Raw genomic sequence first — 55,240 nt, 5'->3', positions numbered from 1 at the left:
TCGCTTGGCCGGCCGGACATGGGGCGGCGGAGGGCGCGGGTCGGGGGGCTGCGGCCCTGTGCCCTTTTGCGTCTGGACGATGGACCGATCCCCCGCCCGTCCCCCGCAGCGATGATACACTCGAAGGCGAGACGGCTGGGCCGTGCATCCTGGATCGGGGAGGATGGCATGCACATCGGGATCCCCAAGGAGCGGCGTCCGGAGGAATATCGGGTGAGCCTGACCCCGGCGGGGGTCGAGATGCTCGTCCAGGCCGGCCACACCGTGTGGGTGGAAAGCGGCGCCGGCCTCGGGGCCGGTTTCACCGACGAGGATTACCGGCACGCCGGCGCCCAGATCGTGTATTCGGGCCCCGAGGTCTACGGACGGGCCGACCTGGTGGTCAAGGTGGCCCGGCCCACGGCCGAGGAGTTTGAATGGCTCCGGGAGGGGCAGGCCCTCATGGGCTTCCTCCACCTGGCCGCCGCCCGCCGGGACAAGATCGACCTCCTCCTCCGACGGCGGATCACCGCTATCGCCTACGAGACGGTGCAGGCGGAGGACGGGAGCCTCCCCATCCTGGCGCCCATCAGCACCATCGCCGGGCGGATGGCGGCCCACGTGGCCGCCACCCTGCTGCAGAACGACCGGGGCGGCAAGGGGATCCTCCTGGGGGGCGCCCCCGGGGTCCCCCCGGCCGAAGTGGTGATCCTGGGGGCCGGGGTGGTGGGCGCCAACGCGGCGCGGGCCTTCGCCGGGATGGGCGCCAGCGTCTACGTCCTTGACAAAGACATCCGCCGACTTCAGCGGCTGGAGGAACTGTGCGGACGCCAGGTGGTCACGATGATCTCCCACCCGTATAACCTGCGGAAGGTGGTGCGCTTCGCCGACGTGCTCATCGGCGCCGTGCTGGTCCCCGGCGCCCGCGCCCCCATCCTGGTCACCCGCGAGATGGTCCGCACCATGAAGCCGCGGGCCCTCATCATGGACATCTCTATCGACCAGGGCGGGTGCGTGGAGACCAGCCGCCCCACCACCCATCGGGATCCCACCTTCGTCGAGGAGGGGGTGATCCATTACAGCGTCCCGAACATGACCGGCGTGCTGGGGCGGACGGCGACCCACGCCCTGACCAATGCCCTCTGGCCCTTCCTGGAGGAGATCGCTCGCTGGGGGCTGGAAGGGGCCCTGGCGCGCGATCCGGCCCTGGCCCGGGGCGTCAACACCCGGGAGGGGCAGGTAGTGCATCCCGAACTGGCTCGGGTCCTGGAGGCCGAAGCCGCCCTGCGCCGCTGACCATCCTGCCCGAGGAGGCCCCGCATGTCGTGGATGGAGAGCTATCGGGAGAAACTGATGACCGCCGATGAGGCCATCCGGCGCTACATCCGCTCGGGGATGCGGGTCTTCCTCTCGGGGAACTGCGGGGTGCCCCAGCGGTTGCTGGCCGCCCTGGTGGAGCACGCCCCCCACGTCGAGAACGTCGAGATCGTGCAGGTGCTGACTGTCGGCCCCGCGGACTACGTGGCCCCCGGGATGGAGCGGCACATCCGGGTGAACACCCTCTTTATCAGCGACAACGTCCGCCGCGCGGTCCAGGAGGGCCGGGCGGATTTCACCCCGTGTTTCCTCTCGGAGATCCCGGGGCTTTTCAAAAGCGGTCGGCTGCCCCTGGACGCCGCCCTGATCCAGGTCTCCCCGCCCGACGAGCACGGCTTCTGCTCCTTCGGTGTGGAGGTGGGGATCACCAAGCCGGCCGCCCAGGCCGCCCGCGTGGTCATCGCCGAGGTCAACGAGCACATGCCCCGGACCCTGGGGGACAGCTTCATCCACATCTCCCGGCTCACCGCCATCGTCCCGGTCTCCTACCCCCTCCCCGAAGTGCACATGGCCGAACAGTCCGAGGTCGCCCGGCGGATCGCCGAGCACATCGCCGCCATGATCCCCGACGGCGCCACCCTGCAGACCGGCATCGGGGCCATCCCCGATGCCGTCCTGCGGGCCCTGACCAACCACAAGGACCTGGGGGTCCACACCGAGCTCTTCTCCGACGGCATCATCGAGCTGGTGGAGAAGGGGGTCATCACCGGGGAGCGCAAGACGCTGCACCCTGGGAAGATCGTGGCCGGCTTCATGCTGGGCACCCGCCGGCTCTACGAGTTCGTCCACAACAACCCCATCATCGAGCTCCACCCGACGGATTACGTCAACGATCCGTTCGTCATCGCCCAGAACGAGCGGATGGTGGCCATCAACTCGGCCATCGAGGTGGACCTGACCGGCCAGGTGTGTGCCGACAGCATTGGGCACCTCTTCTACAGCGGTGTGGGGGGACAACTGGATTTCATCTACGGGGCCTCGCGCTCTCGCGGGGGGCTGCCCATCATCGCCCTGCCCAGCACGACACGGCTGCGCGACGGGACGGTGATCAGCCGCATCGTGCCCATGCTCAAGCCTGGGGCCGGGGTGACCACCACCCGCAACCACGTGCGCTTTGTGGTCACCGAGTGGGGAGTAGCCGACCTCTACGGCAAGACCATCCGTCAGCGGGCCCGCGCCTTGATCGAGATCGCCCACCCGGATTTCCGCGAGGAACTGGAGCGGGCGGCCTACGAATTGCGCTATCTGCGGGACAGCTGAGGGAAAGACCCCGCTCGAACGCACGGACCCCTTCGCCCAAAGGGCTCCTCCCCGCGCGGAGGACCGCGGGGATACAATAGATCCCGGAGCATCCGGAAGGAGGGGCGAATGAAAGAACTGAACCTTCAGGTGGTCTGGCACCCCTCCCCCGAGGTCGCGGCGGCCAGCAACGTCGCCGCCCAGATGCGCCGGCTGGGCCTCCCCTCCTACGAGGCTTTCCTGGAATGGTCCTTCGCCGACCCCGATGGGTTCTGGAAGGATTTCTTCGAGGCCATCGATTTCCGCTGGCGCACCCCTTACCGCGAGACGGTGGAGATGCGGGCCGGGCGGCCGTGGGCGCGCTGGTTCGTGGGCGGGGAACTCAACGCCACCGAGAGCGCCCTCGACCGCCACCTGGAGGCGGGGCGCGGGGACCGAGTGGCCCTGATCTGGGAAGGAGAGGAGGGAGAGTCCCGACGCTACACCTACCGCCAAGTCTTCGAAGAGGTCACCCGCCTGACGAGGGCGCTCCAAGCCCTGGGGATCCGGCCGGGGGATCGGGTGGGCCTTTTCCTCCCGATGATCCCCGAGGTGGCCTTCGCCCTGCTGGCCACGGCCCGCCTGGGCGCCATCGCCATCCCCCTGTTCTCCGGGTTCGGCCCCGAGGCCGTGGCCGTCCGCCTGCGGGACGCCGAGGCCCGCCTCCTGATCACCGCCGATGGGTTCCCCCGGCGGGGCTCCATCGTCCCCATGAAGGAGATCGCCGACGAGGCGGTCCGCATGGCTCCCTCGGTGGAAACCGTGCTGGTGGTCCGCCGGGCCGGCCAGCCGATCCCGTGGCACGAGGGGCGGGACCGCTGGTTCCATGAGGCAACGGCGGCCCACCGCCCCGGCAGGGAGGCCCCTGCCTTCCCCAGCGAGACCCCCATGATGATCCTCTACACCTCCGGCACCACCGGCCGGCCCAAGGGGACGGTGCACGTCCACGGCGGGGCGCCCATCAAGGCCGCCCAGGACATGTATCATCTCTTCGATCTCAAACCGGAGGACATCATCCACTGGGTGACGGACATCGGCTGGATGATGGGGCCGTGGCTGATCCTGGGCAGCCTCACCCTGGGCGCGGCCTGCCTCCTCTACGACGGCGCGCCGGATCACCCCGCGCCGGACCGGCTCTGGGCGCTGGCGGAGCGCCACGGCGTCACCGTCCTGGGCATCTCCCCGACCCTGATCCGCGCCCTGATGCGCTACGGGGAGGAATGGCCCCAGCGCCATCCCATGGCCCGCCTGCGCCTGCTGGGCTCCACCGGGGAGCCATGGAACCCGGAGCCCTGGCTGTGGACCTTCCAACACGTCGGCAAAGGGCGCTGCCCCATTATCAATTACTCCGGGGGAACGGAGATCTTCGGCGGGATCCTGGGCTGCACGGTGGTCCGCCCCCTCAAGCCCTGCGCCTTCAACACGGTGGTCCCCGGCGTCCAGGCCGATTGCGTGGACGAGGAAGGAAAGCCGGTGCGAGAAGAGGTGGGCCTGCTGGTGATCCGCAACGTGAACCCCGGCATGACCCGCGGGTTCTGGCAGGACCCTGAACGCTACCTGGAGACCTACTGGTCGCGTTTCGAGGGGCTCTGGTATCACGGGGACCTGGTCTACATCGACGAGGACGGGTTCTGGTATATCCTGGGGCGGGCGGATGACACCCTGAAGGTAGGGGGCAAGCGACTGGGTCCGGCGGAGATGGAATCGGTCCTGGTGGAGCACCCGGCCGTGGCCGAGGCGGCTGTGATCGGCGTCCCCGACGAGATCAAGGGCGAGGTCCCGGTGGCCTTTGTGGTGCTGCGGCCCGGCCACGAGGCCTCCGAGGACCTGCGGGCGGCCCTGGTGGCGCACGTGGCCCAGCGGATGGGCAAGGCCCTGGCCCCCAAGACCGTCCACTTCGTGCGCGACATCCCCAAGACCCGCAACGCCAAACTGATGCGCCGCGTCATCCGGGCGGTCTACCTGGGCCGCGACCCCGGGGATCTCTCGGCCCTGGAGAACCCCCAGGCCATCGAGGAGATCCGCCGGGCCCGCTGAGGGCGAAGCAACGCCCGGCCGACAGGAGGACAGGCGCTATTTTTCTATACAAGGGTCGGGAAGTTCCCATGCGGGCACGATCGTTCTGGGAGAGCCTGGGCTTCGCCCTTCGCGGGCTGGGCTACGCCCTGATCACCCAGCGGAACATGCGCATCCACGCCGCCATCGCCCTGGCTGCGACCCTCCTGGCCGCCTTCCTGGGCTTCGACCCCATCCGCTGGGCTCTCCTCGGCCTCACCATCGGACTGGTCTGGGCGGCCGAGCTCCTGAACACCGCCCTCGAAGCCGTGGTGGACCTGGCCCGCCCGGACCCCCATCCCCTGGCCCGGACGGCCAAGGACGTCGCCGCCGCCATGGTGCTGGTCTGCGCCCTGACCGCCGTTGGGGTGGGCCTGGCCCTCTTCGGCCCCCCCCTCTGGAACGCCCTCACCCGCCTCGGAGGAGCCCGATGAGCCCGCACCGCCCCAAGGGCGCGCCGTGGATCGCGTGGGGGGCCTTCTTCGGCCTGCTCTTCGCCGTGTACCAGCCGGCCCTTGGCTTCGGCTTCTTCTCCGATGACCTGCTCTTCTCCGTCCTGGCCCGGCAGGACTCCCTGGGCCTTTTCCGGGGGACCCCGGCGCTCCTCCATTACCGGCCGCTGGCGATGTCATTGTTCTGGGTGGTGCAACGGGCAGCCGGCTACGACGGCGCGATCTTCCACTTCATCTCTATCAGCCTCCATCTGCTCAACACCGCCCTGGTCCACGCCGTCCTCCGCCGGCTGGGGGCGCCGCCACCCCTCGCCCGCAGCGCTGCCCTTCTCTTCGGCTTGTTCCCCTTCGCCCACGAGGCCGTGGCCTTTCTGATGGGCTCGGTCCACAGCATGGCCCTGTTCGGGATGCTGCTGGCCACCGCCCTGGCCCTGGACCGGCGGCCCCGGCCCCCGTGGGGGCGGACGGCCGCTGCCCTGCTGGCCTACCTCGCCGCCTTCCTCTCCCACGAGACCGGCATCGTCTGGCCGGCGCTGCTGCTGGGGATCCGGCGGCTGCGCCCGGGCCGCTTCCCCGCCCTGGGCCGTCTCGCCGCCTTGGGCTTCGCCCTCGGCGCGGGCTATCTGCTCCTCTGGCGGACCCTCCCGCGGGGCGACCCCGGGGTGCTAGCCCGGCCCATCTTCACCCTGGAAAGCAGCCTCTACGCAGCCCAGGGCTGGTTGTATCCCCTCGGACCCCTCCTGGCCCCGCTCTGGACCGCCGCCTTCGGCCCGCGGCCGGTCCTGCTGCGGGCCCTGAGGCTGGGGGACTGGGTCTTCCTCGCCGGGACGGTGGAGCTCACCATAGAGATGATCCGTTGGGCACGGCCCCGTTGGGCGGCAGCTCTGGGAGGATGGATGTTCGCCCTCGGCATCGCCCCGGCCCTGATCTTCTGGGGGCCCGCCTCCGGGATGATGAACTACCCTCGCCTGCTGGTGATCCCCGGGGTGGGCAGCGCCCTGGCATGGGGCGGGGTCTTGGAGAGCCTGCGCCGCCGGGGCGGGCTGGCCCGCGGGCTGGCCGGAGCCGCCCTGGGAGCCACGCTGACCATATCGCTTCTCATCCTCGTGGATTCCATGGGTTACTACCGGGATGCCACGGCGATCCTGCGGGGGATGGCGCAGGCCGCCCGCGAAGCCAATGGCCGGCCGATCCTCTTCGTCAACCTGCCCTACAACGTCGGCTACCGGTGGTTCCGGCCGCGCTTCTACCCCTACTATTACGGCGGGGCCGGGGCCGTCCTCGTCGTCGACGACCGTGCCTTGGCATGGCTGGTGCGGATCAACGGCGGCCCCGACCTCACCGACCGGCCCGCCGGCTGGGTGCGGAGCGTCCGCTGGGAGGCCCTCTACCCGCGTTGGTTCACCCCCGCCCCCGCCGTGGACGCCCGGGCGCTTCGGGAGTCCCTGGTCGATCACGCCGTCTACGTGTTCCGGGAGGACTTCACCTGGATCCCCCTGCACCGAATCTGGCAGGCCCGCCGGGAGGGAGCCGCGGACGCCCAGGAAGAAAGGATCCACCGGCTCTCCCCGCCCCCCCAGTTCGACAGCCGGATCCTCCTTTGGGGCTGGCGCTTCGAGGAAGAGACCCGAACGCTGGTCCTGCTCTGGGAGGCGGCGGGCGCGCCCGGGCGGCGCTGGCAGGTCTTCGTGCACCTCCTCGATCCTTCGGGGGCGCTCATCGGCCAGGCCGACGGGCCGATGGCGGAGGGGCTGGCGCCCACCGACGCGTGGCAGGCGGGGGACCGGATCGTGGACCGGCATCGCCTCCCACCCGGGGTACGCCCCGCAGCCTTCCGGGTCGGGCTCTACGACCTGGCCACCGGCGCGCGGGCCCCCGTCGTGCAGGCGGGGGCCCCTCCGGCCGACAGCGTCCTCCTCCCGGGGCCGTCCACGCCCTGAAGAACGACGCCCGGCCTCACCACAGACCCCACTCGGCCAGGGCGTCCTCCTCCATCATCGAGGGGTCCCACATCTCCATGCCCAGGATCACCCGGGTGGGGCGGCCGGTGACCTGCTCCGTCACGTGGCGGACCTGCTCCAGGAGATAGGGGCCCGCAGGACAGAAGGGGGTGGTGAGGATCATCGTGATCTGGATCAGATCGGGCTGGATCTCGATGTTGCGGATCAGACCCAACTGGACCACGTTCATGCCGATCTCCGGGTCCACCACCGCCCGGAGGGCCTCCCGGATCCGCTGGACCAGTTCCTCGTCCGAGGTGGGGGCCGGCGGGTTCGGGGCGATCTCCGTCATCGGGGACCTCCTTCGGGCTCCAGGGTGACCTTGGAGGAGGCGGGTTTGATGATGAAGGTGCAGCACAGATCCCCGCTCAAGATACAACTGGACCGCTCGACGTCGGCTTCCAGGGTCAGGGCGATCAAGGTGCGATCCAGATCGCAGACCTCGGGGTGATGGTGCACCACGTAGTTGTAGGGGCAGCTATATTGGTGCAGGCGCAGCTCGTTGCCCATCTGCTCCCAGCGGGCCAGGAAGCCTTCCTCGCCCAGCAACGCCACCAGCGCCTCCAGCTTCTCCTCCAGGGTGGGGCGGGCCCGGACCCGCTCGCCATGCTCAATGGCGATCTCCTGGGCCATGGCGATGAAGAGGCGGTGGATCTCCTCCTCCGGCAGGCGGGCCTTCAGTTCGCTGAGGAGACGGGCGGCCAGCCGGTGGTAGCCCTGGGGGAATTGGGAAAGGGCCTCCTCCCGTAGGAAGAAAACCAGCCGCGGCCGCCCCACCCCTCGACGTTCCAAATGGGCGTCCACCAGGCCTTGACGTTGCAACACGTTCAGGTGATAATGAACGGTGACCGGCGTCAGCCCCAGTTCCTCCGCGAGCTGGGCCGCGGTCATCCGCCCCCGTTCCTTTAAACGCTGCAGGATCTGTTGTCGGGTCCGGCTCATCGGTGCCCACCTTCCCCTCTGCCCGTCTCGCCCCCGCGATCGGGAACAACGCCTCCCGACCCGGATCCAGATTCCCTTAGATCTTACCCGGATCGGCTGTCCCTGTCAATTCTTCGATTTCTATGAAAAGTATTGACAAACACAGCCCCACGTGGTAAGATAAGGCCTGAGCCTATGGGGAGGGGAAGCCGATGACGGAGGCGTTGATCATCCGGGATCTCCATGTGCAGGTGGAGGGCAAGCCGGTCCTGCGAGGGGTGAATCTAACGGTCCGCAAGGGCGAGATCCATGCCCTGATGGGCCCGAACGGCTCGGGCAAGACCACCCTGGCCTACGTGCTGATGGGGCATCCGGCGTACACGGTGGAGCGGGGGGAGGTTCTGTGGAAGGGGCAGAACCTTCTGGAGCTCCCGCCGGACGAGCGGGCCCATCTCGGGCTGTTCCTGGCGTTTCAATACCCGGTGGCCGTGCCCGGGGTCACCGTGGCCAACTTCCTGCGGACGGCCCTGAACGAGCGCCGCAAGCGCCAGAACCCGGAGGACAAGGGGATCCCCATCCCCGAGTTCCGCAAGCTGCTGCGGGAGAAGCTGGCCCTGTTGGGCCTGGAGGAGTCCTTCGCCAGCCGCTACGTCAACGACGGCTTCTCGGGCGGGGAGAAGAAGCGTCTGGAGATCCTCCAGATGGCCGTGCTCCAGCCCGAGATGGCCATCCTGGACGAAACGGACTCGGGCCTGGACATCGACGGGGTGCGCACGGTGGCCGAGGGCATCAACCGTCTCTTCGGCCCTCACATGGGGATCCTGCTCATCACCCACTACCAGCGCATCCTGAACTACGTCAAGCCCCACTTCGTCCACGTGATGGATAACGGCCGCATCGTGGCCTCCGGCGGGTCGGAGCTGGCCCTGGAGCTGGAGGAGAAAGGCTACGAGTGGCTGCGAGAGCAGTTCGCTGAGCGACCGACGGCTTAAGGAGGAGGGGTCATGGCCACCGAGACTTTCGACCTGAAGGAACTGGGGACCTACAAATACGGCTTCGCGATGCCGGAGCGCTACGTCTACAAGGCCCGCAAGGGCCTGTCCCGGGAGATTGTGGAGGAGATCTCCTGGCTCAAGGGCGAGCCCGATTGGATGCGGGAGTTCCGGCTGCGGGCCCTGGAGATCTTCTTCGCCAAGCCCATGCCCACCTGGGGGGCCGATCTCTCGGGCATCGACTTCAACGACATCTACTATTACATCAAGCCCACGGACAAGAAGGGCCGCTCCTGGGACGAGGTGCCGGAGGAGATCCGGCGCACCTTCGAGCTGCTGGGCATCCCGGAGGCCGAGCGCAAGTTCCTGGCCGGGGTGGGGGCCCAGTATGAGAGCGAGGTCGTCTACCACAACCTCCAGGAACACCTGCGCAAACTGGGCGTCATCTTCGTGGACACCGACACGGCGGTCCGCGAGTACCCCGACCTGGTCCGGGAGTATTTCGGGACGGTGGTCCCGCCTGACGACAACAAGTTCGCCGCCCTGAACTCGGCCGTCTGGTCGGGGGGCTCCTTTATCTATGTGCCCCCTGGTGTCCACGTGGATCTCCCGCTCCAGGCTTACTTCCGCATCAACGCCCAGAACGTGGGCCAGTTCGAGCGGACCCTGATCATCGCCGAGGAGGGGTCCTTCGTGCACTACGTCGAAGGGTGCACGGCGCCGATCTACACCACCGACTCCCTGCACAGCGCGGTGGTGGAGATCATCGTCAAGCCCGGGGCCCGCGTCCGCTACACCACCATCCAAAACTGGTCCACCAACGTCTACAACCTGGTGACCAAGCGCTCGGTGGTCTATCGGGACGCGGTGATGGAGTGGGTGGACGGTAACCTGGGCTCCAAGGTGACGATGAAGTACCCGAGCGTCTACCTGATGGAGCCCGGCGCCCGGGGGGAGATCCTCTCCATCGCCTTCGCCGGCCGCGGCCAGCACCAGGACGCTGGGGGCAAGGCCATCCACGCCGCCCCCCACACCCGCTCCCGCATCATCTCCAAGTCCATCAGCAAGGACGGCGGCCGCACGTCCTACCGCGGCCTGGTGCGGGTCTATCCGGGGGCCGAGGGTTCGGTGGTCAGCGTGAACTGCGATGCCCTGATCTTGGACGAGATCTCCCGCTCCGACACCTATCCCTACATGGAGATCGAGGAGGACAACGTCACCATCGGCCACGAGGCCACGGTGAGCAAGATCAGCGACGAGCAGCTGTTCTACCTGATGAGCCGGGGCATCCCCCAGGAGGAGGCGGCGGCTATGATCGTCACCGGCTTCGTCGAGCCGCTGGTCAAGGAGCTGCCTATGGAATACGCCGTGGAGATGAACCGGCTCATCCGCCTGCAGATGTCCGGCTCGGTGGGTTGAACCACCGAGGTCGCAGGAGGAGGACGGGTGCGATCCGCACCCCGGGCGGGGCGTCGACGGGGGCGCCCCGCCCCCTTATGGATCCCTTCCGGAGGTGCACGCCGACGATGACCGAGACCCCCCTGTTGACGACGGCCTACGGCATCGGACGGGAGGCCTTCCAGGCCTTCCTGGAGACCCGGGACGAGCCAGGCTGGCTGCAGGAGGCCCGCCAGGAGGCCTGGCGGATCCTGCAGGAGACCCCCAAACCGGGCCCCACCGATGAGGCCTGGCGGCGCACGGACATCCGGGCGCTGGAGGTCGAAGGCTTGGCCACCGTGGTGCGGGCGGACGGCGCTGCCCCGCCGGCGGCGGTGCAGGCCATCCCCGCGCGCCGGGAGGTCCTGGCAGGAGGCCTGTTGCTGGCCGACGGCCAGAGGACCCAGCGCTGGCTGGAGGGGCGCCTGGAGCGCCGGGGGGTGATCTTCACGGACCTGGCCACCGCGGTGCGGGAGCACCCGGACCGCGTGGCCCCCTACCTCGGCCAGGTCGTCCGGCCCACCGACGGCTTCTTCGCGGCCATGAACGGCGCCTTCTGGCGGAACGGGATCTTCCTCTACGTACCGCGGGATGTGGAGATCCCCTTGCCCCTGCGGGCTGTCCTCTGGCTCCAGGGCCTGCCCACCGACCTCTCCCGCATCCTGATCGTGGTGGAGCCCGGCGCCCAGGTCACCTTCATCGACGAGCGCCTGGCCGACGACGCGGTGGGGAGCGCCTTCCACTGCGGGACCGTGGAGATCCACCTCAAGGAGAACGCGCGCCTCACCTATATCGCCCTGCAGAACTGGGGCCGTTATATGTGGAACTTCACCCATGAGCGGGCCTTCGTCGACCGCGACAGCACGCTCGACTGGGTGGTGGTGGGAATGGGCGGGGGAGTCACCAAGACCTTCCTGGAGGTCGCCCTGGTCGGCCGCGGCGCCACCGCCTATATGTCGGGGGTCTTCTTCTTCGACGGGAACCAGCACGCCGACTACGACACCGAACAGGACCACATCGCGCCGTACACCAAGAGCGACCTGCTCTACAAAGTGGCCCTGAAGGACCGGGCTCGCTCCGTCTGGCAGGGGATGATCCGGGCGCACCCTGGGGCTCAGAAGACCGACGCCTACCAGGCCAACCGCAACCTCATCCTCTCCCCCCACGCCTGGGCCGACTCCATCCCGGGCCTGGAGATCATGGCCAACGACCTGCGCTGCACCCACGGGGCCACGGTGGGCCAGATCAACCAGGAGGAGCTCTTCTATCTGATGTCGCGGGGCCTCTCCCGGACCGCCGCCACCCGCCTGATCGTCGAGGGGTTCTTCGCGCCGGTGCTGGACCGCATCCCCGACCCCGACGTCCGACGTCAGGCCGACGCCATGATCCATCGCAAACTGGGCATCCCTCCGGAGGAGGAATGAAGAGGCGATCGGGACCGCCTTCCATCTGCCCCGCGCTTCCGGTTGTTCTTGTTCATGAGAGCGGTGTGAGCTCGGGGAGGGCGATATGAAACGGGTGGCGCGGCGAACGGAACTGGATGTTGAGCGCATCCGGGCGGATTTCCCCATCCTCCATCAGACGGTCAACGGGAGGCCCCTGGTCTTCCTGGACAGCGCGGCCAGCTCCCAGAAGCCGATCCCAGTCATCGAGGCGATGAACGAATACTACCGGACCACCCACGCGAACGTCCACCGGGGGGTCTACCGGTTGAGCGAACAGGCCACGGCGCTTTATGAGGAAGCCCGCCGCAAGATCGCCGCCTTCATCGGCGCCGCCTCCCCCAAGGAGATCATCTTCACCCGCAACGCCACCGAGGCCATCAACCTGGTGGCCTACGCATGGGCCCGGGCCTTCCTGCGGGAGGGGGACGAGATCCTGCTCACCGAGATGGAGCACCACAGCAACCTGGTCCCCTGGTTCCTGGTGGCCCGGGAGAAGGGCCTGCGCATCCGCTACATCCCCATCGACGACGAGGGCCGCCTGCGCCTGGACCTCCTTGACCGGCTGCTCACCGAGCGGACGCGTCTGGTGGCCGTGACCATGATGTCCAACGTGCTGGGGACCATCAACCCGCTCCGGCCGATCCTCGAGAAAGCCCACGCGGCCGGCGCCCGGGTGCTGGTGGACGGCGCCCAGGGGGTGCCGCACCTCCGGGTCAACGTCCAGGAACTGGGATGCGATTTCCTAGCCTTCTCGGGCCACAAGATGTGCGGGCCGACGGGGATCGGGGTGCTGTGGGGGCGGCGGGAGCTGCTGGAGGCCATGCCCCCCTTCCTGGGCGGCGGCGATATGATCCGGCGGGTGACCTTCGAGGGGGCGGAGTGGAACGACCTGCCCTACAAGTTCGAGGCGGGGACCCCCGCCATCGCCGAGGCCATCGGCCTGGGGGCGGCGGTGGACTACCTGAGCGCCATCGGCCTGGAGGCCATCCACCGCCACGAGCAGGCCCTGGCCGCCTACGCTATGGAACGCCTGAGCGAGATCCCCGGCCTCCGGATCGTCGGGCCCCCGCCCTCCGAGCGGGGCGGCGTGGTGGCCTTCGCCATGGAGCGGGCGCACCCCCACGATATCGCCACCCTCTTGGACCGCGAGGGCATTTGCATCCGCGCCGGCCACCACTGCGCCATGCCCCTCCACGAGCGGCTGGGCCTCCCGGCCACCGCCCGCGCCAGCTTCTACCTCTACAACACGTTCGAGGAGGTTGACCGGCTGGCCGAGGGGTTGGAGGCGGTGCGCCGGGTGTTCCGCATGTGACCCTCCCAGGGAAGACCCTCCAGCCCACGGGCGGCGTGCCTCCCGCACGCCGCCCGCAGCGTTCGGGATGGCGCCCCTCTGGGGATAAAATCTCAAGAAGCCTGCTCGACGAGGGGAACGCCAATGAGCGCGGAGAGCCCTTTGGCGCCGCAAACGACCCCGGCGACGCGTCCCCCCATCCGGGTCCTGCTGCTCATGTCGGACACCGGCGGGGGGCATCGCAGCGTCTCCGAGGCCCTCGCCGAGGGCCTGCGCGCCCTCTACGGGCCGGCCGTGGAGCCCCGCATCGTGGACGCCTTCATCCAATACGCCCCCTTCCCGCTGAACCGGTCCCCTGCCCTGTATCCCTACATGGTCAAGCCGGCCCTGGTCCCCTTCTACGCCCGGGCGTGGCACTTCGCCAACCATCCCCGCCGGGCCCGTCAGTTGGTCTACCTCTTCTGGCCCTGGGTGCGCCAGCGGATCGCCCAATTGTTCGCCGAGAACCCGGCCGACGTGATCGTCTCCGTCCACCCCCTCTTCAACGATGTCACGCTGCGCTATTGGATGAAAGCTCCCCGCCGCGTCCCCTTCGTCATCGTGATCTGCGACATCGGGACGATCCACGCCCTCTGGTGCGCCAACGCCGATCTGGTCCTCGCCCCCCACGAAGGGGCGCGGCGCCGCGCCATCGCCTGCGGGGTCCCCCCCGAGCGGGTGGTGGTGACGGGATTCCCCGTCCGGCTGCGCTTCCGCGAGGTGCGGGGAGCCCCCAAGGCGTTCTGGCGGGAGCGCCTGGGATGGCATCCGGACATGCCCACGGTGCTGGTGATGGGCGGCGGGGAGGGCATGGGCAAGGTGTTCGAGAACGCGCGGGCGGTGGCCGAGGCCGGCCTTCCGGTGCAGATGGCGGTGGTGGCGGGCCGGAACGAACGGCTGCGGCGCCGCCTGGAGCAGGCCCGCTGGCCCATCCCCACCTACATCTACGGCTTCGTGCGCACCATCCCGGAGATGATGGCCGCCGCCGACGTCATCGTCACCAAGGCGGGCCCCAACACCATCGCCGAGGCGCTGGCCGCCGGCCGGCCCATGATCCTCACCCATCACCTACCCGGCCAGGAGGAGGGCAACGTGGATTATGTGGTGAACGGCGGGGCGGGGGCCTACGCGCCGGAGCCAGAGCAGGTGGCCCAAACCCTACGGGAGTGGCTGGGCCAGCCCGGGCTCCTGGAAGCCCTCTCCCGACGGGCCGCGGCCATGGGCTATCCCGATGCCGCCCTGGATGCCGCCCGCTGGATCTGGACGATCGCCCAACAGGGAGCCGCCGCCTGAGCGCTGGGGAGGCCGGCGATGGGCCCGATCCTCCTGCTCACCGGCCGGCCCGGCGTGGGCAAGACCACCCTCCTCCGTCGTGTGGCGGAGGCCCTGGGCGACCGGGCCGGCGGCTTTTACACCGAGGAGATCCGCGGGCCGGGGGGCCGCCTGGGCTTTCGCCTGGTGACCCTGGACGGCCGCTCGGCGGTCTTCGCCCACGTGGATTGGATCGGCCGCGCCCCCTATCGGGTCGGGCGCTACGGCGTGGACGTCGCGCCCCTGGAGCGCCTGGGGGTCCCTGCCCTCCGGGCGGCGGCCGCCGCCGCGAAAGTGGTGCTCGTCGATGAGATCGGCAAGATGGAACTGTTCAGTGAGACCTTCCGGCAGGCGCTCGAGGAGATCGCCGACGGCCCGCCGATCCTCATGGCCACCATCACGCCCTCCCCTCACCCATGGGCCGACGCCTTCAAACGCCGGCCCGGCGCCACCCTCTGGACCCTGACCCCGGCCCACCGGGAGGCCCTCTTTTCGCGCGCCCTGGATTGGCTCCGCGGGCACGGCGCGTTGCCATAAAGGCCGCCTTCCCCGCCTCCGGCTCGGACCCTCAGGCGCGCACCGCGCAGCATGTGTCATCGGTCGGGATGGCCGTCGCAGCCTCCTCCGCCTCCGCCCGAAGGGCCGGGGGGAGATCCGCCCGCATGGCGAGGCCTTTGCGCAACACCGCCTGCACGTGATCCCCACAACAACGCCCCGAGGGATTGCGGATGTGACACTCTGTGCCGGTGCGGGCGCGGGTGTAGGCCTGGATGTCCTTGATGGATTCGCAGCAGCCCTTGACAACGATCTCATAGAGGATCGTCTGCTCGTCCACCCCCTTGCAATAACAAACCGGGATAGGGGCCTCCAGGCGCTTGATCCCCACGGGAACCTGCACCTCCTCCAAGGCGAAATAGAGGCCTTCGCGGTTGTTGAAATAGACGATGGGGCACGTAGGGGTTTCGCAGAAGTGATACCCCTCATCCCGGATCTTGTCGAAGTGCCAACCCTTCACCATCCGCTCCAGGGTCCAGCGCCGGATGCGGAAGGGGAAAGCCCCGCCACAGACCGGGCACGTGGCCTCCGGGAACGGAGCCGCCACCGCGGCGCTCACCGGCAGCAGACGGCCCGACACCGTTGTGAGGAACGCCATCTTGGCCTCCTCCTGGAAGGCTCTAGAAAAAACGAAGCCGCCCCGGGCCCAAGGTAATAATAGACCAGGTAGACCCCGGACCCCAGCGTCAGGAGAGGGCCAAGGCGCTCCATCCCCCCGGCCAGGTGGCGGGCCCGCCGAACCGCCGCCACGGGCTGTCCAATCGCAGGAGGATCAGCCCTCCCCACCGGCGAGGAAGAAGGGCTGGAGCCCCATCGCCGCCAGGGCGCTGCTCAGGGCTTCCGCGTTGGGGACAACGAAGAGGTGGGTCGGGCAACGGCAGTCGCTGCTGCCGAAGCCGGGGACGGCCGGAGGGAGGATCCGGGCCAGCCGGCGGGCCAGGGCACATTCGATCCCCCGCTCCCCGGTCTCCAGAACGAAGGCGCCGCGCCACACGCCCCGGGCCAGGAGCGCATCGATGTGCCAACGGCGGGCCGGGTGGGCGCCGGCCGCCACTTGGTGATGGCGCAACAGCCGCCGGAACCCGCCGGGGCCCTGGGCGGAGCCGACGTAGGCGTAGCAGCCGGCGAACCGACGGACGCCCAGGCGCCCGATGGGGATCTCCCCCCACACCTCGATCAGGAGGATATAGACGCCCCGTCCGATCTTGCCGAAGCGCCGCGCCGTCCCACGGCCCATGGGCCTGGATCTCATCCCCGCGGGCGCAACCGGTGCTCGTCCTTTCGGACCATGGCGATGGTCTTCTCCAGCGACCCGAAGCCGGCCCGCATGGCCTCCGCAGGATGGATCGTCCGATCCGGGTGGAAGACCAACCGGGCCCGCCCCTCCAGCGCGTCCCACACATCGCCCATGGCCTCCGCCAGCGCCACCGGGCGCCCCAGGGCCCGGGCGATGTCCAGGGGGGTCTGATCGTCCAGGGAGATCCCCTGGGGATGATCGAACATGATGCGGGGCAGGATCACCAGATCCCCCAGCGGGCGGCCGGCCAGTTGGTCCAGGACGTCGCCGGCCATCAGCAGGCCGGCCACGGTGATGGTCTCCCCCAGCCGGGTGTTCACCACCGGGACCACCTCCAGGGACGCCCCGGTGCGGGCGCTGAAATCCGCCGCCGTCCGGGCCAGGACGGCAGCGAACAACGTTCCGGTGACCAAGGTCGCTCGCCGCCCGGACAGGTCCGGCCGCCGCTGGCGGAGGGCCCGCTTCACCCGCCGGTAATCCTCCAGGAAGTCCCGCACCATCCCCAGGCCGTTCTCCTGCAGCCGGAGGCCATCGTAGGCCGCCTGCGAAGGAACGGGGCGGCCGAGGAGGAGATACCACTCATCTGTGGCGTAGACGAAGCCCACCCCCAGCCGCCGCCGGAAGAGCCGCTGCCAGGCGTGTACTGCCCGCAGCACCCGCCGCGCCTCCTCCCGCGTGGGGGGGCGCACGCCGTAGCGCTGGAACCGGGTCACGCCCACCGGCACCACGCTGACCGAGCGCACCCACGGCCACAAGGTGGCCAGGTCGAAGACGCTGCGCTCGAGGTGCTCCCCATCGTTGAGGCCCGGGGTGACCACGATCTGGGTGTGCATCTCGATGCCGTGGGCGGCCAGCCAGCGCAACTGGGCCATGATGTCGGGCGCCCGTGGGTTGCGCAGCACCCGCCGGCGGACCTCGGGGTCAGTGGCGTGGACCGAGATGTAGAGCGGGGAGAGGCGCTGCGCGACGATGCGCTGCCAGTCGCGCTCGGTGAGGTTGGTGAGGGTGACGAAGTGCCCATACAAGAAGGAATACCGGTAGTCGTCGTCCTTGATGTAGAGGGTGCGGCGCATCCCCTTGGGGGTCTGGAGCACGAAGCAGAAGGTGCACAGGTTGTTGCAGCGCCGGATGTCGGTGTCGAAGGTCGGATGGGCGAAGACCAGCCCCAGGGGCTCCCCCTCCCGCCGGTCCCCCTCCAGCGTCAGGCGCCGGCCGTCCCGGAGGACCTCCACGACGACATGGTCTTCAGCGGCGTGGAAGTGCACGTCGATGACGTCCTCGACCCGATGGCCGTTGACCCGCAACAGCCCATCGCCGGGCCGGACCCCCACCCGAGCGCCCCAACCCGTCGGGTCCACCGCCACGATGAGCCCGGCCGGCTCCGCCGCCCGGGGCCGCTCGGGGATGCAAAATTCCGCAGGCACCATGATCGTCCCCATCGCCGCCCCACAATTCGCCCGGAGGGATGGCCCCCTCGACAGGAAAGTGCCCATGGACCTCATTTTAAACCCGGAGGGAGCAGCGGCGCTTGTCTCCCCCTCTCGATGTCGTTATGATTCAACCGGACCAAGGCCCCCCGCTTGCGGGGGGCGACCCCTGGGGGAGGCCTAGGATGGAACCAGCGATCCAGGCGTTGACCTTCGAGGAGGCCCTCGCCGAACTGGAGCGGATCGTGCGCGCGCTGGAGGGGGGCGCCCTTCCCCTGGAGGAGGCCCTGGCCCTCTACGAGCGGGGGCAGGCCCTGGCCGATCATTGCCAGCGCTTGCTGCAAGAGGCCCGGCTGCGCGTGCGCGTCTTGGAGGTGGAGGCGGAGGGGATCCCCCGCCTGGCCCCCTTCGCAGGGGAGGAATGAAACGATCCCCAGGGGAGGCGATGCGGAACGGCGCGATCCGCCCGGAGGGAGCGATCCGGATGGCCCTGGGGGATCTTTTTCAGAACCCGATCCTGATCCCGGCGCTGTTGGCCTGGACAGTGGCCCAGGCCTCCAAGGTGCCGGTGGAATGGGCCCGGCGACGGCGATGGAACCTCGGCCTCCTGATCAGCGCCGGCGGCATGCCCAGTTCCCACGCCGCCCTGGTCTCGGCGATGGCCACCGCGGTGGGGCTGCGGGAGGGGCTGGCCTCCACCGCCTTCGCCATCAGCCTTATCGTCGCCCTCATCGTGATGTATGACGCGGCCGGCGTCCGCCGGGCGGCCAGCATCCAAGCCCGCCTCCTGAACCAGATCCTGGACGAACTGTTCGCCGGCCGGCCCATCAGCGAGCAGCGGCTCAAGGAGCTCCTCGGCCACACCCCCATGGAGGTGGTGGCCGGCGCGGCGCTGGGGATCGCCATGGCCGCCCTGTGGTGGCACCTGGCCCCATAGCGGCGCCGCCCAAACCCCGACCCTCGATCCGGCGAGGCAGCCATGCGGCTCTACACGCGCACCGGCGACGATGGGACCACCCAATTGATGGGCCCGACCCGGGTCCCGAAGGACCATCCCCGGGTGGCCGCCTACGGCGCGGTGGACGAACTGAACGCCTGGCTGGGGTATGTGATCGCCATGGGGATGCCGGCGCCATGGGCGGAGCGGCTGGTGGGGATCCAGCGGGATCTCTTCGTCATCGGCAGCCACCTGGCCCTGGACCCCGCCGTGGCCGACCGTGGGCCGCCGCTCCCGCCGCCGGCAGCGGCCCGCATCCCGACGCTGGAGGCCTGGATCGACGAGAGCGAGGCGGCGGTGGGACCGGTGCGGGCGTTCTTGCTCCCCGGGGGACATCCTCTGGGCGCCCTCCTCCATGTCGCCCGCACCGTCTGCCGGCGGGCGGAACGGGCGGTGGTGACCCTCCATCGGCAGGAGCCGGTTCCGCCCTGGATCCTGGCTTACCTGAACCGGCTCTCGGACCTGCTTTTCACACTGGCCCGCTGGGTCAACGCGGCCTATGGCGTCCCAGAGCAACCCTGGATTCCCGAACATGGGGCTTCCGAACCCTGAAGATGAGGAAGAGGCCCTGGGCCTGCCGCCCGCGGCCCGGGGGCTGCTGGCGCACCTGCGGGCCCGACGGTCGATCCGCCGCTACCGACCGGATCCCCTCCCGGAGGCCCTGGTGCGGGCCTGTTTGGAGGCCGCCCGATGGGCCCCCTCGGCCCACAACCGGCAACCCTGGCGCTTCGCGGTGGTGCGAGATCCCGAACGGAAGGCCCGCCTGGCGCGGGCGATGGGCGAGCGGCTGGCGGCGGATCGGCGGGCCGATGGGGTCCCGGAGGAAGAGATCGCCGCCGAGGTGGGCCGCTCGGTAGCCCGGATCACCGGCGCGCCGGTGGTGCTGGTGATTTGTCTTTCCATGGCCGAGATGGACCGCTATCCGGACCCACGGCGACAGGCCGCGGAACGGGCCATGGCCATCCAGAGCGTGGCCATGGCGGGGCAGAACCTGCTGCTGATGGCCCACGCCCTGGGCCTGGGGGCCTGCTGGATGTGCGCACCCCTCTTCTGCCCCGAGACCGTCCGGGAGGTCCTGGGCCTCCCAGCGGATTGGGAACCCCAAGGCCTGGTCACCCTGGGGGTCCCCGCGGGAATGCCTCCCCCTCGATCCCGGCGCCCCCTACACGCCTTCACCCGCTGGCTGTGAGGCGGCGGACGGCTACCGCACGATGACCCGGCGGCGGACCATGGTGTACCACTCGGTGATCCCATCGAAGCGGTCGGCGGGGGTGTGCAGCAGGGCCCCGATCTGGATCCCGGAGATCCGCTCGTCCACCGCGTAGGTGTAAACGGGATAGAAGAGCAACAGGGCCGGGACCTTCTCTTGGAACAGTTCCTGGAAGCGCCAATAGAGGTCCCGGCGACGGGCGATGTCGGGGACCCGCCGGGCCTCCTCCAGGACCTCGCTGATGTCTCGATCCCGGAACCCACCGTAGTTCTGTCCGCCCTCGACCTGGGTCTCGTGCCAGAACGGATAGGGGTCAGGATCCCCCGGGATCATGATCTCCACCAGGGCCGCATCGAACCGATGGGGGGCCAGGGCCTGGGCCACCAGGTCCCCAGGAAGGGGCTCCACCTCCACCGCGATCCCCAAGGCCCGCCACTGCCGGGCGATCTCCTGGGCGAGGACCTCGTGGAACCCGTCGGCGCTGGTCACCAGGCGGAAGCGGAAGACCTGGTCCCCCTTCCGGCGCCCTGTCTCGCCCTCCGGGATCGTCCAGCCCCGCGCTTCCAGCAGCGCCCGTGCCCGCTCCGGGTCGTAGGGGACGGGCGGCAGGCGGGGGTGAAACGCCCAATTCCGGGGCGGGATGGGGCTGTGGGCAACCACCCCCTGGCCGGCCAGCAAGCGATCGATCAGGTGCTGGCGATCCAGGGCCAGCCAGAGGGCCTGGCGCACCTCCCGGTCCCGGAAAAGGGGCGAGGCGTGGTTGAGCAGGATGGCCTCATAACCGGAGAGGAGGGCTGAGAACAGGTTCAGCGTCGGCAGGGCGCGCACTTGGTCCAGATCGGTGGGGAAGATCCGGGCGATCCCCTGCACCTCCCCCGCGCGGTAGGCCATGAGGGCGGTGCGCGTGTCCGGAAAGATCCGGAACTCCACCTGCTCCAGGAGCGGCGGGCCCCGGAAGTAGCCCGTGTGGGCGGCCAGGCGCACCCGCTGGATCCGCCCCTCTTCCACATACACCCGCTCCACCCGATACGGACCGGTCCCAATGGGGCTCAGGTGGAAGGGATGGGCGCTGAACTGACTCGGCGGGACCCCCTGGAGACGATGGGCCGGCAGGATCCCGAAGGTCAATAGGTCGGGGAAGACGGCCAGGGGCTCCGGCAGCCGGAACTGGACCGTCAGGCTGTTGATGGGGACCACCTCGATGGCCTGCCAGAGGAATGCCCGCCCCGGAGGACCCGGGAGGTCCGGAGACTGCAACAGGCGCACGGTGAAAAGGACGTCGTCGGCGGTGAACGGCACGCCGTCGTGCCAGCGGACGTTGGGACGAAGATAGAACGTGTAGCGCCGTCCGTCCTCCGAGACCTCCCACCGCAGGGCCAGATCGCCCACCGGGAGCCCTTGGGGATCCAGGCGCACCAGGCTGTTGAAGATCAGGCGGGTAAGATCGGCCTCCGGATCGCCCGGCTGGACCTGAAGGGGGTTCAAGGTGGTGATGGGGCCGACCAGGGCCTCCACATACTGCCCGCCCCGCGCCGGGACGGTCTCCACGCCCGCCCGGGCAGCCAGGGACATCATCAGGAGCCCCAGGCCAACCGCCAACAGACTGAGCAGCGCCAGGGGAAGGCGCAGGCCTGGGGCCAGGGTCGGGGGACGGGGACGGGACGCCATGGCCGCTGTGACACCGGCGCGGCTCAACCGGTCGGGTTCCCGGTGACGATCACGTTGACCACTGCCAGGGCCAGGAAGAGGACGGCCAAAAGGACCGTCAGGTTGAACACCGTCCGCTCCAGCCCCCGCCGCTTCCGAGGCACCCCCACATCCCCCAGCCCGAACACCCCGCCAAGTTGCGAGGAGCCCGCCTGGAGCAGGATGATGGCGATGAGGGCCACCGCCAACACGATCTGGGCAAGGTGCAACGCCGTGGTCACCGATCGCCTCCCCCATCGATCTCCACCAGTCGACCAGGGGCTGCCCGAACCGCCAGCCCCCGGCCACCAGCCGCCCATTATAGCACAGATCCCCAACACCCTCCCCCCGCCATCCGAACCTCCTTCCTCGATTCTCAGAGCACTCCACCGCATATTTTTCGACCTTTCCTCCGCTCGCACAACATGTTCGCCACGATGTACCGACGAAATGGCAAAGAGCGATCCCGTTGCGCTGATGGATTTCTAACGAAGCCGGAGTAGCATGGAGAGAGGCCCGCCGGGATCCCCGTCCCATGCGGTGCGGCGCGGTGGGCGCCGGGCCGCCTTCCCCGCATGCCCCTGGACCGTCGGATCGTTCGCTGGCCTCTGCGCCTACACCGACCACGGCCACTGCGGAGTCGTGCGAGACGGCCAGGTGGACAACGACGCCACATTGCCCCTCCTGGCCCGCATGGCCGTATCCCACGCGGCGGCCGGGGCGGATCTCGTCGCCCCCAGCGCGATGATGGACGGGCAGGTCCGAGCCATCCGGGAGGCCTTGGACGAGGCCGGCTTCCTCCACGTGGGGATCATGGCCTACTCGGCCAAGTTCGCCTCGGCCTTTTACGGACCCTTCCGGGAGGCCGCCGACTCGGCGCCCCGCTTCGGCGATCGGCGTGGCTACCAGATGGATCCGGCCAACGCCCGGGAGGCGCTGCGGGAGATCGAGCGGGACATCGCCCAGGGGGCAGACATCGTGATGGTGAAACCGGCCCTCGCCTACCTGGACGTGATCCGACAGGCCCGTCAGCGCTTCGATCATCCCATCGCCGCCTACAACGTGAGCGGCGAATACAGCATGGTGAAGGCCGCCGCCGCCATGGGCTGGCTGGACGAGACGCGGGCGATGCTGGAGATCCTGACGGCCATCCAGCGGGCGGGGGCGGATCTCATCATCACCTACTTCGCGAAAGAGGCCGCGCGGCTCCTCCGCGGGGAGATCCCGATGGCCCTCTGATCCCTTTCCGGAGGTCCCACGATGGAGAAGCCTGTCCTCGGCCATTTCGCCGTCTTCCGGTTCAGCGAGGCCTTCTGGTCCCTCCCGCCGGCCCAGCGGCGCGCCCAGGCCGCCGCGTGGTGGGAGGGCTTCCGCGGGATCGCCGCCGCGGTCCACCTCTACCAGGTGTTCCCGACCCGGACGGAGGCGGACCTGCTGATCTGGAGCGCAGAGCCTGTGGAGGACCCCGAGGCCCCGGCCCGGTTCTTCGCCCGTTTCGCCCGGGCGGCCAACGCCTGCCGCGCCCGGATCCAGCCGGTCCAGACCCTGTGGGGTCTCACCCGGCCCTCCCCCTATGCCGCCGGCCGCTCCCCCCAGGAGATCGACCCCTTCGCCCCGGAACGGGACCTCTACCTTATCGTCTACCCCTTCGTGAAGACGACGGATTGGTATTTGCTGAGCAAGGACGCGCGGCAGGGGATGATGAACGAACACATCCGCGTAGGGAGGCAATATCCGGCCATCCGGCAGTGGCTCCTTTACGCTTTCGGGCTGCAGGACCAAGAGTTCGTGGTGGTCTACGAGACCGCCGATCTGGCCCTGTTCTCCGACCTGGTCCAGACGCTGCGGGGAACGGAGGCTCGCCGCTACACCTTGCGGGACACACCGATCTACACAGCCCTCCGCCGACCGTCGGAGGAACTGTTCGCCGACCTCGGGTGAGGAGGGGGCGATGCGTTACGAAGAGCGGCCCCTGTTGATCTACTGGGAACTGACGCGGGCGTGCGAACTGGCCTGCCGTCACTGCCGGGCGGAGGCCATCCCCTGGCGCGATCCGCGGGAGCTCTCCACGGTGGAGGGTCTGGCCCTCCTGGACCGGCTGGCCGCCTTCGGCCCGCCGCTCCCCCATCTGGTCCTCACCGGCGGGGATCCCCTTCAGCGCCCGGACCTGTTCGACCTGATCGCCGCGGCGCGGGAGCGGGGCTTCTCGGTGGCCCTGACGCCCAGCGGAACCTACGCCCTCACCGAGGGGGTGATCCGGCGGCTGCAGGCGGCGGGGGTCTGGATGCTGGCCCTCAGCCTGGACGGGGCGACGGCGGAACGCCACGATGCCCTGCGCGGCGTGCCGGGCAGTTTCGAGGGGACGGTGCGGGCTGTCCGATGGGCGCGGGCGGCCGGCCTGCCGGTGCAGGTCAACACCCTGGTCTGCGCCGAGACCGTGGGAGACCTGCCGGCCATGGTGGATCGGCTGATCGAATGGGGGGTCGCCCGCTGGAGCCTGTTCTTCCTCGTGCCCACCGGCCGCGGCCGGGTGCTGCGGGAGATCTCCCCGGAGGAGAGCGAGAGGCTGATGCACTGGCTCCTCGACCTGGCCCCTCAGGTGCCCTTCTCGATCAAGACCACCGAGGCGCCCCACTACCGCCGCGTGGCCGTGCAGCGGAACGGCAAGGACGTGCCGGTGGAGATCCGGCGGGGCTTCGGGGTGCGAGACGGCAACGGGATCATGTTTGTCTCCCACATCGGCGAGATCTATCCGGCAGGCTTCCTGCCTCTCCCGCTGAGGGACGTCCGTCGGGAGGACCCGGTGGCCGTCTACCGGGAGCATCCTGTGTTCCGGGCCCTGCGGGATCCTGACCGCCTGAAGAGGAAATGCGGCCGGTGTCCCTTCCGGGCGATCTGCGGGGGATCCCGAGCCCGGGCCTACGCCGTCACCGGCGACCCCCTGGAGAGCGATCCGCTCTGTCCCTATTCGCCGTAACGGGGAGGCTCCGATGGCCCGCAACCCGATGCGCCCAGCGAAGAACTCCCAGCGCCTCTACGAAACCGCGCGGGGCCTTATGCCCGGTGGGGTCTCCAGCCCGGTGCGGGCCTTCCGGGCGGTGGGCGGCATCCCCCGCTTCATCGCTCGGGGCAAAGGCCCTTACCTCTACGACGTGGATGGGAACCGTTACATCGATTACGTCTGCGGGTGGGGGGCCTTGATCCTGGGCCACTGCCCTCCCCCTGTGGTCCGGGCGCTGCGCAGGGCCCTCCGCCGGGGGATCCTCTTCGGCGCCCCCACGGAGGCCGAGGTCGCCCTCGCCCGCCGCGTCCGCGAGGCCCTTCCATCGATCGAAAAAATTCGATTTGTCAACTCGGGGACCGAGGCGGTGATGAGCGCGCTGCGGGTGGCCCGCGCGGCGACCGGGAGGCCGAAGGTCCTTAAGTTCGCCGGTGGCTATCACGGCCACGCCGATTTCCTGCTGGCCCGGGCAGGCTCCGGGGTGGCGGCCCTGGGGCTTCCCGACAGCGCCGGCGTCTCCCCCCTCTGGGTCCAGGACACGCTGGTGGCCCCTTATAACGACCTGGCGGCCGTCGCCGCCCTCTTCGAGCGGTTCCCCGATCAGATCGCGGCGGTGATCGTGGAGCCAGTGGCAGGGAACATGGGCGTGGTGCCTCCCCGGCCGGGCTTCCTGGAGGGCCTCCGGGACCTCACCCACCGCTACGGCGCGCTGCTGGTCTTCGACGAGGTGATCACCGGGTTCCGGGTGGATCGGGGTGGCGCCCAGACCCGCTACCGCGTCACCCCGGACCTCACCTGTCTGGGAAAGGTCCTGGGCGGGGGGTTCCCCGTCGGCGCCTACGGCGGGCGGGGAGCACTGATGGACCGGGTGGCCCCGGAGGGCCCGGTGTATCAGGCGGGGACCTTCTCCGGGCACCCGCTGGGGATGGCCGCGGGCTTAGCCACCTTGGAGGCCCTCACCCCGGAGGTTTACGAAGGGCTGGAGCGATGCGCCGCGGCCCTGGCGGAAGGCCTGCGCGACGCCGCGGCCGCCGCCGGGGTCCCCGTTCAGATCCACCGGGTGGGATCGATGCTCAGCCTGTTCTTCACCGAGCACGAGGTGGTGGACGAGGCCACGGCGACGGCCACGGATCGGGGGCGCTACGCCCGCTTCTTCCACGCGATGCTCCAGCGGGGGGTCTATCTGCCCCCCTCGCCCCTGGAGGCGTGGTTCGTGTCGGCCGCCCACACCGAGTACCACATCGAGCGGACGATCCGGGCGGCCCGCGAGGCCTTCCAGGAGGTGGCCTGTGGCCTTTAACGACCGCTTCCTCCGGGCCTGCCGCCGGCAACCGGTCGACACCACCCCGGTCTGGTTCATGCGCCAGGCCGGCCGCTATCTCCCCGAATACCGGGCGCTGCGCTCCCGCTATGGCTTCCTGGCCCTCTGCCGCCACCCGGAACTGGCCGCGGCCGTCACCCGGATGCCGTTGCAGCGCTTCGACCTGGACGCCGCCATCCTGTTCTCCGACCTCACGCTCCCGCTGATGGGGATGGGCTTCTCCCTCGCCATCGAGGAGGCCGTCGGGCCGGTGGTCGAGCGACCAGTGCGGTCGGCCGCCGACCTCGCCCGCCTGCGCCCGCTGGAGCCGGAGGCCGACCTGCCCTTCGTGCTGGAGACCATCCGCATCCTCCGCCAGGACCTCTCAGTGCCCCTCATCGGCTTCCTCGGGGGGCCTTTCACCTTGGCCTGTTATCTGATCGAGGGACGGGCGTCCCGGGACTTCGCCCGGGTCCGGGCGTTGATGTTCGCCGAGCCGTCCCTCTGGCACGCCATGATGCGCATCCTGACCGAAAGCCTGCAGCGCTTCGCCCTCGCCCAGATCGCTGCCGGCGTCCACGCCCTACAGGTGTTCGAAAGCTGGCTGGGGGTGCTGAACCCGCAAGACTACCGGGCCTTCGTCCAGCCCTATCTGCAGGCCCTCATGGCCGCCCTCGCGCCCACTGGGATCCCGGTGATCTTCTTCGGAACCGGCACGGCTGCCCTGCTGGAGGCCATGCGGGAGACGGGGGGGACGGTGATCGGGCTGGATTGGCGGGTGCCACTGGATCAGGCCTGGGCCCGCCTGGGGAAGGGCGTGGCGGTCCAGGGGAACCTGGATCCCGCCGTCCTCCTGGCCCCCTTCCCGGTCGTGGCCGAGCACGCGGCGCGCATTCTGGCCCAGGCCGGCGGCCGGCCCGGCCACATCTTCAACACCGGCCACGGCTTGCTGCCGGAAACACCCCCTGACACCGTAGCGCGGCTGGTGGACTGGGTCCATGCCCACGGCGGGCGGGGCCCGGCGGCCGGGGGGGAGCCATGGCGCGGGTGGTGATCGTCGGGGGCGGGATCGCCGGGCTGAGCGCGGCCTACTTCCTGGAGCAGGCCCTGCGCGCCGGGCGGTGGCGGGGAGAAATCTGGCTGGTGGAGCGGGAGCGCCGCCTGGGCGGGAAGGTGGTCACGGAAGTGGAGGAGGGGTTCCTCGTGGAGGGGGGCCCAGATTCCTTCCGGGCCCTCCAACCGGAGGGCGTCGCCCTCCTGCGGGAACTGGGATTGGAGGAGGAGGCGGTGGCCCCGCAAGAGCGGACGGTTTTCGTGTGGCGGGGCGGGAGGCTCCATCCGATCCCGGACGCCCTGCTCCGCCTGGAGCCCCGGCCGGCGGCCCTTTGGAGGATAGCCGCGCTGCTCGGGTGGAGGGGATGGCTGCGCGCCCTGCTGGAGCCGTGGATCCCCCCGCGCCGGGCGGATGGGGATGAGCCCCTGGCGGCGTTCCTGCGGCGCCGGTTCGGGCGCGCTTTCGCCGAGGGGATCGCCGAGCCCTTGCTGGCCGGGATCCATGCCGGCGATCCGTGGCGGCTGAGCCTCCAGGCCTTGTATCCCCAGTTCGCCGAGCTGGAGCGCCGCTGGGGGAGCCTGGCCCGGGGGCTTCGGGCCCGCCCCGTTCCGTCCTCGCCCGGTCCTGCCTTCCTGTCCCTCCGGTCCGGCATGGGCGCCCTGGCCCGGCGGCTGGCCGCCGCCCTTTCCCACACGCACCTGCTCCTGGGGCGCTCGGCCGTCGGCCTCGCAGCCCAACGCACCGACCGGAGGGTCCGCTACCGCGTTGCCCTGGACGACGGCACCTCCCTGGAGGGCGAAGGGGTTCTGCTCGCCGTCCCCGCGCCGGCGGCCGCCCCGTGGATCGCGGGGCTCCTCCCGGAAGCAGCCGCCCTGCTCCGCCGCATCCCCTTCGCTTCCGTTGTGGTCCTTTCCCTTGCCTTCCGGCGGGAGCAGGTGGGCCATCCGCTCCGGGGAAGCGGCTTCCTGGTCCCCCGGACGGAGCCCTTCCCCCTGACGGCCTGCACTTGGTCTTCCTCCAAATGGCCCCATCGCGCGCCCCCCGGCTTCGTCCTCCTCCGGGCCTTTATGGGATCGGCGGACCGCCCGCCGCCGCTGGACGTCCCCGACGAAGTGCTGATCGCGCAAACCCTCCAGGCCCTGCGCCCGGTCCTCCGCCTCCAGGGGGATCCCATCCGCGGATGGGTGCACCGTTGGCCGGAGGGGCTCCCGCAATACGAGGTGGGCCATGGGGAACGGATGGCCGCCCTGGCACGGATGCTGGCGATCTACCCGGGCCTGCTCCTGATCGGCGCTTCCTACCGTGGGATCGGCCTGCCAGATCTCATCCGCCAAGCCCGCGAGGCGGCGCAGCGCCTCGTGGCCCTTTTGCAGGAGAACAAATGAACGGAGGTGGGAATGGCGCGCATCGGGATCTTGCTGATGGCTTACGGGACGCCGCGCTCCCTCGCGGAGGTGGAGGCTTACTACACCCACATCCGGGGCGGCCGTCGGCCGTCCCCGGAGCAGGTGGCGGCGCTGCAGGAACGCTACCGCCGGATCGGCGGCCGCTCCCCCTTGCTGGAGATCACTCAAGCCCAGGCCCGCGCCCTGGCGGCCCGCCTGGAGGCCATGGCCTTCGGCCATACATTTCGGGTGCGCATCGGCATGCGGCACAGCCCCCCGTTCATCGAGGAGGCGGTGGCCGATCTGCTGGCGGAGGGCATTTCGCAGCTGGTGGCCATCCCGCTAGCCCCTCACTATTCCCAGATGAGTGTGGGCGCCTACCATGCCGCCGTCCGCCGGGCGCTGGCCGATCGGGGCGCCGACATCGCCCTCCTGGAGATCCATCGCTGGGGAAGCCATCCCCTCTTCCTGAGGGCGGTGGCCATACGGCTCCGGGAAGCCCTGGAGGGCCTCCCGCCGGAGGCCACGCACGTCCTCTTCACGGCCCACAGCCTCCCGGCCCGGCTGCGGGCGGAGGGAGATCCCTACGAGACGGAACTGCTGGACTCGGCCGGGCGGGTGGCCCGGCTGCTCGGCCTGGAGCGCTGGACCTTCGCCTATCAGAGCGCCAGCGCCACTGGGGAGCCCTGGCTGGGCCCGGATCTGCTGGAGGTCCTGACGGACCTCGCCCGGGAGGGGCAGGTCCGTCATGTGGTCGTCTGTCCCATCGGCTTCATCGCCGACCACCTGGAGGTCCTTTACGACCTGGACGTGGAGGCCCGGGAGCACGCGGAGCGGCTCGGGTTGACCTTCCGGCGCTCCCGTTCCTTGAACGATGACCCGCTCCTCATCGAGACGCTGGCGGCGCTGGTCTGCGAGGCGATCGGGGGATCCGCTTAGGAGGTGCGAGAAGCGGGGCGGCGCTCGGATTTGGCCCCTGCCCCCCGGCGGGCGGGCGGGGCCTCAGCGCTCAGGCGCTGATACAGGGCCACTAGGTTCCGGCGGTGGAGTTGGGGGGCCAGCCCGTTGAGGGCGATGCGCGGGATCCCGCAGCTTTCCACGTCGATCTCCCGCAGCGCCTCCTGGGGCTTCCCCTGCTGGAGATAGCGCCGGACCTCCCGCACGATGGTGTTCAGGTAGTTGAGATGGCCCTGGATCACGTCCGGCACCTCTCCGCGCAGGATCGGCTCGCCGTGGCCGGGGACCAGGGTTTCGATGGAGAAGCCACGCAGATGCTCGAGGGTGGCCGTCATCTGATCCACATCCCCATCCACGATGTAGGGGATGGGCATCACCACGTCCCCGGCGAAAAGGACGCGGTCCTCCCGCACGTAGACGGCCAGGCCGTCGGCGGAATGTCCAGGCGCCGGGAAGATGTGAAGGGTCTTGTTGCCCAGGCGGAGCACGAGATCCCCTGCCTCCACCAGCACATCCGGCAGGCGCAGGGTGAGGCGGGCCAGGGAGGGCTCCTGGGCCTTGGCCTCCCGGAGCGCCTGTTCCCCGCGCTCCTCCAGCCGCTGGCGGCAGAGGGCGTGGGCGATGACCACCGCGTCGGGGAAGAGGCAGGCGCCGAAGGTGTGGTCGGCGTGATAGTGGGTGAAGATGATGTAAAGGGGGCGCCCCTCGGCTTCCTCCCGGACCAGGGAGACGATCCCCTCCGTCTCCTCCGGGAACGGCAGGGTATCGATCACCACGATCCCTTCCGAAGCCAGGACCACCCCGGCGTTCACCTGGGCGTAGAAATCGCTGGTGAAGACGTAGATATCCTCGGTGATCCGATCCCGCTGCATGGGCAGGAGATCCCTCCCGGGAGCGTCGAACCGGCCGCCTTCCTCACAGGCATTTTAAGGGGGCAATGGACGGGCGTCAACCGCGCTCCGTCTCAGCGCTCCCACTGGAAGGCCTTCACCACATCGGCCAGCGCCCGACGGTCCGGGATCAGGACGGCAGCCCCACCGGGGGTCTGCCACGGGCGGACCATGGACGGCTCCACCGCCAGCAGGCGGATGCGATCCTCGAGGACACCCCGAGCGAACTGGGCGATGGCCAGCATCTCTGGGACGCTGAGGTCCGTTTGCACCGAATCCCCCAGCGTCCGGAGGATCTCGGGGATCTGGGGAAGCCCCCGCAACGAGAGGACCTTCGCCCGCAAGGCCATGAGGACCTGCTGCTGCCGCTTGAGGCGGCCGAAATCGCTGTCGGCGTGTCGGGTCCGGACATACTTCAACGCTAGGTCCCCGTCCATATGGATGCGCCCAGCGGGGATCACCAGGCGCTCCGTCCGGTAGTCGTCCGTGGGATAGGCGTTGTCCACGATGGTGCGGGGGACCTCCACCTCGATCCCGCCGACCAGGTCGATGATCCTCTTGAAGCCGTTGAAGTCCAGGATGACGTAGCGATGGACAGGAAGGCCGAAGTTGTAGGCCACCGTCTGCTTGGCCAGTTCCCCGCAGCCCCCCAGATGATAGTAATCGCCGTAGAAACACGCGGTGTTGATCCGGCTTTGTGAGATCCCCCGCTCCTCCAGCCCGGGGATCGGCACATAAAGATCGCGGGGGATGGAGAGCACGGAGATCGTCTGGCTGATGGGATCTAAGCCGATCAGCATAATCGCATCGGAGCGGACGGGGACCTCCCGCTCCTCCGGCCGGCGATCCACCCCCAGGATCAGGACGTTCAACCGCCCGGGGACCGGCCAGACGGGGGCGGGGCTGAGCCACTCGATGGGGTTGAGCATCCGCCCGACCTCGGGAAGAGGGGGCAACCCCAGGGGACCGCTCCCGGGCGCCCCCATGCCGGCCATGGCGCGCCAGCGCTGGGCCCGCGCGGCCATCACCACGGCGATCCCCAGCCAGACGGAGAGCATCGTCGAGGCCAGCAAGATCACGGCGAACAGCCGGTAATAACGCCCGGACGAGGCTGGCCTCGCCGGGGGAGAAGCCGTTGGTGCCATCGGAATTCCGCCTCCCCGTCGAAGTCGCCGCCCCGGCGGAAGGGCCGAGGCCGGCCTTTATTTTAACGTTCCATGCGGGGACACGCCCAGACGTCGTTTCAGGGATTGACAACAGAGGCCGTCAGGTGCTCCCGGTCCCCACCGGGCGGCGGTCAGGTCACTTCCCAAGCGGCGAGGGCGCGCCGAGCGTCGGCCTCCCCCTGTCGGATCAGCCGCTCGGTGCCCTCCCGGTCGTAACGGAGGATCCGGGAAAGGGGGAGCGGCGTCGCCGGGGCGATGATGCGGCAGCGGATCTCCCGATGGGTGGGCTTCCAAGGTTGACCTCGGCGCACCGCCTGGTTGACGGCGAGCAACTGCCGGTAATCGTTCTCGAAAGTAGCCAGCAGCGCTAGGTCCAAGACCATGGCCAGGACGTGGAGCGGATGGCGGGGACGGGGCCATCCTCCGGCTTCCCCGGGCATCGGGGCCAAGAGCACAACCACGATCTCATCCGCCCCCGCCTCGATGGCGGCGTTGAGCGGCGTGTTGGCCATCACCGCGCCGTCCCAAAAGAACCCCTCCCCGACGTGGGTGGCCGGGTAGATCCAGGGGATGCTGCAGCTGGCCAGCAAATGCTCCGGGCCGACGCGGACGGCCTGGGCTTTGGGGACCGGCCGGGTGGCGAAGACCACAGGGCATCCCCGTCGGATGTCTGTCGCCAGCACCAGGAGGGTGCGGGGGTTCTGAGGGTCGTTGAGCCGGTCGAAATCCAGATGCCGCAGGAGGGTGGCCCGCAGGGGGGCAGTGGTGAAGAGGCTCTCCCAGAACCGGAAGTGGAGCCGGTGCACGTGGCCGGTCCGCAGGCCCCGCCAGAAATCCGCCAGCCGCTCGGGGGTCCAGCCAGCGGCCAGGGCTGCGGCGTTGACCGCGCCGATGGAGGTGCCCACCAGGATCTCCGGGGTCCACCCCGCCTCGAAAAGGGCCCGGACAGCCCCCACCTCATAGGCGCCCCGCCCGCCCCCGCCGGAGAGCACCAGCGCCCGTCGCCCCGCTGCCATCGGCTCACCTCCCGGCCCGCCTTCCCCGTCGCATCTTCTGGAAGAACATCACGTATTCGTGCCGGAACACATAGAACCCCTCTTTCAAGGCGCGGTAGCGCCAGAGATGGTGCTGGCCCCGCTTCCCGCGGTTCTCGTGGATGTCCTTCACGCAGATGCTTTTGAGGCGGAACCCGCGCTCCAGCACGCGCTCCATCGCCCGGAAACCCAGGGGGATCCATTCCCCCCGCGCGTATCTGTCGCCGATCACCAGGACCAGGTAGCGGCCCTCCTCCAGCAGCGGAACGAAATTGTCCAGGACCTGGGCGAAGCGGCGGTAGAATTCCTCCTCGTCTGGCGCGTTGCTGAGGTCGGCCTCGAGATCGCTGAACCGGATGATGTTGTGATAGGGAGGGTGGAGGATCAGCAAATGGGCGGCGGAGAACCCCCAGCGCCGCATCTGGGCGCGCACCGCCCGCTGGATCTCCGGGTTCTGGCTGTCGCCGACCAGGATCCGGGTCCGGACGCCGCCCCGACGGGGCTCCCGGGCCACCAGCCGGCGGGCTCGCGCCGCCACCTCAGGGACCAGTTCCACGCCGATGCCGAAGCGGCCCAACCGCCGGCACTCGATCAGGGTCGTCCCCAGGCCCAGGAAGGGATCCAGCACCAGTTCCCCCGCTCGGGTGAAGCGCAGCATGGCCTGGCGCGGGATCTGAGGGACGAAGTTGCCCCAGTATTCCGGGGTATGCATGCCGCTGTTGTCCCGCGGGCCCAGCAGCCAGAGGCTGTCGGTGAGGATCTCGGTGTATTCCCGCCAGCGCCTCAGGTCCAGGTCATTGACCGGATGCATCGCGGGCCCATCCCTCCGCCGGCCGGGCCGCCTGGAACCGGCCCCAGCCGGGCACCCCCCGGAACTCCCCTTCCTCCACCACCACCTGGCCGCGGACCAGGACGAAGCGCGCCCGCCCGCGGACCGTCCAGCCTTCGTAGGGAGTGTAGCCGGCGATGTGGTGTAGGCGGGCAGCGGTGAGGACCCATTCCGGCTCCGGATCGTAGATCACCAGATCGGCGTCGGCCCCCGGCTGCAGCGTGCCCTTGCGGGGGTAAAGCCCGAAGAGCCGGGCCGGGTTCGTCGCGCACAGCCGCACCAGATCCGGCCAGCGGATCCGGCCCTCCACCACTCCGAAGGTGTAGAGCAAGGGGAGCATGGTCTCCAGCCCCGGCAGCCCTCCAGGGGTGGTGGGGAACATGCCGGTGGCCGTCTTCTGGCTCAGGGAGTAATCGCAGTGATCGGTCCCGACGGCGGCGATCCAGCCCCGACTCAGCCGCTCCCACAGGCCCGCCCGCTCGGCGGCGGGCCACAGCGGCGGCTGGAGGATATACCACTCCGGGTGCGGCCCCGCGTAGGCCGTCTCGTCCAGCAACAGATACTGCGGGCAGGTCTCGGCGAAGGCCGGCTGTCCCCGCAGGGCGGCCTCGTGCACCAGGTCCACGGCGCGGGCCGTGGAGCAGTGGACGATGTAAACCGGGGCGCCCGCCTCGGCGGCCAGGAAGAGGACGCGATGGACAGCCTCCACCTCCGCGAGGGGCGGCCGGGAGCGGCCGTGCTCCCGCAGCGAGGTGCGGCCCTCGGCTTTGAGCCGCTCCGTCGCCTCGGTCACCAGGGCGTCGTTCTCGCAATGGACCATGGTCATCCATCCGAAGGCGCCGGCCGCCCGCATCAGGCGCAGCACGGTGGCGTCGTCCGCGTAGTAGTTCGGGCGATAGGTGGTGTAGAGCTTGATGCCAGCCACCCCCCGCTCCACCAGCCGGTGCAACGCCCCCTCCCGCCCCGGGGGGAGATCCGTCACCATCATGTGGAGCGCGTAATCCACCACCGCCTTCTCGCGGGCCTCCTCCAGGCGGGCCTCCAGGGCCTCCTCCAGGGATTGGCCCCGGAACTGAGTGGCGAAGTCGATGACGGTGGTGACGCCCCCGAAGGCCGCCGCCCGCGTCCCGATGAACCAATCGTCGTCGGTGCGGTAGATCCCGGTGTCCAGGGCGATGTGCACATGGGGGTCGACCAGGCCGGGCAGCACGAAGCACCCCCCGGCGTCCAGGACGGTCTCCCCGGGCTGCGGAAGGAGATCGCCGACGGCGGCGATGCGCTCCCCCTCCACCCGGAGATCAGCCCGCAGCATCCCCTCCGCCGTGACCAGCGTGCCGTTCCGGATCAACATCGGGGCCTCCTGCGCGCGATCGCCCGGTCAGGGCGCGGTCAACGGGATGCCCAGCCGCATCAGGAAGGCGTTCACGGTGGGGCTCAGGGCGACCAGCAAGGGGGCGACGATGAGGCCGGGCAGGAAACTGGCCACCCGCACCCGCTTCAGATCCAGCAGCAGCAGCCCGATGCCCAAGATCATCGCCCCCCCCACCGCCGTCATCTCGGCGATCATCGCCTCGGTGAGGAGGGTGCGGAAGAGGCCGGCCCCCAGGGTGAGGGCCCCCTGATAGACCAGGACGGTGAGGGCAGCGAACATCACCCCGATCCCCAGGGAGGCGCTGAAGGCCAGGGCGGCGAAGCCGTCCAGGGTCGCCTTGATGGCCAACAAGGTGTAGTTCCCGGTGAGGCCATCCTGGATGGATCCCAGGATGGTCATGGGGCCTACGCAGAAGACCAGGCTGGCGGTGACGAAGCCCTTCACGAAGGTGCTGCCCTCGGGGTTCCCGCCGGAGAAGCGGGCCTCCAGCCAGCGCCCCACGGCCTGCAGGCGCTCCTCCAGGCCGAGGGCCTCGCCGATCACGCCGCCCACCAGCAGGGAGGCCAGCATCAACAGCGGGCTCTTCGTCTCCATCGCCATGCGCATCCCAATGACCAGGGTCATCAGCCCCAGGCCGCTGAGCACCGTCCCCCGGAGGCGTTCCGAAAGGTGTCGGCCCACCGCCAGCCCGGCGCCGCTGCCCACCACCACCGTCGCCACGTTGATCAGCGTCCCCACCATCCACCTGCCCTCCTGGCGCTGGGGAGTGGAAGCGAGAGACGCCCCTCCCCAACGCCCTGAACACCCAAAAGCATACCGGAAACCGACCCCGAAGGCATAATGGGGGAAGGCCGGTTCCCACCCCCGGGGAAAGCCGTTAAACTGAAGGACCTGAGGCCAAGGAGGGACCTCGCCGTTCCCAAAGGAGGATGCCCATGGTTGCGGACTGGCGACCACTGGCCCAGGTCAAAGCCGCCCACCTCCCCCGCCTGCTCACGCGCCGCCATGTGGTCGGGGTGGGGATCGGCTATAAGACCAAGGGCGGTCAGGTCTTGGATGTCCTCAGCGTGGTGGTCTCGGTGGAACGGAAGGTCCCCGCTGCGCAACTGGCCCCCTCCGACCTCATCCCGCCAACCCTGGACGGCATCCCTACCGACGTGGTGGAGACCGGCCGGTTCCGGGCCTTCCAGGATCCCACGCGCCGTTACCGGCCGGCCCCTCCCGGCGTCTCCATCGGGCATCCCCTGGTCACCGCTGGGACCTTCGGATGCGTGGTCCGGCGGGGGGAAACCCTCTTCATCCTGAGCAACAACCATGTGCTGGCCGCCACCAACCGGGGGCGCCCGGGGGACCGGATCCGACAGCCCGGCCCGGTGGACGGCGGGACGGTGGCCGACGAGATCGCGGAACTGGTGGCCTTCGTCCCCATCCGGTTTGACGAGGAGCCGGCCACATGTCCGTGGGCGGAGCGCCTGGCGCGCTGGCTGAACGCGATCCTGGAGTGGATCGGCTCCTCCCATCGCCTGCAGGCCGTCCGACAGCCGGTGGCCCTGAACGAGGTAGACGCTGCCATCGCCCGCCCCTTCAACCCCGCCGACGTCACCCCGGCCATCCTGACCATCGGGATCCCGAAGGGGGTGGCCGCCCCTGCCCTCGGGATGGAGGTCCAGAAGTTCGGCCGCACCACGGGCTACACCCGGGGGCGGATCCTCCAGGTGGATGTCACCGCCCGCATCGACTACGACGGCCGGAGGGCAACCTTCCACAGGCAAGCGATGGCGGGAGCGATGAGCGCTCCCGGGGACTCGGGCTCGGCGATCCTGGACCTGAACGGCCGCCTGGTCGGCCTGCTCTTCGCCGGCTCGGAGACGACCACCCTGATCAACCCCATGGAACGGGTCCTCCAAGCCCTGGGCGTCGAGGCCGTGGTGGAGGCATGAGCGATGGTGGGACTGGCGTGGCTGTGGCCCCTGGGATGGATGGGAGTGCTCTGGGCGGGGATGGACGAAGAAGCGGCGCGCCGGGCGCTGGGGCGGGGCCTGGCGGCGGCGACGGCCGCCCTGATCGCCTGGGGCATCAGCGGCTTCGGCTTCGCCTTCGGCGGGATGGGGCTGTGGACGGAGGCGACGGCCTTCCAGGCCCTGCGGCGGGTCTACACCTTGGGGGCCGATCCCCAGCCCATGTGGAGCCTGGTGGGCTTGAGCGGCTTTCTTCTCTCCGGGATCGACCGGGAGCCGGCCCTGGCCGCCCTCTGGCTCCATCACGCGCCGGCGGTGGCCGTCGCCGCCCTCCTGCTCGGGATGGGCCTGGAGGGCATGGCCGTCGGGCCGGCCGCCCTCTGGGGGGCATGGCTGGGCGGCCTGGTCCTCCCGATCGGGAGCCATTGGGTCTGGGGGAACGGGTGGTTGAGCCGCCTGGGCACGACCCTGCGCCTGGGCCACGGCGTGGTGGATCCGGCCGGAGCCGGCGTCCTCTTCGTGGTGACGGGCGGGGCGCTGGGGGGGATCCTGGGCGCCTGGGGGCAGCGGCGGCCATCCCCCGAGCCGACCCTCCCGCCGGTGCATCTCCCCCTGCTCGGCGGCTGGGGGAGCCTGTTGATCGGCGTGGGCTGGCTGGCCTGGCTGGAGGCGGACCCCCTGCGGACGATGCAGCCGATGCCGGACAGCGCCCTGATCGCCCGCAACGCCTGGCTGGGCGCCTTGGGGGCCGTGCTGGGGGCGTGGCTCTACACCGGCGTGGTCGCCCGGCAGGCGGACCTCCTCATGGGCGTGCGGGCCCTCGCAGTGGGATGGGTCTCCGGGCTGACGGCGGCACCGTTCACCGGGCCGTGGCTGGCCGGGGGGTGGGGCCTGCTGATGGGGCTGGCCACGCCGATCCTGGTGTATGGGCTTCGACGCCGGGGGCAGACGCCCCAGAGCCTGGCCTTGCTTTATGGACTGGCAGGGGCAGCCGGCTTGCTGGCCGTCGGCCTGCTGGCCGACGGCCGGGCTGGGGCCGGCTGGAACGGCGTCGGGACCTCGTCCTTCATGGGGCGCGCCGGCCTGGGGGTGGTGGGGGTTCCGGGATGGGGATCCCCCCCCGATCCGGGGCAACTGACCGCCCAGATCGTGGGCCTTCTCGCCCTCGGGGCGTGGGGGGCCTTGGCGGCGGGGGGACCTGCGGCCCTCGCCCGCTGGCTGTGGGCCCGCCGCTGGGGCCGCTCTCCACGCCCATGATGGCCGCGCACCTCATGGCCCGCCGCGTTCCTCCTCGAACGCGTCGGCGAACATGACCAGGACCTGGCCGGCGGCGAAGCGGGAGAGGTCGGCGGAGGCGTCGACCGCCTCCGGCGAGCGGAGGGCGGCCTCCAGGGCCGCCCGATCCTCAAAATACAGTTCCACCATCAGATGGAAAGGGGAGCCGCCGGCCGGCGTCCCCCAGATCCGCGAGACCTCCACGCGGCGCAGGTTCGGCAGGCGCTCGATCCGCGCCAGGTGCTGCTGATACCAGCGTTCGAAGGCGGCGGCGTCCGCAGGGGTCCGATACAGCGTGATGATCTTCACCACAGCGCACGCTCCTTTGGGCGACCGGCCTCAGGCGCCCCGTAGACGACGGCGGACCTCGCGGCAATGGGGACAATCCCAGCCGACGTATTCCCGGCCGCAGGTCCGACAGACCCGAGGGGTCAGCGGGGTCTCCTCCGAGAGGGAGGCCAGGATCAGGACGGCCTCGTGACCCTCATAGGGGACCAACCACTCCTCCAAGGGCGTTTCTCCGATCCACCACCGGCCCTCCGGATCCCGATGGAGGGGGCCGCGCAGGACGCGGGCGTCCAACTCGTAAGCCGCCGTGGCCAGTTCAAGCACGCTCGCTTTCCGCAAGGACATCCCGTTCCTCCTCGATCTCGTGGGGCTCCGCCCGCTCCACCTCCAGCCCGCCGCCCTTCAGGATCCGATACCGGTCGAAGTCCCGGGCCACCCAGACGTTGGGGAAAAGGGCCTGCGCCTCCGCCCGGATGTCCCGCTCCCGATAGCGCCGCGAGAGATGGGTCAGGATGAGGTGGCGAACCCCGGCGGCGCGGGCGAGCCCGGCCGCCTCGGCCGCCGTGAGGTGATCGTGGCGACGGGCCAGGTCGCGATCGGCCTGCAGGTAGGTCGCCTCGATGACCAGGGCGCCCACTCCCGCCACCGCCTCCACCAGATCCTCGACCCGCCCGGCGTCGCCGATCAGTGCCAGGGAGGCCCCCTCCACCGGCGGCCCCAATACCTCCTCCGGCGTCACCACGCGGCCGTCCGGCAAGATCACCGGCTGCCCCTCGACCAGGCGGCGGCGCTCCGGTCCCGGCGGGATCCCCAGGGCCTCCGCCTTCTCCACGAGGAAAGGTCGCCGGGGCTTCTCCCGGAACAGATAGCCCAGGCTGTCTCCCCCACGGTGGCTGACCGGGAAGGCGTAGACGCTGAGTTTCTCGTCGTCGAACAGCAGGCCCGGCTCGATGGCGTGGAAAGAAAGTTCGATGGAGGGTCGCACCCCCCGCAGCACCACGCGGTAGATCAGGTCCTTGACCCGCTCGATGGCCCCCCGGCGTCCGTAGATCGCCACGCGGGGAAGGATCTCCCAGCGCATCACCGTGGAGAGGAAGCCGGCCAGTCCCAGGATGTGATCCAGGTGGGCATGGGTGAGCAGCACCGTCTCCAGCCGGCGGAAGCCCAGGCCGCTTTTCAACAACTGCCGCTGGGTGCCCTCCCCGCAGTCCACCAGGAACCGCCGGTCCTCGAAGAGGACCACCTGGGCGGGGAGCCCCCGCCGGATGGAAGGGGCCGACGCCGAGGTGCCCAGGAAAACGATCTCAAGCATGAAGGGCCTCCTCCGCCGGGCGCACCCGCACCTCCCCGGGCTCCCCCTCCTCCCCCAGCACCTCGAAACGGTCTCCGACGAAGTGGCAGGCCACCCAGATGCTGGTCAGAAGGTGGGCGGTGATGCGGGAGGTCGTGAACCGGGAGGCCCCCGACGCGAGGGCGAGGGGGAGGATCAGTTGGTCCGCCAGGTGCGGATCCACCGCCGCGGAGGTGCGGTGGAAAGCCACCAGATCGGCCACCGCCTCCTCCGCCACCTTTTCCGCCGGCAGACCCTTCTTCCCGTAGGCGGAGGCGCCCGCCCGGACGTGGGCGTATTCCGCGATGAGGAAGATCCCCGCCCCCGGCCCCGGGCTCTCCACCTGGATGGCCTCCACCTCATCGGGGAGGCCGGCCTCCCGCAGGAGCCGGTTGGCCCGGGCCGCCATCCGCCTGGCGATCTCCAGCGGCAGGTTGGAGACGGCGGCCCAGCCCCACAGCCGCCGCAGCGGCCCCCGCTCCGTCAGGGTCAGCGGCTGCAGCCGATAGAGGCCCTGGCCCGCCAGAGGTCCGTGGACATCGAGGGTGATCTCCCCACCGCCGGCCGGATACCACCCCCAGCGCTCCAGATGGATCTCAGCGCGCAGGCCCATGCGGGCCAGGCACGGCAGGAGCACATCCCGCACGTAATGGAAGGGCGGGCTCCAGGGCACGTGGGTCCCCCCACGCAACGTCACCCGGGAGGTCCCAGGCGCATAAGCCAGGGGCAGCAGGATGGCCTGCAAGATCAGGGTCACCGATCCCGCACTCCCCCCAGCCCGGGCCGTCCCCACATCGATCGTGTAGGTGCCCGGGGCCGGTGGACCCTGGGGGATGAAGGTGAGGGTGGTGGCACCCAGGGCAGCCCCGTGCACTTGGGCGCGGCAGAGCATCGCGGCCGCCTTCACCGCGCTCAGGTGCTGCGCCTGAAGGCCAGGGTTCGGGCGGCGGGCCCGGATGTTCTCCACCCGCACCGGCCGCCCGGTGATGGTCGAGAGGGCCAGGACCGAGCGCAGGATCTGCCCGCCGCCTTCCCCATAACTGCCGTCCAGCACCACCATCGACAACGCCGCGGAGGACCTCCCTCGGGATACCGGCGTGGCCGCCATGGCCGCTTCCACCGGCCAGCGAGTTCCTGAGCGGACGCGCAGGACGGGTGCCCCCTTCCGGAGGGAGCGCCTTGCGTTATCATAGCCCGGAAGCTTGAGCCCCGACAACCCGGCTGGGCCGGCCGGCCTCGCCAGCCCGGCCGGAGGCGGCTATCATGGGAACGATGAAGAAGCGGCCGGTTCTCATCGGGCTCACCGGGAACATCGCCTGCGGCAAGAGCACTGTCGCCCGCATGCTCGCCGAGATGGGCGCCGCGGTGATCGACGCCGACGCGGTGGCCCATGCAGTGATCCGAAAGGGCACACCCACTTACGAAGCCATCGTCCGTCGCTTCGGGCCCGAGATCCTGGGACCCGACGGCGAGATCGACCGGCGGCGCCTGGGCGATCGGGTTTTCCGGGACCCGGCCGCGCTGCGGGATCTGGAAGCCATCGTGCACCCGGCGGTGTTGGCGGCCATCCAGGAGCGCCTGGCGGCCGGGGTGGAGGCCCCCGCTGTTGTCATCGAGGCCATCAAACTCATCGAATCCGGCTTCGCCCGCGCCTGCGACACCCTCTGGGTGGTCACCTGCCCGGAACGCGAACAGGTCCGCCGGCTGATGGCCGAGCGGGGGCTGTCGGAGGAGGAGGCATGGGTGCGCATCCGGGCCCAGCCTCCCCCGGAGGAGAAGATCCGGCTCGCCGACGAGGTGATCGACAACGGGGGCGATCTGGAGGCGACCCGCCGGCAGGTGGAGGCGGCGTGGCGCCGCCGGGTCGGCGACCCGTGATCCGGAACCGAGAGGGAGGCGCCGATGAAGGCCACGCTTCGGCGGGCGCGACCGGCGGATGTCGACCAGATCCGGGAGCTGGTCCGCGAGGCAACCCGGGGGCGGCTGGATCCTTCCCCAGATGAGGTGTTCGAGCGGATGGCCGAGCGGGGGATGCTGCTGGCTTTGGATCCGGAGCGCCGGCCGGTCGGGCTGGTCAGTTGGCGGGTGGAGAACCTGGTCGCCCGCATCCTGGACTTCCTGGTCCACCCGGTGGCGCTCCGGCCCACGGTGGGGCGTCAGTTGATCGAGGCGGTGGAAGAGGAGGCGCGCCGCCTGGAGTGCGAGGCCTGCGTGATCTACGTCTCGCCGGAGATGTCCTCGGCGGCCCTTGCCTTCTACATCGGGCTGGGCTATACCCGGTGGCCGGAAGAGAGCCTGTCGGAGCCCTGGCGGGAGGCCGCCCACGAGTTCGATGCCTTCGGGCGGGTCGCCCTCATCAAGCAGATCCGTTCCGAGCGGGTGACCCGGCCGATCTGAACCGGCCGGGGTCCCCACTCACCCGGAGCAACAGGAGGTTCCGCGATGTGGACCGCGATCAAGACCTTCGCCGAGCAGCATCCCCGCCTGACGGCGTGGATCGCCCTGGCCATCGGGATGGTTGCCATCCTGCTCTGGTCGGCCCGCGATGTGGGCCTGACTCCCTCGCAGTTGCTGGCCCTGGTGGTGGCGACCATCGTGCTGGCCGGGCTCTGCGTGTGGATCATCAGCTGGGAGGACGAGGAGGAGGAAGCCGGATCCGAGACCCGTTCCTCAAAATAACCGGCTGTCTGCATCCGGGGGGAGCGCCATCCTCCCTCGGGAAAAGGAACTCACCGTGGAGCTCCTGGAAGCGCTGAAGGCGATCCATACTTCCCAAGGCCTGCTCAGTTGGCTGGATGTGTTCAACGCCTGGGCCCAGGCCCGCGCGGCCGGCCCCGAGGGAGCCTTCGTCCAGGCCACTGCCGAGGCCGCCTTGGACCGTCTGGAGGAGGCCCAGGACCAGCCCTCTTACGAGGCCATGCGGCTGTTGGCCCGCGCCATCCTGGGCTGGTGGTCCCTCGCCGTGGACGCCCTGGCGCTGGGCGAGGAGGCCGCTGGCCTGCGGGTGCGCGCCCTCCACCTGGCCCGTCAGTTGGACGAGGTCACCGAGGGGCGCTGGGCGCTGGCCACCTGGCTCGAGACCCACACGCCGCGCCCCCGGTGAACCGGCCCCGCCTGGGCCGCCGAGGGGTCGAGGGATCGAGGGGCTATCCGAACAAAAACCCCGCCATGCCGTGGGTCGCCGGGCTGCTGCACCCTCTGGCTCCGGTGGGGGCCTCCGGCCGGTTGCCGCCTTGACGCGCCCTGCGCGCAGGCCGTCTAACGCGTCCCCGGACCCGAGACCGGCCCCCTCATGAACAGGTGTTGGCGCCAGCCGCTGAGCACGACCGCACGCACATGGCCGGGCTGCTTTCATTTTAGTCCAACCGGCGGCGGTGGTCAACCAGCCAGGCCCCTGGGAGGGACAATGCTGGAGATCGGGCTCTTCGCAGGGATCGGATGGGGCGTCGGGATGCTGATCAACGGGCTCGCCGAGGGGCTGCCGCGGCGGCAGGTCCTGCCGCGCTGGGAGGATCGGCGGCCCTCGGCCTGGCTGTCCTGGGCCCGCCACGGCCGGCGGCCGAAGGGACGGGCCCTGGTGGTGGAACTGGCGCTGCCCCTGCTCTGGGCCTTGGCCGCGGCCCGCTGGGGCGCGACGATCCGGGGCGGGCTAACGGGCCTTTACCTTTCGGTGCTGGCCCTAGCGACCGTCACCGATCTCGAGGGGCGCCGCATCTACGATGCGGTGATGCTGCCGGCCATCGCCCTGGCCATCGTCCTGGCCCCAGTCTCCCCATGGCTGGGCGGCGGGGCGTGGGGGGCCTGGCTGACCGGCCTGGGGATCTTGGGGTTCTTTGTGGGGCTGGTCCTCCTGACGCGGGGGGGGCTGGGGGGCGGCGACGCGACCTTGGCGGCCTTCATCGGCCTGGTGACCGGGTTTCCCCAAGGCCTGCAGGCCCTGGCCATCGGGATCCTCTTGGCCGGCGGCGCGAGCCTTGGGCTGCTGGCAGCCCGACGGGTGACCCTGAAAACCGCTATCCCCTATGGTCCCTTCCTGGCCCTCGGAGGCGCCCTCATCCTGCTGGGCCTTGGTGAACCGGTCCCAGGGTCTTGACAATACCCCGCCGCATGCCTATCATGGAGTTAAACGTTTAACTCCTATCGGGCGATGGCGACATTACGGGAAGTTGCCCGGCGGGCGGGGGTTTCCATCGCCACGGTCTCCTACGTGTTGAACGGCACGCGGCGGGTCCGGCCGGAGGTGGAGGCCCGGGTGTGGGAAGCGGTGGCGGCGCTGGGGTATCGGCCGAACCGGGTGGCCCGGGGCCTGCGGCGGCGGCGGACCCATGTGTTGGGGCTGATCGTCCCGGACAGTGCCAACCCCTTCTTCGCGGAGGTCGCCCGGGGGCTGGAGGACGCCAGTTTCGCGGCTGAATACCGGCTGATCCTTTGCAACTCCGATGGAGACCCATTGAAGGAGCAGCGTTACCTAGAGGTTCTCCTCGAGCAACGGGTCGATGGGATCGCCCTCGTCTCCGCCAGCGCGGCCCCTCTCCACCTTTCGACGCTCCAAGCCTCGGGGGTGCCTTTCGTGGTGGTGGATCGGGATCTGCCGGGCCTGGAGGCGGACTGCGTGCTGGCGGACAACCTGCAGGGGGGATATTTGGCCACACGGCATTTGTTGGAGCGGGGCCATCGGCGGATCGCGTGTATCACGGGCCCTTCGGACTTGACCCCCAGCGCGGATCGGGTGCGGGGCTACCGACAGGCGATGGCGGAGGCGGGGATTGAACCGCCGGACCTCTGGATCCGTCGGGGGGATTTCCGGGCGGAGAGCGGCTACCAGGCCGCCCGTTTCTTCCTCAGCCTTCCACCGGGGCTGCGCCCGACAGCGATCTTCGCCTGCAATGACTTGATGGCCATCGGGGCGCTGCGGGCGATCGGGGAGGCCGGCCTGGCGGTGCCTCGGGACATCGCCTTGGTGGGTTTTGACGACATTACCCTGGCGGCCTACGTCATCCCTCCGCTGACCACGGTGGCCCAGCCGACCTATGAGATGGGACGCCTGGCGGGGGAGCTGTTGATCCAGCGCATCCAGGAGCGGGGACGCCCGCCGGCCCGTCACCTCCTGCCGGTCCGCCTGGTCGTTCGTCAATCCGCCTAGCGCTGAGGAGAGGGCCCATGAAGAAACGAGGGTTGTTGAACGCCCCCCTGAGCCATGTGATCGCCCAGATGGGGCATGGGGATCTCCTGGTCATCGCGGACGCCGGGCTGCCGATCCCCCCTGAGGTCCCGCGCATCGACCTTGCCGTGCGCCCGGGGCTTCCTTCTTTCCTGGATGTCCTCGAGGCAGTCCTCGAGGAGCTCCACATCGAGAAGGCGATCCTGGCCTCGGAGATGGAGGCCCGCAGCCCCCATCTTTACCAAGCGACGCGGCACCGCCTGGGGTCCATTCCTCTCGAGCAGGTGCCGCATGAAACGTTCAAAGCCATGACCGCCCGGGCGCGGGCCGTGGTTCGGACCGGCGAGTGCACACCTTATGCCAACGTCATCTTGGTCTCCGGCGTGATCTTCTGAGGCGAGGTGGGGATTGAGCGCGGAGCGTCCGGTGCGGGGGAACCGCACGCTGGCGGGATCCGGGATGGTGTTCGTCCGGGCGTTGGGGGATGCGCTTTCCCGAATCCGGCGGGAGGAGGCCTTGGGGGCTCGAGAGCGGTGGGGGCGCCTGGGCCTGGTGCTGACGCTTTTGCTCTTTTGCGGGGCCCTGGCGTTGCTCTCGCCGCGCTTCCTGATCCCCAGCAACCTGATCAATGTGATCCGACAGACCGCGGTGAACGGCATCATCGCGGTGGGGATGACTCTGGTCATCCTGACCGGGGGCATCGACCTCTCGGTGGGTGCGGTGCTGGCCCTGAGCGGGGTGGTGGCGGCGAGCGGGGTGACCGGGGGGCAGCCGGTGATCGTCGCGATGCTCGAGGCCCTGGCCCTCGGGGCGATCCTCGGCGCCCTGAACGGGATCGCCGTGGCCTGGCTGCGCCTCCCTCCCTTCATCACCACTTTGGGGATGATGACCGTCGCCCGCGGGCTCGCTCTCAGTTACACCCAGGGACGGCCCATCACGGGTTTCCCGGAGCCCTTCCGCTGGCTGGGGACCGGGTGGCTGGGGCCGTTGCCGATCCCTGTTCTGGTGATGGGCCTGATCTTCGGGCTCGGCTTCGTGCTTCTCCACCACACGGTCTTCGGGGAGCGGCTGCTTGCCATCGGCAACAACCTGGAGGCCGCCCGGGCGTCCGGCATCCGGGTGTCCCGTTACTTGATCGCCACCTACGGGCTGAGCGGTCTCCTGGCGGCCCTGGCCGGGCTCATGCTGATCGGCCGCCTGGACTCCGCCCCGCCGACTCTGGGGATCGGTTATGAGTTCGACGCCATCGCCGCGGTGGTGATCGGAGGGACCCGTCTGACCGGCGGCGAGGGCTGGCTGATGGGCACCCTGATCGGCGCCCTGATGATCGGGATCCTGAACAACGGGATCAACCTTTTGAACATCCCTGCGTTCTACGAACAAGTGGTCAAGGGCGCTGTCATCGCAGGGGCGCTCCTGCTGCATCAAGCGCTGCGGCGCGGATGAGGGCTGGGGAGGCTCAAGCGCACGGCTGTGCGCTTGAATCCGATTCTTGCTGGAAGGAGGAGAAGCCATGCGTGCCCGTCTGTGGATGGTTCTGGTTGTGGTGGCGGCTCTAGGCCTTGGGGCGTGCGCGCCCTCCGCGGCGCCCAGGGCCACGGCGACGCCGGCGGCGGCGCCCGCGCGGGAGATCGTCCTCGGGCTCTCCCTCTCCACCCTTAACAACCCCTTCTTCGTCACCCTGAAGGAGGGAGCCGAGAAGGCCGCCGCTCAATACGGCGTGCGGCTGATCGTCGTCGACGCCCAGGACGATCCCGCCAAGGAGGCGGCCAACATTGAGGATCTGATCCAGAAGAAGGTCTCGGCCCTCCTCATCAACCCGACCGACACCAAGGCGGTGGTGCCCAGCATCCAGAAGGCCAACCAGGCGGGCATCCCCGTCTTCACCGTGGACCGGGCGGCGGAGGGCGGCCAGATCGTCTCCCACATCGCCTCGGACAACGTGGCCGGCGGGCGGATGGCCGCGGAGTTCCTCTGCAAGGCCCTGAACGGCAAGGGCAAGGTGGTGGAACTGGAGGGCATCCCCGGCACCTCCGCGGCCCGGGATCGGGGCAAGGGCTTCAACGACTATCTGAAAGAGAAGTGCCCCGGCCTGGAGGTGGTCGCCCGCCAGCCGGCGGATTTCAACCGGGCGAAGGGCCTGCAGGTCTTCGAGAACATCCTTCAGGCCCAGCCGAAGATCGACGGCGTCTTCGCCCACAACGATGAGATGGTGCTAGGCGCCATCCAGGCCGCGGAGGCCGCCGGGCGCACCGGCATCATCTTCGTGGGCTTCGACGCCATCGACGACGCGGTCAAGGCGGTGAAGGAAGGCAAACTCGCAGCCACCGTGGCCCAGCAGCCGGCCGAGATGGGCCGCCTGGCAGTGGAGATGGCCGTCAAGTATCTACGGGGCGAGAAGGTGGAGAAGTTCATCCCGGTCCCCCTCTCGCTGGTGACCAAGGAGACGGTGAAGTGAAAACAGCGGGCGGCGCCGGCGCGGCTGGCGCCGCCCCTATTCCGATCCGGGTGATACCGATGGTGCAGCCCTTGCTTCGCGCGGAAGGGATTTCCAAGGCCTTCCCCGGTGTCCAGGCCCTGGATCAGGTCAGCCTGGAGATTTTCCCGGGGGAGATCCACGGGCTGGTGGGGGAGAACGGGGCCGGCAAGAGCACCCTCATCCGTATCCTCGCGGGGGTCCTCCGCCCGGACGAGGGGCGGATCTTCTGGCAGGGCCACCCGGTGGAGATCGCCGACCCGCGCCATGCCCGCCGCCTGGGGATCGCCGTGATCCATCAGGAACTGAGCCTCCTCCCGAACCTGTCGGTGGCGCGCAACCTTTTCTTGGGACGGGAGCCCCGCGGGTGGCTGGGGATGCTGGATCACCGCACCATGGCGCGGGAGGCCCGCCGGATCCTGGCGGGGCTGGAGATGGATCTGGACCCAGGGGCCCTGGTAGGCATCCTACCGTTCGCCCAACGCCAGATGCTGGAGATCGCCCGGGCGGTCTCGGAGGATGCCCGCCTGCTGATCATGGACGAGCCGACCTCCGCCCTCAGCGAACGGGAGATCGCCCGCCTGTTCGAACTGCTCCGCGAACTGAAGTCGCGCGGCGTCTCGGTCCTCTTCATCTCCCACCGCCTGGAGGAGGTCTTCCGGATCGCCGATCGGATCACCGTGCTTCGGGACGGCCGGCATATCGGCACCTTCCCCACTGCTGAGGTCACGCCCTCCGCCGTCGTCCGCATGATGGTCGGCCGGGAGATCCGGGAGATGTTCGTGCGCAGCGGTTCCCCCGGCGCCGAGATCGCCCTGGAGGTGCAGGGGCTGAGCCGCCCAGGGGCCTTCCGCGATATCTCCCTGGAGATCCGACGGGGGGAGATCGTCGGCCTGTTCGGCCTGGTCGGTGCGGGCCGCAGCGAGGTGGCCCGGGCCCTGTTCGGCTTGGACCCCGTGGATCGCGGGGAGATCCGGATCGAGGGGAAAGCGGTGCGCATCCGATCGCCGGCCGACGCCATCGCTGCGGGGATGGCCTTCATCCCAGAGGATCGCAAGGCCCAGGCCCTCTTCCTGAGCATGGCAGTGCGTTCCAACATCGCCATCTCCGCCCTGCACCGCCTTGCCCGCGCGGGGTTCCTCTGGGGCTCCCAGTTGGAAGCGTGGACCTGGCCCTACATCCGCCAACTGGACATCCGTCCTCCTCGCCCGGGCATGCCGGTGCGCCATCTCTCCGGCGGAAACCAGCAGAAAGTGGTGATCGCCCGCTGGTTGATGCTCCGGCCCAAGATCCTCATCATGGACGAGCCGACGCGGGGCATCGATGTCGGCGCCAAGGCGGAGATCCACGTCTGGATGGACCGCCTTGCCCGGGAGGGAATGGCGATCCTGATGATCTCCTCAGAGCTCCCGGAGGTCCTTGGGATGAGCGATCGGATCCTGGTCATGCGGGAGGGACGGATCGTAGGGCGCCTGGCCCGCGGGGAGGCGACTGCCGATCGGATCCTGGCGCTGGCGATGGGGGATCCGCATGGCTGAGGGACGCAGGCTCCTCGAGCGGTGGAGTGGGGTGCTGGTGCTGCTGATCCTGTGGGCCGGCCTGGCGCTGGCGACGCCCCGCTTCCTCACCCCATCGAATCTCCTGAACGTGGCGCTGCAGTCCTCGATCTTGGCGGTGGTGGCCATGGGGATGACGGCCACCATCCTCAGCGGAGGGATCGATCTCTCGGTCGGGTCGGTGATGGCCTTCACCGGCGCGCTGGCCGCCGGCCTGATGGTCTGGAACGGCTGGCCGGTGGCGGCGGCCATGGCCATCGCCTTGGGGGCAGGGCTGGCCCTGGGTGCCCTCAACGGCGCCCTGGTGGTCTACGGCCGCCTGGCCCCTTTCATCGCGACCCTCTCGACCATGGCCATCGCCCGGGGCCTCACCCTGGTCTACACCCGTGGATATCCCATCGCCGGCCTGCCGGATCCGTTCACGGCCCTGGGGACGGGGCATCTGCTGGGGGTCCCCATGCCGGTGGTGATCATGGCCGGCGTGGCGGTGGTTGTCGGCTTCCTGCTGCGCCGGACGCCCTGGGGGCTCCACCTGTATGCCGTCGGCGGGGGCGAGGACCTGGCCTGGCTCTCCGGTGTCCGGGTTCCGTGGATCAAAGGCTCGGTCTATCTCCTCAGCGGGCTCCTGGCGGCCCTGGGAGGACTCCTGCTGACCGCCCGGTTGTGGTCCGCCCAGCCCAACGTCGGCCTCGGGTTGGAACTGGAGGCCATCACGGCCTCGGTCCTGGGAGGGGCCCGCCTCAGCGGCGGCTACGGGGGCGTGGGCGGGACCCTCATCGGGGCCCTGGTGATGGGAACGGTCAGCAACGGCCTGAACCTGCTGGAGGTTCCCTCGTATCATCAGCAGGTGATCAAGGGGCTGGTCTTCATCATGGCCGTGGGCCTGGATCGGTTGCTGAAGACCGGCCCCCTCCCCTCAGCAACCGCATCCCCTTTGCGGCGGAGGGAGGGTCGATGAGCCTTCTGGTCCTCGGGAGCATCAACATGGACCTGGTGGCCGTGGCGTCTCGGCTCCCCCGCCCGGGCGAGACGTTGCGGGGGATCCGCTTCTTCACCGCCCCCGGGGGAAAGGGAGCCAACCAGGCGGTGGCAGCGGCCCGCTTGGGGGTGCCCACGCGGATGATCGGCCGGGTCGGGAACGACGTCTTCGGGCCGGCTCTTCGGCGCGCCCTGGAGACGGCGGGGGTGGATATCGAGGGGGTGGCCGTGGATCCGGAGACCAGCTCGGGGACAGCCCTCATCGTGGTGGCGGAGGGGGGGCAGAACACCATCGTGATCATCCCGGGGGCCAACGGCCGGGTGGGGGCAGCGGAACTGGCCCAGTTGGAGCGCTGGCTGGCGACCGCGCGGATCCTCCTCTTGCAATTGGAGGTGCCGTTGGATGTGGTCATGGCCGCGGCGGAACGGGCCGCGCGGGCAGGGGTGATGGTCATCTTGAACCCGGCCCCCGCTGCCCCGTTGCCGCCGGAAGCCTACCGCTGGTGCACCTGGCTGACCCCAAATGAGGTGGAAGCCGAAGGGTTGGTGGGCTTTCCCTTGACGGAGCCCGGGGCGGTGGAGGAGGCTGCTCGGACGCTGGTGGGTCGCGGCTGCCGTCATGTGGTGATCACCCTGGGGGAGCGGGGAAGCCTCTATGCGGATGCTGAGACGATCCGATGGATCCCCGCCTATTCGGTGCCGGTGGTGGATACCGTGGCGGCCGGCGATGCTTTCAACGGCGCCCTGGCCGCTGCCCTGTGGGAGGGACGATCGATCGAGGAGGCGCTGCGATGGGCCAGCGCCGCCGGCGCCCTCAGCGTGACCCGCCCGGGCGCCCAACCCTCCCTGCCGAGCCGAGAGGAGCTTCTCGCCTTCCTGGCGGCCCAATCCCTACCCCGGTGAGCCGTTCAGGGCACCCCCGAAGCAGTCCTAGAAGCGAGGAAGGCCGGCGCTCATCCCACCCCATACAGGCCGAGGAGCCGATCGAGGCCGGCCTCGGCGAAGCGGCGGACCAGCAGGCTGGGATCCTCGAGGGCAGCGAACAGGGCCGGGACGCTGTGGGGCGAGGCGATGCGGGCCAGCACCCGGGCGGCCAGGATCCGCACCTGGGGGTGGGGATGTTGCAGGCTCTCTGCCAGCACCGACAAGGCGGCCTCTCCATATCGGGCGAGGGCCTCGGCCGCCACCCACGCGACCCAGGGAAGATCCTCCAGTCGGCGCTGAAGCGCCGAGAGGACCTCCTCCGCCATCGACGTCCGCGGCCGGGCTCCCAGCGCCCAGGCGGCCGCCGCCCGAACCCCCGGGTCCGGATCCTCCAAAGCCCCCTGCAACAAGGCCACGCCCGGGGCGTCTGGGGTCTCCGCTAGGATCCGACACGCCCAGGCCCGCAGATCCGGGTCTGGATCTTGCAGCAACGCCTGGGCCAGGTCCTCCAGACGCCCCGGGTCCCCCTGCCTGTCGGAGATCCAACGCTCCGCCTGCTCCGGGTCCTCCCGGAGCAGGCGCCGCCACCTCTCCAGGCTCATCGCGCCCGAGCCGCCCGCGCTCATGCCGCTGGCGGGGGGACCGGCAGGGCTTCCACTGGCGTCTCCCGCCATTTGTCCCCTTCCTCGATGAGCATCACCGGGATGCCGTCTCGGATCGGATACTTGCGTCCGCAATCCGGCTCCACGCAGACCAGCCACACGTCCTTCACCAAGTGCAACCGTCCCGGGTCCGGGCCCTCCTTCCGCGTCGGGCCGGAGACGCAGTGCGGACATCGCAGGATCTCCAGCAACTCAGGGCTGATCACGGGTTCCACCTCCTGCATGCTGAGGATCACCGTGCCAGCCGGACCACGGTGGCGCCGTCGTCCGGCGTCGGCTCCAAGGCCTCCACGTGGGGATGGCTCCGGAGGCGTTCGCGGATGGCCCGCCGCAGGGCCCCGGTGCCCTTGCCGTGGATGATCCGCACGAAGGGCATCCCGGCCAGGAAGGCGTCGTCCAGGAATTTCTCCACCAGCGGCAGCGCCTCCTCCACCCGCATCCCCCGCAGATCCAGATCGAGGGGAAGCGTCGGGACGCGGACCCCGGAGGCCCCGCTGGGCTCCGGTCGGTCCGGCCGCGCCCCCTGGCGCCGCTCCAGATCCGAAAGGGACATCCGAAGCCGCCAGCGGCCCACCTGCACGTCGGCAGCGTCCTCCTCCAGGCTCAGGATCTCGCCCTCCGCCTGTAACGGCCGAACCCACACCCGGTCCCCAACGGCGAAGGCCAGGCCCGCCGAGAGCTCCGACGCCGGGGCGGCCGGACGGAGGGCTTCCCGCAGGCGGGCCTGCAATGCCTCCAGACGGCGCCGGGCGGCTTCGACCTCCGCCGCGTGCACGGCCCGCACCTGGCGGCGGATCCGCTCCACCTCCTGGCGGGCCTCCGCCAGCAACGCTTCCACTTGCTCCCGGGCCTCGCGCAGCAGCCGCTCCCGCTCCGCCTCGACACGGGCCAGCCGGGCCCGCCATTCCGCCTCCAGCGCCTGAGCCTCCCGCCGGGCCCCCTCGGCCTCCTCCCAGGCTCGGACGGCTTCCCGACGGAGCCGCTCCGCCTCAGCCAGCAAGGTCTCCAGATGGAGGGCCTCTGGCGCCACGTATTGCTGGGCGCGCGCGATCAACGCCTCCGGCAACCCCAGGCGCCGGGCGATCAGGAAGGCGTTGGATCGGCCCGGCAGCCCGATGCGCAGCCGGTAGGTCGGCGCCAAAGTCTCGGGATCAAACTCCATGCTGGCGTTGATCGCCCCTGGCGTCGTCTGCGCCCAGAGTTTCAACTCCGGGAAATGGGTGGCCACCAGCGTGGTCGACCGGCGGGCGTGGAAATGTTCCAGCAACGCCCGGGCCAGCGCAGCCCCCTCCGTCGGGTCGGTCCCCGCCCCCAGTTCGTCCAGGAGGACCAAGGAGCGCTCCGTGGCCCGCTCCAGGAACCCCAGGATATTGAGCAGGTGCGCCGAGAACGTCGAGAGATTCTGCTCGATGCTCTGCTCGTCGCCGATATCTGCGTAGATCCCGTCGAAGACCGGCAGGCGGGAGCCCTCGGCGGCCGGGATGTGCAGGCCGCTCTGGGCCATGATCGCCAAAAGGCCCACCGTCTTCAGGGCCACCGTTTTCCCGCCCGTGTTGGGCCCCGTCAGGATCAACATAAAGGTGGAAGGGCCCGGCGTGACGTCGATAGGCACCACCCGCTGGGGATCCAGGAGCGGATGGCGGGCCTGGCGCAGCCAGAGAGGCGAGGCCGCCCGCCGCTCCGGGGGCTCCTCCGGCCACGGGACGATCTCCGGACGCTCCGCCCCGAGGGCGATGGCATAGCGGGCCTTGGCCAGGGCCAGATCCAGGTCCGCCAGGGCCTCCAGGGTGGCGTAGAGATCTTCCGCCTGCGCCCCCACCCGCGCGCTCAGATCCGCCAGGATGCGGGCCACCTCTTTTTCCTCCTGCGCCTGCAGGGCCCGCCAGCGGTTCCCCATCTCCACCACCGGCAGCGGCTCCACGAACAGCGTAGCGCCGCTGGCCGAGGTATCGTGGACCAGCCCGGGGATCTTCCCCCGATGCTCCGCCTTGACCGGCAGGACGAAACGGCCGTTGCGCAGCGTAATCAACGGCTCCTGAAGATAGGGAGCGTATCGGGGGTCCGTCAGGTAAACCTGCAGGCGGGCCTGGATCTCCTGGCCCAGCCGCCGGATCTCCGCCCGCAGGTGTCGCAGGAGGGGGCTGGCATCATCCTTCACCTCGCCCCCCTCGTCCAGACAACGCTCCAGTTCGGCCTCCAGCTCCGGAAACTCCCGCATCCGGTCGGCATGCCGGGCCAGGCGGGGCAGGGCCTCCCGGCGCCGGAGCAACGCGCGGCGGATCCGTCGGGCCGCCCGCAGCGTGTCCAGGACCGCGAGCAGGTCCGATGGGGTAAGGGCGGCGCCGTGGCGGGCAGCCACCAGGAGGGGACGCAAATCCCGCACCCCTCCCAGGTCAAAGCCGGGCTCCTCCGCGAGCCACCGGCGGGCCTCCTCGGTTTCCGCCAGCCGATCCCGGACCTCCTCCGGGTCGCGGGAGGGACGCAGGGCCCGTGCCTTCTCCGCCCCCCAGGGGAACGCCGTATATCCTGCCAGGCGCTCCTGGATCTTCGACCACTCCAGCGTCGTGAGATCTCGTTCCCGCATCCCATTGCCCTGTCCTACAGATCCGCCTTTCATTATAAACCAGCGAAAAGGAAGACCGGCCCCGCCTTATAATCAACGGGGATCCTAGGCAGAGAGGGGAGGCTGCGATGCGGCCGCATCGGATCGAGCCGTTGATCGCAAGCGGGGAACTGGCGGCGCGGGTGCGGGCCCTCGCCGCGCAGATCTCGGCGGACTACCGGGGCCGCGACCTGCTGGTCGTGGGCGTCCTCAAGGGCGCCTTCGTCTTCTGCGCCGATCTCCTCCGACACCTGGAAGGGGTGTACACACAGGTGGACTTCATCGCGTGCTCCAGTTACGGCGCCGCCACCGAGACCTCGGGGGTGGTCCGCATCCTCAAAGACTTGAACGAACCGGTCACCGGGCGGGAGGTCCTGCTGGTGGAGGACATCGTGGACACCGGCTTGACCCTCCAGTATCTGCAGGCCCACCTCCGAAGCCAGAGCCCCCGCAGCCTGCGCACCGCCGTGCTATTGGACAAGCCCTACCGCCGCCAGGTCCCGGTGGAAGTGGATTACCGGGGCTTCGAGATCCCAGACCTCTTTGTGGTCGGCTACGGGATCGACTGGGCGGAGCGCTACCGCCATCTGCCCTACATCGGGGCGGTGCGCTTCCTCGACGGCGAGAGGGCATGAAGGGCTCGGGGAAACCCAGCTGCACGCCGAACCACCCCCGCCGGCCCGCGGGCGTGTCCTAAGGCAGGGGAAATGTGCTATCATCTTCATGAGCCTCATTGCACAGGGGGTAGGATGGCCTTCACCGTTGAGGATTTTGAGGATCTGATCCGCCTGCTGGAGCAGCGGGAGGAGTGGCGACGGCGGCTGCAAGCCCTGCTGCTGGTGGACCGGCTCCTGGCGCTGCCGGAAGAACTGCAGGTCTTCCGGCAAGAGGTGGACCAACGCTTCCGGCGGCTGGAAGGCCTGATGGAAGGCCTGATTCGGGTGGTCGAAGGCCTAACCCGGGCCCAAGAGCAAACCGCGGGCCAGGTCGGCAGCCTGATGGAGGCCGTAGCCCGCCTGGCCGAAGCCCAGGCCCGGGCCGAACAGCGCCTGGCCCGCCTGGAGGAGACCGTCCAGCGCCTCATCGAAGCCCAGGCTCTGGCCGAACAACGCCTCACCCGCCTGGAGGAGACCGTCCAGCGCCTCGCCGAAGCCCAGGCCCAGTTCGAACAACGCCTCACCCGCCTCGAAGAGGCGATGATCCGGGCCGAGGAACGCCTCACCCGCCTGGAGGAGACTGTCCAGCGCCTCGCCGAAGCCCAGGCCCAGTTCGAACAACGCCTCACCCGCCTGG

At 69.9% G+C, this 55,240-nt stretch carries 56 protein-coding genes and 2 pseudogenes; 38 read left to right on the top strand and 20 right to left on the bottom strand.

Annotated elements, in window-relative coordinates:
- Positions 1-168: 168 nt before the first annotated feature.
- From ald to C4313_RS01150, 5 genes are all read left to right on the top strand, one after another.
- Positions 169-1,275 carry an alanine dehydrogenase gene (gene ald / locus C4313_RS01170; RefSeq protein ID WP_503012434.1) on the top strand — a complete coding sequence of 369 codons (1,107 nt, stop codon included), beginning with the start codon at positions 169-171 and terminating at the stop codon, positions 1,273-1,275.
- Positions 1,276-1,308: 33 nt separating this feature from the next.
- Positions 1,309-2,616 (top strand): acetyl-CoA hydrolase/transferase family protein, encoded by a 1,308-nt coding sequence (locus tag C4313_RS01165; RefSeq protein ID WP_352428060.1) that lies wholly within the window; start codon positions 1,309-1,311, stop codon positions 2,614-2,616.
- Positions 2,617-2,724: 108 nt separating this feature from the next.
- Positions 2,725-4,671, top strand: coding sequence for an acetate--CoA ligase (locus C4313_RS01160; RefSeq protein WP_352428045.1), 1,947 nt, complete (start codon positions 2,725-2,727; stop codon positions 4,669-4,671).
- Positions 4,672-4,739: 68 nt separating this feature from the next.
- Positions 4,740-5,123, top strand: coding sequence for a diacylglycerol kinase family protein (locus tag C4313_RS01155; RefSeq protein WP_352428044.1), 384 nt, complete (start codon positions 4,740-4,742; stop codon positions 5,121-5,123).
- Positions 5,120-7,081 (top strand): hypothetical protein, encoded by a 1,962-nt coding sequence (locus tag C4313_RS01150; RefSeq protein ID WP_352428043.1) that lies wholly within the window; start codon positions 5,120-5,122, stop codon positions 7,079-7,081. Before C4313_RS01155 ends, C4313_RS01150 begins: the two co-directional genes overlap by 4 nt.
- Positions 7,082-7,097: 16 nt before the next feature.
- On the opposite strand, the gene C4313_RS01145 is transcribed toward C4313_RS01150, so the two are convergent.
- A complete protein-coding gene (locus C4313_RS01145; protein WP_352428042.1) occupies positions 7,098-7,433 on the bottom strand; it encodes a metal-sulfur cluster assembly factor in 336 nt (111 codons plus the stop codon).
- Entirely contained in the window at positions 7,430-8,083 is a 654-nt protein-coding gene (locus C4313_RS01140; protein WP_352428041.1) for a helix-turn-helix transcriptional regulator, read from the bottom strand. The genes C4313_RS01145 and C4313_RS01140 overlap by 4 nt, the downstream gene beginning before the upstream one ends.
- 191 nt (positions 8,084-8,274) lie before the next feature.
- Here C4313_RS01140 and sufC point away from each other — a divergent pair, with 191 nt between their 5' ends.
- The 6 genes from sufC to C4313_RS01110 all read left to right on the top strand — a co-directional run bounded on the left by sufC (position 8,275) and on the right by C4313_RS01110 (position 15,114).
- Positions 8,275-9,054, top strand: coding sequence for a Fe-S cluster assembly ATPase SufC (sufC, locus tag C4313_RS01135; protein ID WP_352428040.1), 780 nt, complete (start codon positions 8,275-8,277; stop codon positions 9,052-9,054).
- A gap of 12 nt (positions 9,055-9,066) precedes the next feature.
- Entirely contained in the window at positions 9,067-10,473 is a 1,407-nt protein-coding gene (sufB, locus tag C4313_RS01130; protein ID WP_352428039.1) for a Fe-S cluster assembly protein SufB, read from the top strand.
- A 107-nt stretch (positions 10,474-10,580) separates the two neighbouring features.
- Positions 10,581-11,915, top strand: a complete 1,335-nt coding sequence (gene sufD, locus C4313_RS01125) for a Fe-S cluster assembly protein SufD (RefSeq protein ID WP_352428038.1) — start codon at positions 10,581-10,583, stop codon at positions 11,913-11,915.
- Between the two features lie 85 nt (positions 11,916-12,000).
- The gene (locus C4313_RS01120; protein ID WP_352428037.1) at positions 12,001-13,248 is read left to right on the top strand and encodes a cysteine desulfurase; all 1,248 of its coding nucleotides are present in this window, start codon (positions 12,001-12,003) and stop codon (positions 13,246-13,248) included.
- Positions 13,249-13,389: 141 nt separating this feature from the next.
- On the top strand, positions 13,390-14,559 hold the full coding sequence (locus tag C4313_RS01115; RefSeq protein WP_352428036.1) for an MGDG synthase family glycosyltransferase: 1,170 nt from the start codon (positions 13,390-13,392) through the stop codon (positions 14,557-14,559).
- 18 nt (positions 14,560-14,577) lie between these two features.
- Entirely contained in the window at positions 14,578-15,114 is a 537-nt protein-coding gene (locus tag C4313_RS01110) for a nucleoside-triphosphatase (RefSeq protein ID WP_352428035.1), read from the top strand.
- A gap of 31 nt (positions 15,115-15,145) precedes the next feature.
- Here the strand turns inward: C4313_RS01110 and C4313_RS01105 are convergent, their stop codons facing one another.
- The 3 genes from C4313_RS01105 to C4313_RS01095 form a co-directional block, all read right to left on the bottom strand.
- Complete coding sequence (locus C4313_RS01105) at positions 15,146-15,730, bottom strand: (2Fe-2S)-binding protein (RefSeq protein ID WP_352428034.1); 585 nt, start codon at positions 15,728-15,730, stop codon at positions 15,146-15,148.
- 174 nt (positions 15,731-15,904) lie between these two features.
- A complete protein-coding gene (locus C4313_RS01100) occupies positions 15,905-16,369 on the bottom strand; it encodes a GIY-YIG nuclease family protein (RefSeq protein WP_352428033.1) in 465 nt (154 codons plus the stop codon).
- Between the two features lie 11 nt (positions 16,370-16,380).
- Positions 16,381-17,868, bottom strand: coding sequence for a DUF512 domain-containing protein (locus C4313_RS01095; protein ID WP_352428032.1), 1,488 nt, complete (start codon positions 17,866-17,868; stop codon positions 16,381-16,383).
- Positions 17,869-18,041: 173 nt separating this feature from the next.
- Here C4313_RS01095 and xseB point away from each other — a divergent pair, with 173 nt between their 5' ends.
- From xseB to C4313_RS01075, 4 genes are read left to right on the top strand one after another with little or no spacing between them, the layout of a single operon-like run.
- Positions 18,042-18,281: an exodeoxyribonuclease VII small subunit gene (gene xseB / locus C4313_RS01090; RefSeq protein ID WP_352428031.1), complete on the top strand. Its 240-nt coding sequence runs from the start codon at positions 18,042-18,044 to the stop codon at positions 18,279-18,281.
- A 20-nt stretch (positions 18,282-18,301) separates the two neighbouring features.
- Positions 18,302-18,793, top strand: coding sequence for a divergent PAP2 family protein (locus C4313_RS01085; protein WP_352428030.1), 492 nt, complete (start codon positions 18,302-18,304; stop codon positions 18,791-18,793).
- A gap of 42 nt (positions 18,794-18,835) precedes the next feature.
- Positions 18,836-19,405 (top strand): cob(I)yrinic acid a,c-diamide adenosyltransferase, encoded by a 570-nt coding sequence (locus C4313_RS01080; protein WP_352428029.1) that lies wholly within the window; start codon positions 18,836-18,838, stop codon positions 19,403-19,405.
- Positions 19,386-20,042 carry a nitroreductase family protein gene (locus tag C4313_RS01075; RefSeq protein WP_352428028.1) on the top strand — a complete coding sequence of 219 codons (657 nt, stop codon included), beginning with the start codon at positions 19,386-19,388 and terminating at the stop codon, positions 20,040-20,042. Before C4313_RS01080 ends, C4313_RS01075 begins: the two co-directional genes overlap by 20 nt.
- Before the next feature lie 12 nt (positions 20,043-20,054).
- Here the strand turns inward: C4313_RS01075 and C4313_RS01070 are convergent, their stop codons facing one another.
- Both C4313_RS01070 and secG read right to left on the bottom strand, forming a co-directional pair.
- Positions 20,055-21,758, bottom strand: coding sequence for a peptide ABC transporter substrate-binding protein (locus C4313_RS01070; protein WP_352428027.1), 1,704 nt, complete (start codon positions 21,756-21,758; stop codon positions 20,055-20,057).
- Positions 21,755-21,991 (bottom strand): preprotein translocase subunit SecG, encoded by a 237-nt coding sequence (gene secG, locus C4313_RS01065; RefSeq protein WP_352428026.1) that lies wholly within the window; start codon positions 21,989-21,991, stop codon positions 21,755-21,757. Before secG ends, C4313_RS01070 begins: the two co-directional genes overlap by 4 nt.
- Positions 21,992-22,355: 364 nt before the next feature.
- Between secG and hemB the strand changes: the two are divergent.
- From hemB to hemH, 7 genes and pseudogenes are all read left to right on the top strand, one after another.
- A pseudogene (hemB, locus tag C4313_RS01060) lies at positions 22,356-22,988 on the top strand (porphobilinogen synthase); the annotation flags it as partial.
- Between the two features lie 21 nt (positions 22,989-23,009).
- A complete protein-coding gene (locus C4313_RS01055) occupies positions 23,010-23,690 on the top strand; it encodes a chlorite dismutase family protein (protein ID WP_352428025.1) in 681 nt (226 codons plus the stop codon).
- A gap of 10 nt (positions 23,691-23,700) precedes the next feature.
- The gene (locus tag C4313_RS01050; protein ID WP_352428024.1) at positions 23,701-24,726 is read left to right on the top strand and encodes a TIGR04053 family radical SAM/SPASM domain-containing protein; all 1,026 of its coding nucleotides are present in this window, start codon (positions 23,701-23,703) and stop codon (positions 24,724-24,726) included.
- Positions 24,727-24,739: 13 nt separating this feature from the next.
- Positions 24,740-26,050: a glutamate-1-semialdehyde 2,1-aminomutase gene (gene hemL, locus C4313_RS01045; protein WP_352428023.1), complete on the top strand. Its 1,311-nt coding sequence runs from the start codon at positions 24,740-24,742 to the stop codon at positions 26,048-26,050.
- On the top strand, positions 26,040-27,104 hold the full coding sequence (gene hemE, locus C4313_RS01040; RefSeq protein WP_352428022.1) for a uroporphyrinogen decarboxylase: 1,065 nt from the start codon (positions 26,040-26,042) through the stop codon (positions 27,102-27,104). The genes hemL and hemE overlap by 11 nt, the downstream gene beginning before the upstream one ends.
- Positions 27,089-28,489 (top strand): protoporphyrinogen oxidase, encoded by a 1,401-nt coding sequence (gene hemG, locus C4313_RS01035; protein WP_352428021.1) that lies wholly within the window; start codon positions 27,089-27,091, stop codon positions 28,487-28,489. Before hemE ends, hemG begins: the two co-directional genes overlap by 16 nt.
- A gap of 12 nt (positions 28,490-28,501) precedes the next feature.
- Positions 28,502-29,428 carry a ferrochelatase gene (gene hemH, locus C4313_RS01030; RefSeq protein ID WP_352428020.1) on the top strand — a complete coding sequence of 309 codons (927 nt, stop codon included), beginning with the start codon at positions 28,502-28,504 and terminating at the stop codon, positions 29,426-29,428.
- On the opposite strand, the gene C4313_RS01025 is transcribed toward hemH, so the two are convergent.
- From C4313_RS01025 to C4313_RS01000, 6 genes are all read right to left on the bottom strand, one after another.
- Positions 29,425-30,318 carry an MBL fold metallo-hydrolase gene (locus tag C4313_RS01025; RefSeq protein WP_352428019.1) on the bottom strand — a complete coding sequence of 298 codons (894 nt, stop codon included), beginning with the start codon at positions 30,316-30,318 and terminating at the stop codon, positions 29,425-29,427. The genes hemH and C4313_RS01025 overlap by 4 nt on opposite strands.
- Before the next feature lie 92 nt (positions 30,319-30,410).
- Positions 30,411-31,481 (bottom strand): LCP family protein, encoded by a 1,071-nt coding sequence (locus tag C4313_RS01020; RefSeq protein WP_352428018.1) that lies wholly within the window; start codon positions 31,479-31,481, stop codon positions 30,411-30,413.
- 152 nt (positions 31,482-31,633) lie between these two features.
- Positions 31,634-32,518: a patatin-like phospholipase family protein gene (locus C4313_RS01015; protein WP_352428017.1), complete on the bottom strand. Its 885-nt coding sequence runs from the start codon at positions 32,516-32,518 to the stop codon at positions 31,634-31,636.
- A 4-nt stretch (positions 32,519-32,522) separates the two neighbouring features.
- Entirely contained in the window at positions 32,523-33,347 is an 825-nt protein-coding gene (locus tag C4313_RS01010; protein WP_352428016.1) for a DNA methyltransferase, read from the bottom strand.
- Positions 33,331-34,716, bottom strand: a complete 1,386-nt coding sequence (hydA, locus tag C4313_RS01005) for a dihydropyrimidinase (RefSeq protein WP_352428015.1) — start codon at positions 34,714-34,716, stop codon at positions 33,331-33,333. Before hydA ends, C4313_RS01010 begins: the two co-directional genes overlap by 17 nt.
- Before the next feature lie 27 nt (positions 34,717-34,743).
- Positions 34,744-35,478: a DUF554 domain-containing protein gene (locus tag C4313_RS01000; RefSeq protein WP_352428014.1), complete on the bottom strand. Its 735-nt coding sequence runs from the start codon at positions 35,476-35,478 to the stop codon at positions 34,744-34,746.
- A gap of 194 nt (positions 35,479-35,672) precedes the next feature.
- Between C4313_RS01000 and C4313_RS00995 the strand changes: the two genes are divergently transcribed.
- Both C4313_RS00995 and C4313_RS00990 read left to right on the top strand, forming a co-directional pair.
- Positions 35,673-36,677 carry a trypsin-like serine protease gene (locus C4313_RS00995; protein WP_352428013.1) on the top strand — a complete coding sequence of 335 codons (1,005 nt, stop codon included), beginning with the start codon at positions 35,673-35,675 and terminating at the stop codon, positions 36,675-36,677.
- 3 nt (positions 36,678-36,680) lie between these two features.
- Positions 36,681-37,952 carry a hypothetical protein gene (locus C4313_RS00990; RefSeq protein WP_352428012.1) on the top strand — a complete coding sequence of 424 codons (1,272 nt, stop codon included), beginning with the start codon at positions 36,681-36,683 and terminating at the stop codon, positions 37,950-37,952.
- Positions 37,953-37,964: 12 nt separating this feature from the next.
- On the opposite strand, the gene C4313_RS00985 is transcribed toward C4313_RS00990, so the two are convergent.
- From C4313_RS00985 to rtcA, 4 genes are read right to left on the bottom strand one after another with little or no spacing between them, the layout of a single operon-like run.
- On the bottom strand, positions 37,965-38,282 hold the full coding sequence (locus C4313_RS00985; RefSeq protein WP_352428011.1) for an EthD family reductase: 318 nt from the start codon (positions 38,280-38,282) through the stop codon (positions 37,965-37,967).
- A 27-nt stretch (positions 38,283-38,309) separates the two neighbouring features.
- The gene (locus C4313_RS00980) at positions 38,310-38,603 is read right to left on the bottom strand and encodes a hypothetical protein (protein ID WP_352428010.1); all 294 of its coding nucleotides are present in this window, start codon (positions 38,601-38,603) and stop codon (positions 38,310-38,312) included.
- Entirely contained in the window at positions 38,575-39,570 is a 996-nt protein-coding gene (locus C4313_RS00975) for an MBL fold metallo-hydrolase (RefSeq protein ID WP_352428009.1), read from the bottom strand. Before C4313_RS00975 ends, C4313_RS00980 begins: the two co-directional genes overlap by 29 nt.
- Complete coding sequence (gene rtcA, locus C4313_RS00970; RefSeq protein WP_503012433.1) at positions 39,563-40,654, bottom strand: RNA 3'-terminal phosphate cyclase; 1,092 nt, start codon at positions 40,652-40,654, stop codon at positions 39,563-39,565. Before rtcA ends, C4313_RS00975 begins: the two co-directional genes overlap by 8 nt.
- Positions 40,655-40,851: 197 nt before the next feature.
- Between rtcA and coaE the strand changes: the two genes are divergently transcribed.
- The 12 genes from coaE to rbsK all read left to right on the top strand — a co-directional run bounded on the left by coaE (position 40,852) and on the right by rbsK (position 50,662).
- Positions 40,852-41,466: a dephospho-CoA kinase gene (gene coaE / locus C4313_RS00965; protein ID WP_352428008.1), complete on the top strand. Its 615-nt coding sequence runs from the start codon at positions 40,852-40,854 to the stop codon at positions 41,464-41,466.
- A 24-nt stretch (positions 41,467-41,490) separates the two neighbouring features.
- Complete coding sequence (locus C4313_RS00960) at positions 41,491-41,985, top strand: GNAT family N-acetyltransferase (protein WP_352428007.1); 495 nt, start codon at positions 41,491-41,493, stop codon at positions 41,983-41,985.
- Between the two features lie 45 nt (positions 41,986-42,030).
- Positions 42,031-42,267, top strand: a complete 237-nt coding sequence (locus tag C4313_RS00955) for a hypothetical protein (protein ID WP_352428006.1) — start codon at positions 42,031-42,033, stop codon at positions 42,265-42,267.
- A gap of 55 nt (positions 42,268-42,322) precedes the next feature.
- Entirely contained in the window at positions 42,323-42,691 is a 369-nt protein-coding gene (locus C4313_RS00950; RefSeq protein WP_352428005.1) for a hypothetical protein, read from the top strand.
- Between the two features lie 303 nt (positions 42,692-42,994).
- The gene (locus tag C4313_RS00945; RefSeq protein ID WP_352428004.1) at positions 42,995-43,681 is read left to right on the top strand and encodes a prepilin peptidase; all 687 of its coding nucleotides are present in this window, start codon (positions 42,995-42,997) and stop codon (positions 43,679-43,681) included.
- A 54-nt stretch (positions 43,682-43,735) separates the two neighbouring features.
- Positions 43,736-44,731 (top strand): LacI family DNA-binding transcriptional regulator, encoded by a 996-nt coding sequence (locus C4313_RS00940; RefSeq protein WP_352428003.1) that lies wholly within the window; start codon positions 43,736-43,738, stop codon positions 44,729-44,731.
- 17 nt (positions 44,732-44,748) lie between these two features.
- Positions 44,749-45,144, top strand: coding sequence for a D-ribose pyranase (rbsD, locus tag C4313_RS00935; protein ID WP_352428002.1), 396 nt, complete (start codon positions 44,749-44,751; stop codon positions 45,142-45,144).
- A 13-nt stretch (positions 45,145-45,157) separates the two neighbouring features.
- Positions 45,158-46,195, top strand: coding sequence for an ABC transporter permease (locus C4313_RS00930; RefSeq protein WP_352428001.1), 1,038 nt, complete (start codon positions 45,158-45,160; stop codon positions 46,193-46,195).
- 67 nt (positions 46,196-46,262) lie between these two features.
- The gene (gene rbsB / locus C4313_RS00925; RefSeq protein ID WP_352428000.1) at positions 46,263-47,207 is read left to right on the top strand and encodes a ribose ABC transporter substrate-binding protein RbsB; all 945 of its coding nucleotides are present in this window, start codon (positions 46,263-46,265) and stop codon (positions 47,205-47,207) included.
- 59 nt (positions 47,208-47,266) lie between these two features.
- A complete protein-coding gene (locus tag C4313_RS00920; RefSeq protein WP_352427999.1) occupies positions 47,267-48,763 on the top strand; it encodes a sugar ABC transporter ATP-binding protein in 1,497 nt (498 codons plus the stop codon).
- Positions 48,756-49,739: an ABC transporter permease gene (locus C4313_RS00915; protein ID WP_352427998.1), complete on the top strand. Its 984-nt coding sequence runs from the start codon at positions 48,756-48,758 to the stop codon at positions 49,737-49,739. Before C4313_RS00920 ends, C4313_RS00915 begins: the two co-directional genes overlap by 8 nt.
- A complete protein-coding gene (gene rbsK / locus C4313_RS00910) occupies positions 49,736-50,662 on the top strand; it encodes a ribokinase (RefSeq protein ID WP_352427997.1) in 927 nt (308 codons plus the stop codon). Before C4313_RS00915 ends, rbsK begins: the two co-directional genes overlap by 4 nt.
- Positions 50,663-50,712: 50 nt before the next feature.
- On the opposite strand, the gene C4313_RS00905 is transcribed toward rbsK, so the two are convergent.
- From C4313_RS00905 to C4313_RS00895, 3 genes are read right to left on the bottom strand one after another with little or no spacing between them, the layout of a single operon-like run.
- Positions 50,713-51,285, bottom strand: coding sequence for a HEAT repeat domain-containing protein (locus C4313_RS00905; RefSeq protein WP_352427996.1), 573 nt, complete (start codon positions 51,283-51,285; stop codon positions 50,713-50,715).
- Positions 51,286-51,305: 20 nt separating this feature from the next.
- A complete protein-coding gene (locus tag C4313_RS00900) occupies positions 51,306-51,569 on the bottom strand; it encodes a Trm112 family protein (RefSeq protein ID WP_352427995.1) in 264 nt (87 codons plus the stop codon).
- 8 nt (positions 51,570-51,577) lie between these two features.
- Positions 51,578-53,929: an endonuclease MutS2 gene (locus C4313_RS00895; RefSeq protein WP_352427994.1), complete on the bottom strand. Its 2,352-nt coding sequence runs from the start codon at positions 53,927-53,929 to the stop codon at positions 51,578-51,580.
- Between the two features lie 107 nt (positions 53,930-54,036).
- Between C4313_RS00895 and hpt the strand changes: the two genes are divergently transcribed.
- Positions 54,037-54,582: a hypoxanthine phosphoribosyltransferase gene (hpt, locus tag C4313_RS00890; protein WP_352427993.1), complete on the top strand. Its 546-nt coding sequence runs from the start codon at positions 54,037-54,039 to the stop codon at positions 54,580-54,582.
- A 114-nt stretch (positions 54,583-54,696) separates the two neighbouring features.
- Positions 54,697-55,240 (top strand): annotated as a pseudogene (locus tag C4313_RS00885) (hypothetical protein); the annotation flags it as partial.

It is taken from the genome of Thermoflexus sp. (genome assembly GCF_040289485.1).
In the GTDB taxonomy this organism is placed as follows: Bacteria; Chloroflexota; Anaerolineae; order Thermoflexales; family Thermoflexaceae; genus Thermoflexus.
Note: the sequence above shows the minus strand (reverse complement) of the source record. Positions and strands in the feature narration are given on the sequence as shown.

Bases quoted from the DNA above. Each gene is read 5' to 3' on its own strand.
- C4313_RS01080 (WP_352428029.1), top strand. From the start codon at position 18,836: ATGCGGCTCTACACGCGCACCGGCGACGATGGGACCACCCAATTGATG.
- C4313_RS01110 (WP_352428035.1), top strand. From the start codon at position 14,578: ATGGGCCCGATCCTCCTGCTCACCGGCCGGCCCGGCGTGGGCAAGACC.
- sufC (WP_352428040.1), top strand. From the start codon at position 8,275: ATGACGGAGGCGTTGATCATCCGGGATCTCCATGTGCAGGTGGAGGGC.
- C4313_RS01140 (WP_352428041.1), bottom strand. From the start codon at position 8,083: ATGAGCCGGACCCGACAACAGATCCTGCAGCGTTTAAAGGAACGGGGG.
- C4313_RS00895 (WP_352427994.1), bottom strand. From the start codon at position 53,929: ATGCGGGAACGAGATCTCACGACGCTGGAGTGGTCGAAGATCCAGGAG.
- C4313_RS01095 (WP_352428032.1), bottom strand. From the start codon at position 17,868: ATGGGGACGATCATGGTGCCTGCGGAATTTTGCATCCCCGAGCGGCCC.
- C4313_RS00955 (WP_352428006.1), top strand. From the start codon at position 42,031: ATGTGGACCGCGATCAAGACCTTCGCCGAGCAGCATCCCCGCCTGACG.
- hpt (WP_352427993.1), top strand. From the start codon at position 54,037: ATGCGGCCGCATCGGATCGAGCCGTTGATCGCAAGCGGGGAACTGGCG.
- coaE (WP_352428008.1), top strand. From the start codon at position 40,852: ATGGGAACGATGAAGAAGCGGCCGGTTCTCATCGGGCTCACCGGGAAC.
- C4313_RS01000 (WP_352428014.1), bottom strand. From the start codon at position 35,478: ATGGTGGGGACGCTGATCAACGTGGCGACGGTGGTGGTGGGCAGCGGC.
- C4313_RS00980 (WP_352428010.1), bottom strand. From the start codon at position 38,603: ATGTCCTTGCGGAAAGCGAGCGTGCTTGAACTGGCCACGGCGGCTTAC.
- C4313_RS01055 (WP_352428025.1), top strand. From the start codon at position 23,010: ATGGAGAAGCCTGTCCTCGGCCATTTCGCCGTCTTCCGGTTCAGCGAG.
- C4313_RS01150 (WP_352428043.1), top strand. From the start codon at position 5,120: ATGAGCCCGCACCGCCCCAAGGGCGCGCCGTGGATCGCGTGGGGGGCC.
- C4313_RS01160 (WP_352428045.1), top strand. From the start codon at position 2,725: ATGAAAGAACTGAACCTTCAGGTGGTCTGGCACCCCTCCCCCGAGGTC.
- rbsK (WP_352427997.1), top strand. From the start codon at position 49,736: ATGAGCCTTCTGGTCCTCGGGAGCATCAACATGGACCTGGTGGCCGTG.
- hemG (WP_352428021.1), top strand. From the start codon at position 27,089: ATGGCGCGGGTGGTGATCGTCGGGGGCGGGATCGCCGGGCTGAGCGCG.
- hemL (WP_352428023.1), top strand. From the start codon at position 24,740: ATGGCCCGCAACCCGATGCGCCCAGCGAAGAACTCCCAGCGCCTCTAC.
- rbsD (WP_352428002.1), top strand. From the start codon at position 44,749: ATGAAGAAACGAGGGTTGTTGAACGCCCCCCTGAGCCATGTGATCGCC.
- C4313_RS01015 (WP_352428017.1), bottom strand. From the start codon at position 32,518: ATGGCAGCGGGGCGACGGGCGCTGGTGCTCTCCGGCGGGGGCGGGCGG.
- C4313_RS01050 (WP_352428024.1), top strand. From the start codon at position 23,701: ATGCGTTACGAAGAGCGGCCCCTGTTGATCTACTGGGAACTGACGCGG.
- C4313_RS00940 (WP_352428003.1), top strand. From the start codon at position 43,736: ATGGCGACATTACGGGAAGTTGCCCGGCGGGCGGGGGTTTCCATCGCC.
- C4313_RS00975 (WP_352428009.1), bottom strand. From the start codon at position 39,570: ATGCTTGAGATCGTTTTCCTGGGCACCTCGGCGTCGGCCCCTTCCATC.
- C4313_RS01025 (WP_352428019.1), bottom strand. From the start codon at position 30,318: ATGCAGCGGGATCGGATCACCGAGGATATCTACGTCTTCACCAGCGAT.
- C4313_RS01155 (WP_352428044.1), top strand. From the start codon at position 4,740: ATGCGGGCACGATCGTTCTGGGAGAGCCTGGGCTTCGCCCTTCGCGGG.
- C4313_RS01120 (WP_352428037.1), top strand. From the start codon at position 12,001: ATGAAACGGGTGGCGCGGCGAACGGAACTGGATGTTGAGCGCATCCGG.
- C4313_RS00990 (WP_352428012.1), top strand. From the start codon at position 36,681: ATGGTGGGACTGGCGTGGCTGTGGCCCCTGGGATGGATGGGAGTGCTC.
- C4313_RS01085 (WP_352428030.1), top strand. From the start codon at position 18,302: ATGCGGAACGGCGCGATCCGCCCGGAGGGAGCGATCCGGATGGCCCTG.
- C4313_RS00900 (WP_352427995.1), bottom strand. From the start codon at position 51,569: ATGCAGGAGGTGGAACCCGTGATCAGCCCTGAGTTGCTGGAGATCCTG.
- C4313_RS01010 (WP_352428016.1), bottom strand. From the start codon at position 33,347: ATGCATCCGGTCAATGACCTGGACCTGAGGCGCTGGCGGGAATACACC.
- xseB (WP_352428031.1), top strand. From the start codon at position 18,042: ATGGAACCAGCGATCCAGGCGTTGACCTTCGAGGAGGCCCTCGCCGAA.
- rbsB (WP_352428000.1), top strand. From the start codon at position 46,263: ATGCGTGCCCGTCTGTGGATGGTTCTGGTTGTGGTGGCGGCTCTAGGC.
- sufD (WP_352428038.1), top strand. From the start codon at position 10,581: ATGACCGAGACCCCCCTGTTGACGACGGCCTACGGCATCGGACGGGAG.
- hydA (WP_352428015.1), bottom strand. From the start codon at position 34,716: ATGTTGATCCGGAACGGCACGCTGGTCACGGCGGAGGGGATGCTGCGG.
- C4313_RS00960 (WP_352428007.1), top strand. From the start codon at position 41,491: ATGAAGGCCACGCTTCGGCGGGCGCGACCGGCGGATGTCGACCAGATC.
- C4313_RS00905 (WP_352427996.1), bottom strand. From the start codon at position 51,285: ATGAGCCTGGAGAGGTGGCGGCGCCTGCTCCGGGAGGACCCGGAGCAG.
- C4313_RS01145 (WP_352428042.1), bottom strand. From the start codon at position 7,433: ATGACGGAGATCGCCCCGAACCCGCCGGCCCCCACCTCGGACGAGGAA.
- sufB (WP_352428039.1), top strand. From the start codon at position 9,067: ATGGCCACCGAGACTTTCGACCTGAAGGAACTGGGGACCTACAAATAC.
- C4313_RS00945 (WP_352428004.1), top strand. From the start codon at position 42,995: ATGCTGGAGATCGGGCTCTTCGCAGGGATCGGATGGGGCGTCGGGATG.
- C4313_RS01105 (WP_352428034.1), bottom strand. From the start codon at position 15,730: ATGGCGTTCCTCACAACGGTGTCGGGCCGTCTGCTGCCGGTGAGCGCC.
- ald (WP_503012434.1), top strand. From the start codon at position 169: ATGCACATCGGGATCCCCAAGGAGCGGCGTCCGGAGGAATATCGGGTG.
- C4313_RS01020 (WP_352428018.1), bottom strand. From the start codon at position 31,481: ATGGCACCAACGGCTTCTCCCCCGGCGAGGCCAGCCTCGTCCGGGCGT.
- C4313_RS01165 (WP_352428060.1), top strand. From the start codon at position 1,309: ATGGAGAGCTATCGGGAGAAACTGATGACCGCCGATGAGGCCATCCGG.
- C4313_RS00920 (WP_352427999.1), top strand. From the start codon at position 47,267: ATGGTGCAGCCCTTGCTTCGCGCGGAAGGGATTTCCAAGGCCTTCCCC.
- C4313_RS01075 (WP_352428028.1), top strand. From the start codon at position 19,386: ATGGGGCTTCCGAACCCTGAAGATGAGGAAGAGGCCCTGGGCCTGCCG.
- hemH (WP_352428020.1), top strand. From the start codon at position 28,502: ATGGCGCGCATCGGGATCTTGCTGATGGCTTACGGGACGCCGCGCTCC.
- C4313_RS00995 (WP_352428013.1), top strand. From the start codon at position 35,673: ATGGTTGCGGACTGGCGACCACTGGCCCAGGTCAAAGCCGCCCACCTC.
- C4313_RS00915 (WP_352427998.1), top strand. From the start codon at position 48,756: ATGGCTGAGGGACGCAGGCTCCTCGAGCGGTGGAGTGGGGTGCTGGTG.
- C4313_RS01100 (WP_352428033.1), bottom strand. From the start codon at position 16,369: ATGGGCCGTGGGACGGCGCGGCGCTTCGGCAAGATCGGACGGGGCGTC.